Genomic DNA, 57,671 nt, shown 5'->3' with positions numbered 1-57,671 from the left:
CTAATTCATCACCTGCGAGCATCTCAGTTACCCAACGGTATAGCTCTGAGATATTCTTCATCCGCATTTCAGCGGCTTTGGCACTCGTGCTGGTTTCGTATAGATAATCTTCATAATTGATCTTACGGATCAAATGCTTCACAGCCTCGACAGGTTCACCACGCTCTGCATGATCCCCGGTCTCGACAATGAAACGACCAAATTGATACAGGGATGACATGGCCGCCGGCGGCAAATGATGATTGAGTTCAGGCTCAAAAATCGCCGCAAACATAGAAATATGCTTCTCATTAGCGAAATTACCTAAGCGCTCTAAAGTCGATGGGCCTATGCCACGTTTAGGCAAGTTAACTATGCGCAGGAAAGCATTATCATCATCGGGATTCACCACCAGCTTTAGATAGCCCATGATGTCCTTGATTTCAGCACGGGCGAAGAATGACGTGCCACCACTCAATTTGTAAGGAATGCGGTTCGTCATCAGCGCGCGCTCGAGTAACCGCGATTGATGGTTGCCGCGATACAGAATCGCATAGTCGCCAAACTGAGTACGGCCAACAAACTTGTGTCGCACAATTTCCGCGACCACACGCTCGGCCTCTTGCTCCTCGTTGGCGGCAAATAGCACCCGCAGCGGCTCACCATAGGCAAGCTCACTAAATAGTGCTTTATCGTAAACATGGGGATTGTTAGCGATAAGAATGTTGGCAGCCCGCAGGATCCGTTGGCTAGAACGGTAATTCTGCTCGAGCTTAATTAACTTAAGCTGCGGAAAATCTTTACCCAATAACACGAGGTTTTGTGGCTTAGCACCGCGCCATGAATAGATGGACTGATCGTCGTCACCCACTACGGTAAAGCGCGCCCGATCACCCACTAACAGCTTTACCATTTCATATTGGCTGGTATTGGTATCTTGATATTCATCCACCAGCAAGTATTGGATCTTGGTTTGCCAGCGGGTACGCACTTCTTCATGGTGTCGCAACAATAAGGTTGGCATCAGGATTAAATCGTCAAAATCTAAGGCGTTATAGGCTTTCATGTGCTGGGCATAACGCTGATACAACATGGCAAATAAATGTTGCTGCTCATCTTTAGCGATCTTGCGTGCATGCTCGGGAATAACTAAACCGCCCTTCCAGTTTGAAATCGTACTGGCGAGCGCTTTGAGTAAATCTTTATCTTCGTCTAATTCGTCTTGGGTTAACTCTTTGAGCAGTGCCAAGGTATCTTGATCATCAAACAGTGAAAATCCCGGCTTTAAGCCTAAGACCTTATGCTCACGTTTAATGATTTCAAGCCCTAAGGTGTGGAAGGTTGAAATCCACAGGCCTCTGGCCTCTTTGCGTCCCATGGACTGAGCGACCCGCTCTTTCATCTCACGGGCAGCCTTGTTGGTGAAGGTCACCGCCGCAATATTGCTTGCCTTATAGCCGCATTTTTCGACCAAGTAACCGATTTTATTGATAATTACGCGCGTCTTACCACTGCCCGCACCCGCCAATACTAGGCAAGGGCCTGAAACATAATGAACAGCATCGTTTTGGGCGGGATTGAGTTTCATCTTTGCGCAATATCCAAACAAGTCGACAGAAAGGGATGGGATCATAGCAGAATCGGCGGTTTTAAGGCTAACAAATCCCCGCTTGGGCTGAGCAGAACTCAACCCAATAGACATGCTTGGCTGTGATTTAAGCCTCAACAACGACTCACTAAAGCCATGGCGCGTTAGCTTTACTTTTGAAACCTAACGCACTGAGTTACAATCGAGCTATTCATTGAAGAGGCGGACAAGATAATGATCAATCCAAAGAAAATTGAAGAAATGGCGAAACAGCTGAGCGAAAGTTTGCCCAGCGGTCTGAAGCAATTTGCCGGTGAATTTGAAGAGCGCAGCAAGCAAGTTCTGCAAAATCAATTACTCAAGTTGGATATGGTTTCCCGTGAAGAATTTGATGTGCAGCAACATGTGCTACTGAAAACCCGCGAAAAGTTAGAAGCGCTGCAAGCTCAAGTCAATGAGTTAGAAAAAAAGCTCAACGCTGCGGGCTAACTTACGTTACGCATATTGAATAAAGCACGGTGAGCGAAAGCGCAGCTGTGCTTTTTTGTTTTTAACGCTTCGAGCAGTGCGTCACTTGGGGAAACAATGCAGCAACTCGCCAGCTATATTCTTGCGATTCATGGATATCCAAGCTTAGTGTCGATAGTGAGCCATTCGAGTAAAAGCCATAGCTATCAAGATAACGACCTCGATATTCATGAAGTAGAAACGCTGTATCACTTCGATAATGGCGTGGTGATCTGCCAGCAAACCGAACAAGATCAACTCATGATTGAGGCGGCATCAGACAGTGTTTGCGAAGACTATTGGATAAACTATCGGGTGATAGCATCGAGCGGAATCGTTATTTCACCGCAGCAGAAATCCTTCAGTAACCTTTGCCAACAGGGATTCTGGCTCAAAATGCAACGGGATCGTAGCTCAATATAGACCCGCAAAATAGACCAGCAAGCCTGCGTAATTGAGGTAAAGCATCAACAGAGGGAAGACGATAAGCGTGATGGAAACCGCAGTGGAATTGACGACTTTTGAGAACCTAATACGCTGGACATTACTCCTGCTTGGTGGCCTGCCGCTACTCACTTATCCCGGAGTACTCCTCGCCAGTTTGATGGGACTGGCCAGTCAATCAAGTATCAAACCCGCTTTTATCACTCGATTAATGAATCAGTGTTTTCTGTGGGGCAGCCTAGCTTATCCTGCCATATATATTCCCTGCTATCGCATCGCAAGCGATAGCACAGCCTCGTCACCCTTAGTCACCGCAGCCTTGCCACTGCTGTATCTCATTTTACTCTATGGTTGCTTTCGCTTTATGGACATTCCAATTAAAGCGACTGATGACTAACACTTTTGTTGCCGTGCGTACTTCTGCTTAAGGCCTTTATGATTTGCTTTAACTAACTTCCAGCGATCGCAGCCGTTAAAGCGGGCATATTCACTGACGGCGATATCAAATGCAGCACAGAAATCCTCATCTAGGCCATTCACCATCACGCCCGCTTCTAAGGTCAATTGCTGCAATAACAAGATGCCCGTTTGGCGATCGGCTTTCACATCCACGCGGCCGACAAAAGTGTCGCGCCACAGAATCGCTAAAGAATAATAACCATACCGACGCTTTTCGGCGGGCACATAGACTTCAATTTGATAATCAAAATCAAACCATTGCTTTAGCCGTTGCCGTTGGATTAACAAATTATCGAAGGGATTAAGCAGCCAGACTTTATTGGGTAATGGCGCATTAAACTGCAATGCAGGGTGGTAAAAGTAGCTTTGCCCTGCCGCCTTAAAACTGGCTAATACCCCCCGTGACTGCATCTCTGCCAGCTCTTGGGCAACAACGGATTTTAAGCCTTTGCGTAGATAGGCAATTTGCGCCGCTGTGCCAAAGGCATGAGCATAGAGATAACGATCAATCAGATAACGGATAAACTCAGCCTCTGTTGGTGCTTCAGTATTAATACCTTGGGGTAACACCCGCGCAGTGAGATCGTAAACCTTCTGGAATTTTTCCCGCCGCACTACCATCAACTCACCACGCATAAAGAGCTGCTCTAGGGCTTTTTTCGCAGGTTTCCAATCCCACCAGGCACCATTTTTACCTTCACTGTGTTCAAAATCACTGGCCTTGAGCGGCCCTTCTGCAAGGATTCTCGCCCGCACTTCCTGCATCACTTTATCATCGGGTTCAAACCAATGCTTACCGCCATTTTGCAACTGTTGTTTACGTTGCAAACTAAACCGGTAATCGGCAATCGGTAAATAGGCCGCAGCATGGGACCAATACTCGAAGATCTCCCCCTTAGCTAAAGCCGAATCGAGCATCTTCGGCTGGTATCCAGGCATACGGCTATGTAATACATGGTGATGCGCCCGTTCTACCACATTAATCGAGTCGATTTGCACATAACTGAGGCGCGAGATAGTCTCAGCCACCGAAGTCTGTGGCTGCAATAATCCTTGCTGCTGCATAGTTAATTGCAGCCATTCGCGGGGTGAAAAGGGATTAGACATCTCGTTTCCTAAGGTAAAACCTGCAAACACTAAGCCCAACAGACAAAACTAAGATTCTAAAAAATGCTGATGTAGTTTGTATCTTTCAAATGAGCCCCTAAAATACACCGCAAACCAGCTCATGCAGCGCGCTATTCGGATAACATAAGCCATTTATAACTTAACGGCTATCGCTTTACAGCCTTGTGAGTTACACGGCTCAAGGTAGCGCCGACCGCGCGCTGACGCCTCATTAAGGATTGATGATGAATCTCTACTATCGCCAAGCACAACTCTGCGGCCGCAAAACGGGCAATGGCACTAAGCTGCCATTTTTAATGAATATTTTGTATTCACTTGCCGCTAAAAATGGCGATCACCAGCCCTTTTCAATGGATGACATTAACGCCGTATTGTTCAATCAACATCATTCCATTGGTTGCTCTATCAAAGCGCCGCTACCGATAGTGAGTTGGCGCACCGAAGCAATCTGGTATGAGTTATTTAAAGGTGAAGAGCTGGTTTATCTGCCCCAATGCATCATCTTTAGCAATGGCGCCATCGCCTATGTCATTGTCGTCATAGGTGATGAGTATGAGCTGCGTATTTGGCCCGATTACAGTAACCGTGAGCGGGAAAAACAGCACTGGTTTTCCCACCATGCCGTAGTCTATTGCGCCGAACTTGACGTCTTTAAGCAAAGCTTCGAAACACTGCTTAAGCATATTCGAAAAGAAGATGACTACGAGAAAAAACACCCCAGATTTGGCAAAGACACCCCACTCTCAGATTTATAAACGTGATTAATGTGTATGGATTTAGCGGTAATTGCCATAATTTTGCCACTATTGATCAGCAACTTGCCCGCAACTCTTACGGGGAAATCTGTTTTAATACCCGCCGTGATACCGAGCTAACTCAGCACAATCTTAGCGGTGAAGTCTCGGTCGTATTTCATAGGGAATGAAATCCAATGTTCAGTATTATTTTCTGGGTATTCACCCTACTTAGTTTGGCCTTATTTGGTGGTGCAGCCTACTTAGTCGTACGCGCACTGCTAAAAAAATTCAATCGAGATCAAGGAATAGACATGGAATCGCCACAGGCACAGTCCTCACACAGCAAAGGGACACCACTCGCCAAAAACACCACCCTATTGAAAGCGTTAACCATAGGCATACTGTCGATCTTAGCTTTGATCCCATTAGGGATCATCATGGACATGACCTCAGATCGCGAAGCCCTGTACCACAGTGTTGTCGATGAAATTGGCCGTTCATGGGGCGAGCAACAAACGCTCTCAGGACCTGTGCTTGTCATTCCCTATAGCTATTTTGTGATGCAGGAAGAAGTCAGCGCCGATGGCAAAAATCGCCATCAAGTAAAGCGTACCTATCAAGATGAATTGGTCATACTGCCGAAAAAACTCAAACTAGATTTAGATCTTAAGCATGATTTCCGTACCCGCGGCATTTATCAATCCTTAGTTTATAACGCCACTTTGCAAGGCAAAGCAGATTTCAGTTTAAGTCATTATGAAATCCCCAACCTCATTGCCTTTGACAATAAAAATGCGCGTCTCGCCTTTGGTGTCTCATCAAATCAAGCCATTGATAAAGTGGATAAACTTGAATTAACGGGTGATGCGGTCACGCTGTCAGGCTCGCTGATGTCGGGTACAGGTTTAGGCACCACTGGCGGCTTAGAAAAAGGCTTCAACCAAGGTGTACAAGTCGGTGAAGCGAGTGACTTTAGTGTGGACTTTGCGATGACACTGCGCGGCTCGCAGTCGATTAGTGCCTTACCACTGGGCGAACAAACCCTGCTTAATATTCATGCGGATTGGCCACACCCGAGCTTCAAGGGATTATTACCCGCAGAACGTGATATTAACGCACAGGGTTTTACCGCAAGTTGGAATATCAGTCACTTAACCCGTAACTACCCACAGGAGTTTATTAAGAGTAATCAATCGACCCTGACCGAAGTGTCGGCCAATGCGATTCTGTTCGAGCCCGTAACTCACTACGGCAAGATTGAACGCTCAGTGAAATACGGCCTACTGTTTATCGTACTGACTTTTATCATGTTATTTATTTTTGAGCTGGGGCAAAAAACCAGTCTTAGTACGATTCAATATGTGTTAGTCGGCAGCGCCATGGCCTTGTTCTATTTGCTCCTGCTGTCGCTATCTGAGCATTTAGCCTTCTTGCATGCCTATTTAATTGCCGCCTGTATTCCTGTGCTATCGGTATCCGCCTATGTCGGCAGCGCCACGGCAAGTATCAAGCGCGGTGCGATAGTGGGCATTATGCTGGTGAGTTTATATGCCGTGCTTTACTCGATACTGCAACTGGAAGATTACGCCCTGCTGATGGGCACAGGATTACTGTTAGTTGTCCTACTGATTTTGATGTTTGTCACAAGGCATCAACCCAAGAACACGGCGTAACAGCGCCCAACCGATCCACCCTTGAAGACCCCCGACAGCGCCACTTTTTGCTGTCGGGATTTTTTTATTGGCAAAGCCATTGCCGCGTTGTAGCCTATGGCGTTTATCAAGAGGCTTGTATTTTGACCCATAGCGCCTATCTTTTCCGCCGTTTAGGTTTAGCCTGGTTATTGCTGGCAAGCATTCCAAGCTTACTGTTACTGACCCAAAATCAGTTGTTTCCACTGATCGATCTGCACTCTCACTTAGCCCGAACCTTATATTGGATTACCATGACGGGCACAGCGCCCTATGGCGTGGCCACTGTGTTGTTTGTGCTGGCTATCGCCTATCGTCTTATGCCTAAAGCCCTCTTTATGAGTTTGTTTTTAGCCATTAGTCTCAGCCAAGTCATCAGCTTAAGTGTGAGCCATACGCTCAAATCCTATTTCAAAGAGCCCAGACCTAATCTGGTCTTTTTGGCTAAGCAAGCACTGCCTACGGATGAACAACTTTCACTCGATGCCTTTTATCAATTGGATAAACAGGGGCGCTCCGAGACAATATCCAATGCGCTCGATGGCTTAAAAGTGGCAGACCCTGAGATGAGGCTCGACTCGCGCATTCACCAGCATTGGGAAAATGAAATCGGCTACTCATTCCCTTCTGGGCATACCATTTTTGCTGTGACACTGGTGCTCACCGCCAGTTACTATCTGCTGCTCGCAGGCTTACCTAGCGTTGCATTGGTATTATTGGGTTGGGGATTTTTGATGGGATTAAGCCGCATGCTGTTAGGGATGCATTGGCCACAAGATGTGTTGTTTTCGACCTTTTTAGCCGCCTTCATCAGCAGCTTGAGCGTGTTCTTAGTCAGTAAAATACGCCCACTCACGCAAACGCTCGTGAACGAGCCAGAACGCTAACCTCTGTAGTTGATCATCTCGATTCAGCCTTTCACTCAAATACTTAGGCCTTGCTAAGCACTGCCTAAGTATTTGACCACTAAGGCCTGATAAATCCCATTTGCCTTAATTTTTGCCAGCCCTTGATTAAAAGTATCCCGCGCCACTGAGTTGTGGAATACCATGCGATAGGATGTCGGCGGGAAAATAAAGTGGTAGCTCAATGCTTGCTGGGTGTCGATATTGGGTTCAACAAACCGATTCAATTGAGTGAAAATATAACGGTCGGCAATCACAGTATTAATCCGACCTAAGTACAACATACGATTCTGGCTTAGTTGAGTATCGACTTCGCGATAAATCGTCTGTTGCGCTACGGCATTAAATTCAGTACCGAGCAATAGGCGAGCATTTTCAAAGGCCGCAATACTGTAATTTTTTAGATCGGCAATACTTTTTATTTCAAGGTGTTGCGCAGCCAAGCTAATTGCCACATTGGTATAGTCGACATAATCATTGGACCAATAGCCATCGACGCCATTTACTGGGTTCATGGTCATCACGGCATCTAATCTGTCTTTGTTGAAATATAAGACTTGGCGCTTACGAGAGTAAAATTTAAAGTTAACTGACTGGCCCATTTCCTTAAAGGCGGCCTTAATAATATCAATCTCAAGTCCTGATTCGGCATCTTCGATAATATAGGGTGGGCGATTTAACGCACTACCAATGGTTATCGAGGCAGGAAATGCATACGTCGGTAAGATTAATAGGCAGATTAACAGCAAACTCAAGCGCATACAGTGTCTCACTCTTATTAGTATTATAACTATAGCGGTAAATGGTGGGAGATCCAGACAGCGCGCCCCTCACCCACTGTAAGTAAGGGTGATCACTCTCCCAACTTTTAAATCCCGATTGACTCAAGATTTTTGGCAAACTTGGCTAAGACTGGCAAACTAGGGGCAGACCCTGCCAACCCTAAGCTTTCGATGACAGAAACTCACCCATACAAACTCGATCAACTCGATTTAACCATTTTGCGTTTACTGCAAACCCACGGCAGATTGTCCAACCTCGAACTGGCCAATAAAGTCGGCCTGTCGCCGTCCCCTTGCTCGCGCCGTGTTAAAGCCTTAGAAGAAGCGGGTTATATTGCCGATTATGCAACGCGTCTGTCGGCGGATAAGTTCAACCTGCATTTGACTGCGTATATCCATGTGCGGATGGAAAAACACACGCCTGCAATCCTCAATCAATTTGAAGCCAATGTACTGGCCTATGAAGAAGTCCAAGAATGCGCGCTGATCACAGGTTCTGAAGCCGACTACCAACTCAAAGTGTTAGTGCAAGATATGGCGCACTTTCGCACTTTCCTGTTAGATAAACTCACGACCAATGTGCATATCGCAGGTGTGCATTCCAGCTTTGTGTTGAAAAAGGTCAAAGACCACACAGCCATTCCCTTAAGCCATATCACCATTCAACCATAGGCTATGTAAAAGATACGGAGTTCAAACACAAAGTGCTGCGACATGACTCAGACTTATCCAGTCACAATCGTGGTTCAAGTAAAGTCATAGCATCAAAATACCCACTAAGCTTCTGCCATACGGTATTTTTTGACCATAAGATCACAATTCATTGCATTTTTATCATCGCAATTATTCGCTAAAGTTAGGTCGCGAGTAATAGCTACTCGCAATATAGTCTCGCATAAAGTCCACTGGCGAAACACAACACCAAAATATCAGCAAATTTGGAATATAAATTGCCGATTAACATCACTTTAACGCACTAAAATTGCGTTGAACTTCTTATTTATCCGCCTAAGATACGCCTTCTTTTTACGGGAGGCACAATGCAATCGGCCAATACAAGTTCGACTAACCACTTCAGCTCACGCTTAGGTTTTATCATGGCGGCAGCCGGTAGCGCCGTTGGTGTAGGTAACATCTGGGGATTCCCCACCCAAGCAGCCACCCATGGCGGCGGTGCCTTTTTACTGGTTTACCTAGTACTGATTTTTATCCTAGGCATTCCCATGTTAATGGCCGAACTCATGATAGGTCGCCACGGACAGACCAACCCCGCCGATGCCATGGGCAAACTCGGCTTCAACACCCTAACTCGCAGTTTAGGCAAGGCGATAGGTTTGATTTCCATCGTCACCGCGGGATTAATCTATACCTTCTACAGCATTCTTTCTGGCTGGTTTGTCAGCTACGCCATCGCCCCGATTGCCACAGCTTTAGGCTCGAACGACACCGCCGCTTGGTTAGTGGATTTCTCGCTGTCGCGCAATCTGGTGTTCACGCTGATCTTCAGCACACTCGTGTTTCTGGTTTTGCTGCAAGGCGTACAAGAAGGCATAGAAAAATGGTCGAAACGCTTGATGCCGTTATTGTTGATCATGCTGATCGCGGGCGTGGCGTATATCTTCACCCTTAATGGTGCGAGCGAAGGCATTACCGCACTATTAACGCCTAACTTTGCTAAGGCACTGGCGCCAGATACCTTGATCAGCGCGCTCGGACAAACCTTCTTCTCCCTCACCATAGGCACAGGTGCCATGATGGTTTATGGCAGCTATTTGAGCCAAAAAGAGAATATCGCCAAGCTGACCGTCTGGGTTGCCTTTACCGATAGCGGCATCGCCTTTCTCGCCGCCTTTTTAATCATCCCAGCCATGTATGTGGCCCAGCACAATGGCGTGCAGATTTTTAATGCTGAGGGCAAACTACTCGACTCAGATGCGCTGGTGTTTACTGTTTTACCCGCATTATTTTCGACCTTAGGTGACACGGCCAACCTCATCATTAGCGTGGTGTTTTTTATTCTGCTGATCATCGCCGGCCTGACTTCTGCCATTTCCATCGCCGAAGTCCCGACTAGCTATGTGATGCAAAAATTCAAACTCAGCCGCCAGCGCGCCACCTTGATCATCGGCCTATTACTGACCTCATTATCCCTATTGCTGGCGGTATTTTTTGAGACGCTATTTAGCTTCACTATTATGCTCACCACCCAAATCGCCCAGCCGCTGGTCGCCCTCGGCATTGCGATTTACTTAGGTTGGATTTGGCGCCAAACACAATTACTCAAGGCGATTCGTGGACAAGAGGGTGTCGATACCACAGGACTCTTCTGGCGCATTTGGCCAAGATACGTGAAGTATGTGTGCCCAGTACTGATTATCGCGATCGCCATCAGGCAATTTGTGTAACCCTTTAAAAAGCAAAAATCCCCGCTTAATGCGGGGATTTTTATTTAGCTATTAACAGATTAAGGCTGCTTTTGAAGACGGGCAGATTACTGTTCGATACCAACGATCAACCAAGGTGAATTGGCTTGCGTTACGTTACGCTCTAAATGCCAGATTTCCTTAATGTCCTCTTCTACGCCTTCAACGGTATCACGATAGCGGCCGCTAAATTTAACGCTCACTTCCGCAAGATTGGCATTGTGTGTGGCGCGGACAAGTTCTGCATCCAAAAACATCACTTCTGTGTGCTGATCGCCAACTAACTCGCGGCGTTGGTTGCTAAGTTCATTGTAAAGATCAATCGAAACATACTCTTGGATTTTGCTTAAGTCGTTTTCATTCCACGCCAATTGCAAGGTTTTGTAGTGACTACGAGCACCTTCCAAAAAGCCGGGTAAATCAAAACCGGCTGGCAAATCAAAAGGAACTGCGCTTGTCGCTTGACCAAAACCATTGCTGCCGCTGTTTGTATTGATGGCAAAACCTGTTTGTTCAGTCTGTTGGCGCTGCATATTCGGATTGGGTTGGCCAGCTCCCGCGTAGGCTGGTCTTTGCTGCGCCCCCGCTTTTGAGGCCATTACAGTACGGACAATTTTGAATAGTACGAATGCCAGCAAACCGATTATCAAAATATCCATGATTTGAATATTTTCAAAACCACCGCCCATAAACAGCGCAGCCAATAAGCCACCCGCTAATAAACCGCCTAACATGCCGCCCATCATACCCTTCTTGCCCGGCGCTCCCGCAGGTGCAGTCGTGGGCGTGTTAGTCGCCGCGGGCTGAGCCGGAGCCGTTTGATGGCTTTTGCCGATAGACTTACTACCGCCGAATTTTTTCGCTTCAACGACTGGGCTAGTAACTAAGCTAACCGCAAAAATCATCGCCAGCATCATAAATAACTTTTTCATTTATAAGATCTTGTTCGTGTAATCTGAGGTGCAGCCATAATAGCGGGATGACATTATATGTCAATTAGCAAAAGAGGAGAGCAGCCCGTTTAGGCTTTCCTTCTATGGTCTAGAAAACGAGATAGCCAAACTTCGTTTGTTCTTCTAAATCAAGATCTAAATCAAAGTCGTGGGGCTTCACCCCACACCCGACCAAGGAGGACTGCTCGTCCTATCCTCCTTGGATGCTCCATGACGCCCCCAACGGAGTTGAAAACCCCTTGTGCTCATCGACAAATTCGCTATCGCTTCCGAAGGATGCGTCCCTGCACCTGCGAAAGCTAGTCGGTCATCCATGACCGAACTCACGCAATTTGTCTATTCGCCCTGCGGCAACTCCGAGAGGATGGTGTATTGCTTAGACTCTGATGTTATCGGTAACTTATTAAGGCATAAAAGTTATGCCTGTCCAATATTTCCGATGGAAAAAGAAAATTATTTTGATTTTTTATATAAACACATAGATATAAAATCTGATGCGCATAGTTCAGTTTAGTCCATATTAAAAGTGGTTAATTATGCTTTAATAGCTACTAGATCTAAAATGACTCGTTTTCCTTTATCTGTAGCTATCCAATTTGAATACCGCTCTCCATCATCAGGATCAATTTGAGTACCTAACTCTATGTAACCTAATGCATAAAATTGAATTTTTATAATGTTAAAATCCTTGGGAGAAAGCCAGAAGTGTGTGGGGATATTTAAAGAATCAGCTTGCTGTATGCATAATGCTGCAATCCCTTGCATTATCTGATATTCAGCTATTGGTTCAAAAACAATCGATGTGAACGACTTTAAAATACTTAACCAGCCAATAAATTGTTTCGTAACAATTATTTCATTATCACTTAGTATAGTTACCTCTATACTTGCATCTAATCCTGCTAATCCCCCCTGACTATTAGAATTCGAAGTAAGCTCTTTAAGCTTAACTATTTGCACCTCTAATTCACTGTTCTTTTTCCGTAAAGAGTTATTTTCCTCTAACGATTCGAATGTTGATGTTTTATCCGCTCTGACCCATCCAATAGCAGGGTACATTCTAATTAAGCTTATTATCCCTAAAGCTATCATTCCAGCTAATTGATCCTTGTTTTCCCAAAAATTAACAAGTCTTCCTTTAGAAACCTTTTCTCTAAAGTTTTTCAGTTTCTCAATAGTTTCTTGACTTACCTCTGAGTTTTTCACTGGCAATATTTCTGGAGTCTTATGAAGAAAAGCAATAACTTTAATTCCATTTTCAATTGCGTGATCGTACTCTTTTTCAGTATAACTAATACCTTCATCAGTCATACTCCCATATTTACCACCTATAATTAAAAGATAGTAATCACAATCATTAATTACTGTTTTTATAAATTCAAACTGTTCTATATCCGCTGCAGGAAATAACTCCATCCCTGATGGAATACAATTCATTTTCATCAAAGTTTGAACTGCTATTTCACGTTCATTCTCTAAGTCTAGAAATGTCGAACTGACAAATACTTGATAACGTTTTTCCATATAAAATTCCTTATATTAAGACCATAAGAGAAAACTATTTCACCCATTACAATGATTAAAGTTTAACGAGCCATTGTTAAATTCTCGGGATGCATAATTGTAAATAACAGACTATCAGGTATACCAAGGGCTTAACGGGATTAAGCACTGTCATGGAGGTGACCGTTGGCGGCATGGAGGCCGCCGTCGAGCCCTCAGGGATGAGTTCATGGCGTGTCACTGGAATGACAGTGCTTAAGCACACTTTAGGATCCCCGCTCAAAGCACTGCGGGAATGACGGTGCAGTAGCTTAGCTCAAGACCTCTTCTAATGCCTTGAGGCATAAAGAGACATTCTCACGGCGGGCACCAAAGCCCATCAGACCGATGCGCCATGCTTTACCCGCAAGGGCGCCAAGGCCTGCGCCGATTTCGAGGTTGTAATCCTTCAGCAAACGAGTGCGCACAGCGGCATCATCCACACCTGCGGAGATATAAACCGTATTGAGCTGCGGTAGGCGATAATCTTCGGCAACCACAAAATTAAGCCCTAACTTTTCCAGCCCAGCACGCAGCACTAAATGCATTTCGTGATGGCGTTTCCACGCATTTTCTAAACCTTCGGCCGCCAACATACGCAGGGATTCATGCAGTGCATAAAGCGCGTTCACTGGCGCAGTGTGATGATAACTGCGTTTGCCGCCCGCGCTGGTCCAATAGGCCATCACTAGACTTTGATCGAGGAACCAACTTTGCACTGGGGTTTTGCGATTTTTCAGTTTCTCTACCGCTGCGCTCGAGAAAGACACGGGCGATAAACCTGGTACACAGGAGAGACACTTTTGACTGCCGGAATAAATGGCATCTATGCCCCACTCATCAACTCTTAACTCGACACCACCAAGGGAAGTCACGGCATCGACTATGCTCAAGCAACCATAGCTTTTGGCTAATGCGCACAAGGTTTTGGCATCGGATAAGGCACCAGTAGAGGTTTCTGCGTGCACAAAGGCTAAAAACTTGGCATCGGGATTGGCTTTCAGTGCCGCTTCAACCGCAGCAGGGTCGACAGGTGCGCCCCACTCATTGTCCACCAGCACTGCAATGGCGCCAACACGCTCGACGTTTTGGCGCATACGCTCGCCAAACACACCATTACGACAGACAATCACCTTCTCACCCGGCTCGACTAAGTTTACGAAACAGGTTTCCATGCCCGCACTACCCGGCGCGGATACTGCCATAGTCATTTCGTTTTTAGTTTGGAAGGCGTATTGGATCAGGCTCTTAAGCTCATCCATCATGCCCACAAACAGCGGATCTAAGTGGCCAATTGTCGGTCTGGACTGCGCCGCAAGCACTTCGGGATAAACATCCGACGGGCCTGGGCCCATCAAAATACGGCGAGGAGGATTAAAAGCGGTAAAACGCGGTGCTGGTAACATCATGTCTCCTTAATGCGTGCAGGTCGAAGTCTCGTTCTTATGAGCTAATACTGGTCAGCAAAGCAAGCTAACTTTTACAAGTGCATAAACGGCTAGAGTATTAAGTCTACAAAACTACCACAAAAAAGGGCGCATGTGCGCCCCTCCTTTAGCCTAAGTTGTCACAAAACTGGCTTTAATACTAATGGCCGTTATGACTGTATCTTATTGTTTACGTTAGCCGCATTTAAAAACAGCTGATAGGCAGGACTTTGGGTTTCCTCTTGATAGACAAAACCCAACTCAGTTAAAAACTGTTGGAACGGCAAGGCATCACTCGCGGGCACTTCAAACCCCGCCAGCACTCGGCCAAAAGCCGCGCCGTGGTTGCGATAATGGAACAAGCTAATGTTCCATTTGCTCTGCAAGGTAGTTAAAAACTTCAGCAGCGCACCGGGATGTTCGGGGAATTCGAAGCTAAATAAACGCTCCTCTAAAGGCTCAGGTGGATGACCGCCGACCATGTAACGCACATGCAATTTCGCGGTTTCATCGCCGGATAAATCCTGAACTTCAAAACCATTAGCCTCTAAGGTGGCAATGATTTGTTCTAGCTCACCTTGGCCTCGGCTTAAGCGAATGCCGGCAAACACCACGGCAAGATCACGACTGCTGAAACGATAGTTAAACTCTGTCATCACCCGCTTATCGAGCAACTCACAGAATGTTAAGAAACTTCCCGGACGCTCAGGGACTTTCACCGCCAGTACCGCTTCTTTTTGCTCGCCAAGCTCACAACGTTCAGACACATAACGCAGACTGTGAAAATTCACATTAGCGCCACTTAAAATCGCTGCGACCTTTTCACCATTGCCGCAATCACCATTGGCATTAGCGCTGACATATTTTTTAAGCCCAGCTAAGGACAAGGCCCCTGCGGGTTCGGCGATCGCACGGGTGTCTTCGAAGATATCTTTCACCGCAGCGCAGATTTCATCCGAAGTGACAGTCACTACTTCATCGACATAGAGTTTGGCGACTCGAAATGGCTCAGTGCCGATACGCTTTACCGCCACACCGTCGGCAAATAAACCAACTTGCGCCAGTGTCACCGGCTCGCCCGCTTCCATCGCCGCCTTTAAACAGGCCGCGTCTTCGGGCTCGACACCGACAATTTTCACCTGCGGCATCACCGCCTTGTAATAGGCTGCGATCCCCGCGATAAGCCCGCCACCGCCTACGGGTACAAATACCACTTCGAGATCGCGCTGCTGCTGCAACATCTCTTGGGCGATAGTGCCTTGGCCTGCAATCACGGCCTCATCGTCGAAGGGCGCAATATAGACTCGGCCCTCTTCTTTGGCCATCGCCATCGCAAAACCATTGGCTTGATCGAAGGCTTGGCCGTGCAATACCACGTTGCCACCTAAACGGCGCACCGCATCGACTTTAATATCGGGTGTCGTCTCAGGCATCACAATCACAGCATCCACACCGCGACTCGCGGCCGACATCGCCACACCTTGGGCATGATTGCCTGCCGAAGCGCACACCACGCCGCGCTGACATTCTTCTTTCGTCAGCTGGGCGATACGGTTATAGGCACCGCGTAACTTGAAGGAATGCACTGGCTGCATATCTTCGCGCTTCAAAAATACCTGACAACCTAAACGCGCCGATAACTTGTTCATGCTGGAAAGCGGCGTCACTTTCGCTATGTCATACACAGATGACAACAGGATTTTTTGCAGATAGCTTTGTGCCAACTGAAAATGGACTAAATCCGCCTGAGTTTGCGATGAGAGTGGCAACATAGATGCAGTAAACATAATTAGTCCTCCAGTTTACTGCGATCGCGCACCGCGCCCTTGTCGGCACTAGTAGCGAGCATGGCGTAGGCCTTAAGTGCGAGTGACACATAACGCTGGCGACCAATAGGTTTCCACGCCATTGGGCCAAGACTGTGCATTTTTTCGCGGCGAGCATTGAGTTCAACATCGCTTACTGCCAGCTTGATGCTGCGCGCTGGAATATCAATTTCGATGCGATCGCCATTTTCAATCAAGGCGATCGTGCCGCCCGCTGCCGCTTCGGGTGAAACGTGGCCGATAGATAAACCTGAAGTGCCACCGGAGAAACGACCGTCGGTGATCAGCGCACAGGCCTTGCCTAAACCGCGTGATTTTAAGTAACTGGTTGGGTACAACATTTCTTGCATACCCGGGCCACCTTTCGGGCCTTCGTAGCGGATAACCACCACATCACCCGCCACCACTTCACCGCCTAAAATGCCCGCCACTGCGTCATCTTGGCTTTCATAGACGCGCGCCGAGCCAACAAAGGTCAGATTCGATTCATCCACGCCCGCCGTTTTAACGATACAGCCGTTTTCGGCCACATTACCCGACAATACGGCAAGCCCACCTTCTTGGCTAAAGGCAAACTCGCGGCTACGGATACAACCTTCTTGTCTGTCGTTATCCAGTGATGGCCAGCGACAATCTTGGCTAAAGGCTTTGGTGGTCGGAATGCCCGCAGGCCCCGCCATAAAGAAGTGTTTTACTTTTTCATCCTGCGTCTGCATCACATCGTACTGGGCCAATACCGACTTTAAATTGCCACCCTCATCGGCCGCCACATGGAACACATCGGTATGCAGTAATCCGGCTCTGTCGAGTTCGCCTAAAATCCCCATCACGCCGCCCGCACGGTGCACGTCTTCCATATGGTATTTAGGCGTCGATGGCGCAACCTTACAAAGGTGCGGCACTAGGCGCGACATACGGTCGATATCCGCCATGGTAAAATCAACATCGGCCTCCTGCGCGGCGGCCAATAAATGCAATACGGTATTAGATGAACCGCCCATGGCGATATCTAAGGTCATAGCATTTTCGAAGGCTTTGAAGTTCGCGATATTACGTGGCAATGCCGATTCATCATCTTGATGATAATAACGTTTTGCCAGCGCCATCACGCGGCGACCCGCTTCTAAAAACAGCTCGCGGCGATCGGCGTGGGTTGCCAGCATAGAGCCGTTACCCGGCAGCGATAATCCTAGAGCTTCGGTTAAACAGTTCATTGAGTTCGCGGTAAACATGCCAGAGCAAGAGCCACAGGTTGGGCACGCGCTACGCTCAATTTTGGCACTGTCTTCATCGCTCACGTTCGAGTCGGCGCCGGCTACCATAGCATCGACTAAATCGAGTTTGATGAGCTTATCAGACAGCTTAGTTTTACCCGCTTCCATCGGTCCGCCAGAGACAAATACGACGGGAATATTGAGGCGCAGCGCTGCCATCAACATGCCGGGGGTGATCTTGTCGCAGTTGGATATACACACTAACGCATCGGCGCAGTGGGCGTTAACCATGTATTCCACACTGTCGGCGATAAGTTCACGCGATGGCAGACTGTAAAGCATGCCGCCGTGGCCCATGGCGATACCGTCATCGACGGCGATCGTATTGAATTCTTTGGCGATACCGCCCGCTTCTTCAATGGCGCTCGCGACGAGTGAACCCATATCTTTTAAATGCACATGGCCCGGTACAAACTGAGTAAAGGAGTTAGCAATAGCGATAATTGGCTTACCAAAATCATTGTCTTTCACCCCTGTGGCGCGCCATAACGCACGGGCACCCGCCATATTGCGGCCTTCGGTACTGGTAGCTGATCGTAACTTTGGCATTGACTGTATCCTTTATCTCAAATCGAAAATCGTATTCTTAATTCACATGGCGAATGCTTACGCATTCGCCGTTTGTTGCAAGCTCAGTGGTAACAATACCTTACATTGAGTCACATCAATCAGTTTATTCAGCTGATTACTTAAGAGCTCGATGGCACGCTCGCTATCGACCTCCATATCCAGCGACAGGCTCGCATCGTCGTTCATGCGCATCTGCATTTGGGTAATCGTAAAGCCACGATGGCGAGTCACGCGCAAAACACGCTCAAGCACTTCGGGGCGTTGTTGAACCGTTAATTCCAGAGAGTGGATCATGTTTGTTTCTCCATTTCGTCCATCATATCGCTGTTTGATGCGCCGGGCGGCACCAGTGGCCAAACGTTAAAAGCATCGTCGATTGCAACGTGTAATAAATACGGGCCCTTAGCCGCTAACATTTCGGTTAAGGCTTCTTCCACTTCGTCGGAAGAGAAAATCGTGCGGCCGGGGATATCAAAGGCGGAGGCCAATAAAACAAAATCTGGGTTATCGGATAAATCCGTTTCGCTGTAGCGTTCTTCAAAAAATAGCTGCTGCCACTGCTTCACCATTCCAAGCTTTTGGTTATCAACCAGCACGATTTTCACTGGCAGCTTGCGGCGTTTGATAGTGGTCAACTCCTGCACATTCATCATAAAAGACCCATCGCCAGACACAGTCACTACAGTGGCATCTGGACGCGCCACTTGCGCACCAATGGCGGCGGGCAAACCAAAGCCCATAGTGCCTAAGCCAGCACTGGACAGATGATCTTCAGGGCGGCGGAACCACATATGCTGGGCCACCCACATTTGGTGCTGGCCCACATCGCAACAAACAACATTGTCTTCGGGTAATTTATTGGCTAAACGGCGCAGCAGTGCGGGGGCGTAGATCAAACTGCCGGGGTGTTGATAATCCCATTGATGCTTACGGGATAAATGCTCCACCTCGGTCTGCCAAGGCGTGATGTTCATCGGCATGGCTAAGGCGGGTAAGATTTGGCGTAAGTCACCGGCTATCGCCACCTCTGGCATACGCAGTTTGCCCAGTTCGGCGGCGTCGATATCTAAATGGATCACTTTGGCCTTGTCGGCAAAGCTCGCTAAACGGCCAGTGACTCGGTCGTCGAAACGGGCACCCACCACGATCAGCAAATCGCAATCCTGTACCGCTAAATTAGCCGCCTTACCACCATGCATGCCTAACATGCCTAAGTAACCGGGCGTGCCGTGGGCGATACTGCCTAGCCCTTTCAAGGTCGCGACCGAAGGTATGCCCGTCACTTTGATAAACTCACGCAGTTGATCGACCGCGCCCGCCATGCCGACACCACCGCCGACATACAACATAGGTTGTTTCGCCTCAGCCAACAGTGCACGGGCGGCGTCGATATCATTCATCTCGGCTTGGGGTTCATTCATCACGGCCAGTAAAGGGGTGCGGTATTCTAGATGAGCGATTTGAATGTCCTTCGGGATATCGACCAGCACAGGGCCAGGGCGACCAGATGCGGCGATCTCAAAAGCTTGATACAAGGTTGGGATCAGGTCGTTGACGTCTGTCACCATAAAACTGTGCTTAGTGCAGCTCAGTGACATGCCCAACACATCGATTTCTTGGAAGGCATCGGTGCCGATAACGGCGGTGGAGACTTGGCCCGTAATGGCCACCATAGGCACTGAATCTAACAGCGCGTCGGCTAAGGAAGTGATCAGGTTAGTCGCGCCAGGACCTGAGGTCGCAAAGCACACGCCAGTTTTACCGCTGGCTCTTGCGTATCCTACGGCGGCAAAGGCGGCGCCTTGTTCGTGACGGCTGAGCAGATGTTCGACAGGGCTGCCATAGAGGGCATCGTAGATTGGCATAATGGCACCACCTGGGTAACCAAACACTGTGGTGACTCCATGTGCTGCTAACACTTTGATTACCGCATCTGCGCCTCTGATCATCTGCCCTGGTTCCATATTCTCTCTCGCTACGTTAGTCCTGAATTGCCGAAAATCGACGCTAATTTTTTACTCTTTCGAAGCTTAGGACCTTGCTCTAGACCCTAAAACGAAGAACCCCCCGGTCCTTTCGGAGCGGGGGGTTCTTTCGAAACTTCTAACCTTTTAGGTCTATCAGTTCGCCATGCGCCGCCCCCGCTGTGATTTAATAATCACGACGGTAATAATCACGAGAATGAGCTTGGCAGCTTGGTTAAACATCAATATGGATTCCTAATCGGTGTTTCTAAAATTGGGGTATTGCATGAAAGTTAGTTTCGCTTTGGACTTTGCCCTACCGCGAGCTATTAGCTTTACCATAAAGCGACAGCCAAACACAATAAAAAATATCTCTTGTCAAAAAAAATTCAGCTTCCCTGCCGAGACAATGCAAAACAACAAAGTAAAACGTTAACTGTTGAGCCTCAGTCGGCGCGATGCGCCTACCGCTGGATTCATTCACTGAACGCCCATTCACCATCGAACGCTCACCGAAGATTCACTCACTAACAATGTCGTTTTTGCCCGCTCGACAACCCACTGAACAGGAAAAAATTTGGTTTCCACTAAACTGATTTATCACTAAGCAAGCTCAAGATGCGCGTTTCACCATCATGAGATTGCTTGGGAACTGAGCTGAGACCTAAGTCCTTTAAGTCTCAACCCTCTCCCCCAATGTTGGGTTTAATTTAAGCTCAACTAAATCTCAGCTAAAACTCAATTAGGCCTCAACAATGCTCTTCATATCTGTCATGTAACCGCGAAGCTCAGCACCAACATATTCCACTGCCGTTTCACGAATCGCTTCGTTAACTGCGATGAGCGTTAAGTTGTCGACACCGGTTGCGCTGTCTTTCAGGCCAGCACCTAAATACTCAGGTGACATGGCATTAACGTAATCGCGCAGCATAGGCACGGCGGCGTGATTGAACAGGTAGCAACCGTATTCGGCGGTATCTGAAATCACTACGTTCATTTCGTACAAACGCTTACGGGCAATCGTGTTGGCGATCAGTGGAGTTTCATGCAGTGACTCGTAATAGGCCGACTCTTCCACGATACCCGCAGACACCATGGTATCGAACGCCAGTTCCACACCCGCTTTGATCATAGCGACAAGGAAAATACCTTTGTCGAAATAGGTTTGTTCGTCGATATGCTCGCTCGATACAGGCGCATTTTCGAAACCTGTTTCGCCAGTTTCCGCTCTCCAACGCAGCAAGTTCGCATCATCGTTCGCCCAGTCTTCCATCATAGTGCGGGAGAATTCGCCGCTGATGATGTCATCCATGTGCTTTTCAAATAATGGTTGCAGAATTTCTTTTAAATCTTCTGCAATTTCAAATGCTTTAATCTTGGCTGGATTAGACAAACGGTCCATCATGTTAGTGATGCCGCCGTGTTTCAGCGCTTCAGTAACCGTTTCCCAACCTTGCTGGATAAGCTTGGCCGCATAGCCTGGCTCAACGCCATCGGCGATCATTTTCTCGTAACCTAAGATGGCGCCCGTCTGCAGCATACCGCACAGAATGGTCTGCTCGCCCATTAGATCCGACTTCACTTCGGCGATGAAAGACGACAGTAAAACACCGGCTCTGTCGCCACCCGTTGCGCTGGCGTAGGCTTTCGCAATCTCTAAGCCGTCACCGTTTGGATCGTTTTCTGGGTGAACTGCGATAAGGGTAGGCACACCAAAACCACGTTTGTATTCTTCACGCACTTCAGTGCCTGGGCACTTAGGCGCAACCATCACTACAGTGATATCGGGACGAACTTGCATGCCCTCTTCAACTATGTTGAAGCCATGTGAGTAAGACAAGGTAGAGCCTTGCTTCATCAGTGGCATAACCGCGTTAACCACGTTGGAATGCTGTTTGTCCGGCGTCAGGTTAAGCACCAGATCCGCCGCAGGGATTAATTCTTCAAAGGTACCGACACAAAAACCGTTATCGGTTGCTTTTTGCCATGAGGCACGTTTCTGTTCAATCGCTTCAGGACGCAGGGCAAAAGAGATATTCAGACCCGAATCACGCATGTTCAAGCCTTGGTTAAGACCTTGAGCACCACAACCTAAAATAACAATATTCCAATCTTTTATGTAGTTACAGCCGTCGCTAAACTCAGAGCGATCCATAAAACGACATTGGCCAAGCTGTGCTAATTGTTGACGTAAATTCAGAGAGTTAAAATAGTTAGCCATCTGATATACCACCTATAAGTCAGAAATTTTGGACGCAACCAAACTAACATAATGTTACGGCTTGGTTGTGATTGAAATCACTATAACCCATGCTTATCATTGCTTAAAATGATATATTCGAAACTTAATATTGCATTATTCGCAACGTCAACGGCAATCATGGATTCATAACACTGACAGTAATATCGGCACCAATATGCAGCACCCAATCACGCCGTCACTCAAGCTAGGCTTAAGTTCAAACTAAACAGGATAAGATCATGGATATTCGTACCCTCAAATTGTACTTGCACTTATGTGACAGTTTGCACTTCGCCAAAACGGCGGAGCAGATGCATGTGAGCCCATCGACCTTAAGCCGAGCCCTGCAAAGATTGGAAGAGGAAGTGAACGCTAAGCTGTTAGAGCGGGATAATCGCAGTGTGACCTTAACCCACGCGGGACGCGAGTTTAAGCTGTTTGCCGAGCAGACTTTGAACCATTGGAGCACGCTCAAGCACAGTATCGATCTCAAGCAGGACGTACTGCGCGGTCGGTTAAATCTGTATTGCTCGGTCACTGCTGCCTACAGTCATTTACCGGGTTTATTGGATTTATTCCGCCAAGAACATCCCTTCGTCGAGATAGCCTTAACCACGGGAGATGCGGCGAACGCCCTGGCCGAAGTACAACAGAATCGCGCCGACATCGCCATCGCCGCCCTGCCCGATCCGTTTCCGAGCAGCTTGCACTTTGCCAAAATCGACGATGTACCGCTGTCGATTATCGCGCCGACTATCCGCTGCGCGGTGCAGCAGCAAATTAGCCAAACGCCCATAGATTGGTCGAGTGTGCCCTTTATCATTCCCGACCACGGGCCCGGACGTCGCCGCGCCGATAACTGGTTCAAACAAATGGGCATCAGCCCTAATATTTACGCCCAAGTCTCGGGCCAAGAAGCGATCGCCTCAATGGTGGCGTTGGGCTGCGGCGTGAGCATGAGCCCAGAAGTGGTGATCAATAACAGCCCAGTGCGGGATCGCATTCAGTTACTCGCTTCTCCCGTTGTAATACCGCCCTTCGAGTTAGGTTGCTGCTGCAAAGTAAAGCGGCTCGACGATCCCATAGTCAATGCGTTTTTGGATGTGATTTAAACATCCGGCGAGTTGAGCTTATCGATAGGATCGATACGGGTCACCAACAACTGATCGACCTTGTAAGAATCGATATCGACCACCTCAAATTTATAGCCCGCATAGTTGACGAAATCGGTACGCTTAGGGATTTTACGCAGCATATACATCATAAAACCGGCAATGGTTTCGTAGTTTTGATTATGCGGGAATTCTTCGATGCCGAAGGCGCGCATCACGTCGGTAATCGGTGTTACCCCATCGACTAACCAAGAGTTACCATCGCGGGCGATAATCTGCTCTTCGCTCTCGTGCAATGACCAAGCCCCCATCACGGCGCGTTGTAAATCGTTGGTCGTGACAATACCCACCACTAAGGCATATTCGTTCATTACTACGGCAAAATCGGCGCGGCTATTCTTAAAATATTCCATCGCCTCTGACAGGCTCAAAGTATCGGGAATAATCAGCGAAGTGTGGACTAAATTACTGCCTTTTAAGGTAATATTCTCACCGTTAATCACTCGGATCAGCAGCTCTTTTGCATCCACAAAGCCTTTGATCATATCTAACTGACCATCGCAGACGAGGAACTTAGTGTGGGGATCTTCAGAAATCTTACGCTTGATATCTTCTTCGCTATCTTGCAGTAAAAAGTACACTAAGCTTTCACGGGCCGTCATGGCAGAGGTTACAGAAACAGTTTGCATTTCAAACACATTTTCCATCATCTGTTGTTCACCGCGATCTAAAACTCCAGCTTCGGCGCCTGCATTCATCACGGCATAAATGTCGTCGGAGGTGATAGCATCGTTACGCACGGTTGGGATTTGCAGCAGTTTAAAGATGCCGCTCGCCATGCCATTGAAAAACCATACTAATGGACGCAATAGCACAATACAGAAAGACATAGGCCCAACAACGGCTAATGCAACTGGCTCAGGCATCGCCATGGCAATGCGTTTTGGCATCAAATCCGCCACCAGAATAAAGGCACTGGTGACGACAACAAAGGACAAAATAAAGCTCAGTTGGCTCAACCAAGGATCGGTCAGCAAAGGCGATAGTAATTCATAGAAATAAGGTCGAAATGCCGACTCACCGACGATACCGCCCATGATAGCAACGGCATTAAGCCCGATTTGTACCACAGTAAAAAAGCTGCCGGGAACGGCTTGTAACTGCAACACTTTTTCTGCGCGGGCATCGCCCTCATCGGCCAATTGACGTAAACGGATTTTACGTGAAGCGGCAAGTGCAATTTCTGACATAGAGAAGAAACAACTCGCGCCGATTAGGCACAATATAATCATCACGTTATCAAAGAGACTCATGTAACACCTTTCATTTAACACTGGACTAACTAGGACCAACCCGCGCTTTATGGCTCGCGAGTCAGCTGAATTCATTTAATTGGGGCACAGTTTGCTAGGGGTTATCCAGCCTACAAACCGTTCAAACGGCTGCGCCAGCTCCTTGCTACCCTAAGATAAAAAGCACTTACATTGCCGTTTTAGGCTGCTCTGAGTATATCTGCAAATTCACGGCTTAGGCGCGACTCGACATCATAAAGACATCTCAGTGCGGTGGCTTTGATATTGAGCTGCTAGAACGTACATTTAAGCCAATGGAATTGACTAGGCAGTCGTGGCTTTTGCTTAGTTGCGTTACGAGAAATACGTCCAGAATGGCAGCATGGATGTCACTCAGAGTGCATCGGTAAATCGACTATGGGCGACAGATTATATCTCATTTGCCGCCTAATATTACCTCACCTTGAGTAATTTTTATCTTAACGATGGATCTACAGCACAGTTTCATGCAAATGTTATCAATTAGTTAGCATGATTGAATGCGGTCTGTGACATAAAGAGGCTCAGCTGATTTAGCCTAAATATCGCCGGATGGCTAAATGACGGACGCTGATGACCTAAACATTACTTAAGCATGGAGATAGGACAATTTGAGGCTTAATCCCAATTATTAAGCGCAGAGAGCACCTAATGATGGAGCAATACTCAACTGGTGCCGAGCAACAAAAGACTGCAATAGGTATAGGTACAAGGCTGACTTGCCCCTATGCCATTAAATCACTTCAACTTCGACCCTATTACGCCCTTTATCCTTAGCGCGATAGAGACAAACATCGGCACGGCGTAACACGTCGGGCATCTTAAGTCCCGAGACCTTATCTAATGGCAAAAACACGCTGCCAATACTAATCGTTACCGCTGCCAACGGTGATGCTTGATGGGGAATATTGAGTTGCTCGACGAGATAACACAGTTGCGTGGCAATAGCCGTTAACTGCGCAGGTGAGACGTGCTCAACGACTAAGGCAAACTCTTCGCCCCCGATGCGCGCCAACAAAGCATTGTGCGGCAGGATATCGCACTGCGCTAAGGCATCCGCCACACGCTTAAGCACTAGGTCACCTTCAATATGACCATAAGTGTCGTTATAGGATTTAAAATAATCGACGTCCAACATCAACAGCCCCGCTGGCGTCTTGGTCTGTAGCACAGCCTCTAGCCTTTCGGTAAAAGGGCGTCTATTCGCTAACCCAGTCAACTCATCGGTTTCGGCCATTTCTTTCAATTGAGTATTGGCAGAAACCAGCGCTTGTTGCAGCACTATCATCTGCCGCTCTTTTTGCTCGCGCAGCAGTAACTCGTTCAATGCGGAGGCAAACTGAGTCAGCATATTCTTTTTCTGGGCATTCCAATTCAGTGGCCGCGACACCGTCGACAGCGAGAGCAATCCCAATAACTCTCCGGCATTTTTAATCGCAAAGGCGGCAATCGAGCAAATGCCCACGGATTTCATCACCTCATATTCCTGTGGAGAGAAGCCCTTTAACGCCTCAAGATCCTCAATCACTAAGGTCGATTCTGTCTCGAATTTTTTAGCAAGCTGAGTAATGTTGTCCACCGAAATCCCTTGGACCTTGTTAGCATGTAACTCGCTGGTCCAAAAACTGCGGTAATAAGCATGCTGTTGATGAAATTCGAGAATGCTCACCCTCTCAACATCAAACAACTGACCGATTTTGTGGCACACCTCAGCTAAGGTTTTATCTACATTGCAGGTATCGATACTCAAAAATTGCAACGAAATCTCTGCCAGCAACTGATTCGACTGCGACTGCCAGTCCAGTTCTTTGGTCCGCTCTTTCACTAAGTCCGACAATAAATGCTGCTGTTGCTGTAACGCACGTTGATGGCGTTTATTGATAGCGAGGTCGTTGCGTATCCTTTGGTACATGGCCTTAAGCGACAATGCCACATGAGCAATCTCGTCAGGACTGGCGGTCACCGTCTCGGGAACAGACAACTTTTTTAACGATTTTAGATTGATTTTATTAGTAAAATCTTCCAATGCCGACAGTCTATCTGTCACCATGAGTCGCACTAAGGTCAAGATCAAATAGATCATCAGCAGGGTCTTTAAACCATTGCCGAGTACGATAAAAATCAACTGCCGCCACAGCTCGTAGTAAAGCTGGTTGGTGTCTAAGCCTACGGTTAAAGTAGCGATCGGCTGGTCTTGATAAGTCACCGGATAATGAAATAGAGTTTGCGACTCATCATCGGTTAACAGCGGTTTACCCAGCTGCATAGTAACGCCGTCGATACTGTCTAAATGCACACTCGACACTAACGGCATCATCCCTAAACCAGAGAGCAAATCAGATAGCAGGCTGCGGTCGACATCCCACAGCGACTTCGCCACGCTCGGCAGAATAGATTCTGAATATTCACGGATATCCGACGTGGCATTGTCGATACTATCCTGATAGTTCCAAATCAACTGCACCAGCATAGTTAACACGGCAAAAAATGAGCTCACCCCGATGATGGTCAGCGTCATCTTATGACTAATAGAATGATTTCGATGCTTCATGTACACCCGTTATTACGCCTTGAAGGGCAACTTATTCAAAATCTGAGACTGGAAAATCTGCGGCCAATCCCGAGCAACTAACATTTGATAAAATGCCGAATCAGGCAGTAAAACGCCGAACAAGGTGACATTTTCATAGGGGATATAGCGCTTATGCTGCTGATAATATTGCAACTCGACCAAAGCTAACGCGCCAGCCATAAAGTGCCCGCCACCAATAATGCTCACCGCGTGTTTGCGACAAAGCTGTAAAATCTCAGGTGACGTATTGATCGTACTGACAAATACATCTTTACCCGAGACTAAGCCTTTTTCCTTCAATGCTTTAAGCACTCCAATTGCCATACGATCACTGGCGGTCCAAATCACGTTTAGATCGGGATAACGGTTCAGCAGAGTGAGCGCTTGACCATAAGCTACTGCGTCACTCCATTGGCCATAAACCGTTTGAGTCAGAGTGGCATTGGGCTGCATAAAGAAATAATCGCTGGCACCTTGGGTACGAAGTACTGAAGCAGGCGTCGACTTATCGCCCGAAATCAACAAAACTTTAGCCTGCTTTCCCTCTAAGTCGTCCATTAAGCCCTTAGCGGTCGCCGAACCTATAGCGTAATTATCGGGAATAATGGCGGGTAACAGATATTCTTGCCAATGGGGATCTTGCAGTAAAACATCACGTTCACCGATAGAAATATCGTTTAAAATCAATTGCACATAGATGGGGTGGGAGTAAAGCGCTTGCAGCATTTTTATCGCGGATTGTTTTTCATTAACCAGAATAACGTAATTAGGTAACGCCTTTGCGGAGGCTAACAACTCATCGAGTTGGGTGATCATCTTGAAATGATTGCGATCGGAATGAATGATTTCGAGCTTAATATCGAGTGTCGTCGCCGCCTCCAGCATCAATTGGTCGACGTCCCCCCAAAAACTGTCATCGACAGCCCCGGGATTAAAAAATACGACATCGAGTTTAGCCCAAACTGCCCCACCAAACCCCGCAGTACAGATAAACACACACGCTAACATCCACGAACGCATAGGCGAGTTCTCCTCGACCATGTTCCCTCAAATGTCATCCTTCACAAGAGGTCACTTTATTATTATCGATTCACAACCTTGTTACCGCATCGCCGCCCAAAATGTTGCTAAAACCAGCAGCAGATGTTTCGATTAAACCACAAAATGATACAAAGTATACTTTATATGCTGACTATTTATTCCAACACCCTGTCTGTATAAAGAAATCGCGTGGATCCGTAGTAGAATATTTATAAGTCATTGCAGACTCTCTTATGGGTCAGTCTTACGGCTTAACCACGTAGAAAATGACAGGGACCTAAACGTTTTAAAAGGGAAGTTGTTGGTTCGTCTTGGTTCGTTATAAAGAGTCACAAGGTACACGAGTTCATTCTAGCCGTTAATGCGGCCTAACGGCCGAGGTGAATCAAGATTGGGGGATTTGAACCATGATTTTCATTGGAGGGTAAACCAAATGAGGCTGCTCAACGATGCCCTCATATAATGGCATAGGTTGACTAATCTCCATTAACCGATTGAAACAATTAAATATAAATATCAATATCAATCACTTAATCTATTCAGTCGTGATCATTTCTCCCAGAATCAATCCTTTATAACTCATATTCACTCAAAGGCACGAAATTGTGCGACTCTTCTTTTAGTCGGTCGCAACATACATCTCCAATCATCTCTATGTACTCCAAGTGCTGCGTAGCCCGCATCGCCAAACAAAAAGGTTGGTTATAGCCAACCTTTCAATACGCTAATAATCATAAATGCAGTAAATGCGATCGAATTTTCCTAACGCTAAATCATCCCTGTGGATAATAAAATTCAATTGCATAGAATGCTCACTGTAGACGACTTTGAACAGTACTAGATAATCTTCGGCATTGCCGCCTAACTCAGCCGCAGCGTGGAGTTCGGGGGCTTTATAGCGGCTATCGCCATGGCCATTAATGCTGGCGATACCATTGTAATACGGCAGCGGCTGCTCGGGGACCAGCAATGACTGCAAGCTGGATGGCTGCCACTCGGTATTAGTCCATTGCGATTGAGTGAGAATCTGGCCAGGGATGAATCCGTGCTCATTCAATTGTATCAGCTCATAGCCCTTGAGCTGATCTTGCCACTCTGGTACCAATTCATCATCCACAACCGCTATAGCCTCCAGCACCATAGCTTGTTGCGGTTCTGGTAGCGCTTGTAAACGTGCCTTGGCTAACTTTACTAAATGCGGGTTGTCACTATTAATCATGTCAGGGGCTATCATCTTAATGCTGGCAATCCCCTGAAGTTGATAAGCCGCCTCATACTCATAGTTTGCACATACCGCATCGTCGAACTTAAGTTCGGCAATCGCTTCCCCAGAGTTAAGCTGCTGATCCTCAGCGACATAATAGACATGGCCGCGAAGCATTTCCGAGAATCGCCAGCGCTCCACAAAGAACAACAATCGCCCTTCTCGAGGTAAATAAGATTGAAAAGCCTTCAGGTCGCTACAATTGATTTGTGCGATAAATTGCATGGGCACACGGAAGGCTTGCGCAGCCTCGTCCCAATCCCAAAGATGCGCCTCATCTGTCTCCCAATCGTCCTGCCAGTCCTCCCGCCAATGCTCATTAATAAACTCGCGGGTATGGCCAAAGCTCTCAACATAGCCATCCAACATCTCCTCCCTTCCGACCAAAGTCACCGGATAATCCATGCCAACAGGCAAATCCGGCAATCCACCCAGTCGGCTATTACCTAACTGGGTATAGTCCTCGATTGCACAGGGATAGAGATCGACACTACTTCGAATAAATGCCGAAAGCGTATGGGCAAGATGCGGGTCTTTAAACTGCGCCAACTTTTGCTCTAGCAGCTGCTGACGAATGGGGGAATTTTCTGCTAACAACATATCCATATTGACCTCAGGACTCCAATGTTTGCTTTTTATCATTTCTATCAACTATTTGCTATCGTCCAATATGGCAATTTGCCAAAGCTATCACGGGAACGGTATAGCCAGATTCAGCAGCTTACTGATGAGGCGAATGACCAAGTTAATCGAAAACCCCTAACGTCAATTACTGCTACACTCAAATTCTGTGCGAAATGAACAACAAAAGGATTTGTTTATGGCGATTGCCTGCGTCAATACCCGAGCCAGTTGTGGGGTCGAAGCACCCCAAGTCACAGTTGAGGTGCATCTGAGCAATGGCTTACCGGCATTTAATCTGGTGGGGTTACCCGAAGCGTCGGTAAAAGAAGCTCGCGAGCGGGTGCGCAGCGCACTGATCAATGCGGGATTCGAATTTCCGATGCGGCGGATAACCGTTAACCTCGCGCCAGCAGATTTACCTAAACAAGGTGGCCGCTACGACTTACCCATAGCCGTAGGCATATTGGCCGCATCAGAACAAATCCCCCTTAATAGCCTAAAAAATCTCGAGTTTGTCGGTGAACTGGCATTGTCTGGGCACATACGTTATTGCCAAGGATTATTACCGGCGATTATCGCCGCAAAGCGCCAAGACCATACCTTGATATTGCCGCTGGATAATCGCCACGATGCCGAGTTAGTCGGCTATCCCAATGTGTTGTTTGGCTCGCACCTGCAGAGTCTGGCCGCTTATTTACAGGGGCAAAACCAACTGCCGACGTTAGCGCCACAATTAGAATGGATAAGCCAAGAGACGCCCGAGTCCCATACTTGCCTAAGCGATGTGATTGGCCAATATCAGGCCAAGCAAGCACTCGAAATTGCCGCGGCGGGAAACCATAACCTCTTGATGCTTGGCCCGCCAGGTACGGGCAAAACCATGCTTGCCAGTCGCATGATGGCGCTATTGCCAGCGCTTAATTATGAGGAAGCATTAGAAGTAGCAGCAATTCATTCCGTTGCTGGACTCGACATTAAGCCGCAGCATTTTTTACAGCGACCCTTTCGGGCGCCGCACCACACGAGTTCTTCGATTTCCCTCGTGGGCGGTGGCAGTATTCCAAAACCCGGTGAAATCTCCCTCGCCCATCGCGGTGTATTATTCTTGGATGAAGTGGCTGAATTTCCGCGTAAAGTCTTAGATTGCCTGCGCGAACCGATGGAAACCGGCGAAGTAGTGATTTCCCGCGCCGCCGCTAAGCTAACATTCTTGAGTCGCTTCCAATTAATCGCGGCGATGAATCCCAGCCCGAGTGGCGATATCGATAGCCAACACAGATCGAGCCCAGAACAAATTCAGCGTTATCTTTCGCGGCTTTCAGGCCCGTTTCTCGACCGTTTCGATTTAACCATTGAAGTCCCCAAACTCCCCGCGGGTACATTAACTCAAGCCGCGCCGCAGACAGAAACCAGCCAAGATATCGCCAAACGAGTGAAACTAGCGCGTGAGCTGCAACTCGCCCGCGCTGGCGTGCTCAATAGTGAACTCACAGGGAAACAATTGAAACGCTTTAGCGGACTCAGTGACGCTGATTTAGTGTTTTTGGAGCAAAGCGTGGTAAAGCTTGGCCTCTCGGTTCGCAGTTTTCATCGTATACAAAGAGTTGCGCGCACGATTGCCGATCTGGAACAAGTGCCTAACACAGAACGCCGCCATATTGCCCAAGCACTGGGTTATCGCGCTATGGATAGATTACTCGCCCGCTTATCCCAGCAATATTAAGTTTGCCCGAGAATAAATGTTAACAAATGCACCGACCAGCAGTGCCTAAGATTGAGCCAAACGCCGACACCGAGTAACATAGGCCTCCAATTTTTGTCAGGGGGCTCGGATGGGAACGCTGTTTTCACAGATAAAAGGCTGTATCGCATTTTTAGGCTACGTTATAAATACCGTCTTTTGGACTATCCCAATCCTGTTGGTCAGTTTTATAAAACTGATACATATCAGTCCATTAAGGACTGCAACTAGCCATGTACTCGATTTTTGTGCCAGCGCTTGGATCAGTGTTAATGGCGTAATTGAACGCTGCTTACATCCCGTTAAGATTGAACTGAGTGGTGACACCGACTTTTCCACTAAAGAGTGGTACATGGTAATAGCCAACCACCAGTCTTGGGTCGATATCCTGATCCTGCAGCGGATTTTTAATCGAAAAATCCCTTTCTTGAAGTTTTTCCTCAAGCAAGAACTGATTTTTGTGCCGATTTTAGGCCTAGCTTGGTGGGCGCTCGATTTTCCGTTTATGCGCCGTTATAGCACGGCACAGCTACGTAAAAACCCTAAGCTAAAGGGCAAAGACATTGAAATTACACGTAAAGCCTGTGCTAAGTTCAAGGCTAAACCTGTAAGTGTGATGAACTTTGTCGAAGGCACGCGCTTCAGTAAAGCTAAACATCAAAAGCAGAACTCACAGTTCCAACATTTGTTAAAACCTAAAGCAGGCGGCATGGCCTTCGCGCTATCGGCCATGGGTGAACAGATCCACAAGCTAGTCGATGTCTCCATTTATTACCCAGACTCAGTGCCAAGCTATTGGGACTACCTGACAGGTAAGTTGCCAAGCGTTAAAGTACACATCAAGGTTTCTGATATTGATCCTGCGATGCGCGGCGATTATATGAATGACCGCGATTTTAAAATTGGCTTCCAAGAACAACTGAATCAACTCTGGCTCACTAAGGATCAAGTGTTAAGCCAACTCGCTAGCCAAGCGAATAAAGAATAAAGGTAACGCCACTATGTTGAATTTCCTGCCCGGGCCAGTGTTGTTTATGCTGAGCTTAAGCTTGCTGATCATTAATACCGCCGTTTGGGGCTCGCTTATCAGCATAGGCGGAGTCGTAAAACTCGTGATGCCAGCGCAAAGTGCACGTAATGCGGTGACTGCGGTTATGAATCGTTTTATGTGGGCGTGGGCCTGCTGCAACGGTGGCATCTTGTATTTGATCGCTAAAATTGAGTGGGATGTCGAAGGGCTCGAAGGACTCGATAAAAACAGCTGGTACTTGCTGATCAGCAACCACCTCAGTGGCTTCGATATCGCCGCGCAAACTTATGTGTTACGCAACCATATTCCTATGTTGAAGTTCTTCCTCAAAAAAGAACTCATCTATGTGCCGATTATGGGACTGGGTTGTTGGGCGCTGGATATGCCATTTATGAACAGAACCAGCCCAGCAAAACTCAAGAAGAACCCAAAGCTTAAGGGCAAAGATTTAGCGACCACACGCCGCGCCTGCGAAAAATTTAAAAATATGCCCACGTCAATCATTAACTATGTTGAAGGCAGCCGGTTTACCCGTGATAAACATCAACGCCAAAACTCGCCTTATCAACATTTGTTACGTCCTAAAGCAGGTGGAATCGCTTTTACCCTATCGGCCATGGGTGAGCAATTTACTAACCTGCTGGATATGACAATTGTCTACCCAGATGCGCCTGACGATATTCTGTTTGGGGTGATGAACGGCAAGGTCAGCAAGATTATCGTGCGGATCAACGCCCTGCCCGTACCTCAAGTCGATCCAACGCGTTATTTCTCTGAGTCTGAGTATCGCGTCGAGTTCCAACGCTGGTTAAACCAAGTGTGGGCGGAAAAAGATCAACAAATTCATGCGTTACTGCAAACAAATCAAAATGTCGCGGATAGCGCCACCAGCACTAATCACACTCAAGCAAGCTAGCTCGTCTCTAGCTTTGCTCTAGTTCAGCAACGCATGCCGCTGCAGCGAATAACTCCAATTCATTGAATACGGTTATCCCTGCTGCGCTGAGTTTTTCAGCCGTTAATTCTTGCCCCGCAATTAACTGTTTTACAAATTGACCATCGTAAATCTGCTTATTCCCACAGGATGGACTACGGGCTTTTAAAATCGCCACTTTAATCCCTTGTTGCTGCGCCAGCTTAAGCGCGAGATCGGCTCCCAGACTAAAAGCGTAGGTCACATCCTCACTCTGAACGGTTAAGATACGCTGCCCAACCCGCTTGCCCGAGTAAACAACTGCTCACTAACACTTTTGCCACTGTCACCTCCAAGCGTGTCATTCCGCCCATAGCATAACGCGAAGGACAAACATGCAAAATGCATTTGGACGATTTCCCCCAAAGCCATCAACACCTGCAACAAGAACGGACGGCAAAAACCACTTCATTGTTGACAATTTAATATTTAAAAATTCATAAGCTAAAATACTAAAAACGAACGAATTAAAATAAAACCATAAAAATCATGGCAATAAATAAAAAGTAATTAGAATGTAGACTTACGTCTAAGTAAACACATTGTTGACAATCCACTGAGAGAGGGCTATTTTTTACCCATTGTCGACAATCCTATTAATAGTGATGCGCTCTATGTTGAAGCAAGACACGACGTTCGTTTCTGATGACACACATGTTTCCCACCTGCATAAGGTCAAATCGACCTCGGCAGATAAAACGTCGACCACACTCGCCGATCAAATTCTGGTGCAGATCCAAACCAGCATCATCAAGGGCGAACTGCCTGCGGGCAGCAAGATTAACGAGCAAGCGCTGGCCGAAAAATACGGTATCAGCCGCGGCCCGACTCGCGAAGCCCTGCAAACCTTAGAAAGACAACGCTTAGTAGTGCGCGCACCCCATGTTGGCGCCCGCGTAGCACAGCTGACAGTTAGCGAACTTAACGACTTATATCAACTGCGTAGCGTGCTTGAAGGCATGGCATGCGAACTCGCCGCCAGTCGTATCACCCCTGAACAATTAGCCAAGTTAGAAGATTTACTCGCAACGCAAGATGCGGCGCTCGCTAAGGGTGATACCTACTTCCAAGAGGAAGGCGATGTCGATTTTCACTACCAAATTATTCAAGCCAGCGGTAACAAACATCTGCAGGAAACCTTAGTCGGCGGCCTGTATCACCTGCTGCGCATGTACCGCTACCAGTGCACCAATAAAAATCGCCCCGTTAAAGCCATTGCCGAGCACAGACGCATAGTCGAAGCCATTGCCCAGCGCGATGGTGAACTCGCCAGTTTGCTGATGCGCCGCCATATCGAACAGGGGCGTAAAAATACCGAATTACGCTTAATTGAATTGCAAGCCAATGCAGCCGCAAAAGAAACCTTAGCCAACATCAGCTAAGTTTATACGGCTCAATATGCCCACTTCCCATAAATGGAAAAGGATAAGGACAAGACCATGACCCAAAGCGCAGGATTACGTTTTCGCCAAGCTCTTGCTAAGGCTAAACCGTTACAAATCGTTGGCACCACCAATGCCTATTTTGCCTTGATGGCAGAGCAAACTGGCTTCCAAGCCTTGTATCTTTCGGGCGCTGGCGTTGCCAATGCTTCATACGGTTTGCCTGACTTAGGCATGACCTCAATGAACGACGTGCTGATCGATGCCGGTCGTATCACCTCAGCCACACAAGTGCCTTTATTGGTCGATATCGATACTGGCTGGGGCGGCGCATTCAACATTGCTCGCACCATCAAAGAATTCGAAAAAGTCGGCGTCGCCGCTGTGCACATGGAAGACCAAGTGTCGCAAAAGCGTTGCGGCCACAGACCTAACAAAGCGGTCGTGAGCATAGAAGAAATGGTCGATCGCATTAAAGCGGCCGTCGATGCCCGTACCGATCCTAACTTTGTGATCATGGCGCGTACCGATGCAGTTGCCGTTGAAGGCTTAGAAGCCGGTATCGAACGCGCGCAAGCCTATATCGCCGCCGGTGCCGATATGATCTTCGCCGAAGCCTTAACTGAGCTAGACCAATATCGCCACTTTAAAGCGCAAGTCAAAGCACCGATTTTGGCCAACATGACTGAATTTGGTCAAACCCAATTGTTCAATAAAGAAGAACTCGCGCAGGCAGGCGCCGACATGGTGCTCTATCCACTCGGTACTTTCCGTGCAGCCAACCAAGCGGCACTGAACGTTATGCAAGCGCTGATGAATGATGGTCATCAACGCAACGTACTCGACACTATGCAGACTCGTAAAGACTTGTATAAGTACTTGGGCTACCACGCCTTTGAAGACAAGTTAGATCAACTGTTTAGCCAAGATAAATAACCGACAAGCTGCCGCCCTACACCAGCAGCCTTAACCAATAAACGTCAGCGCTCGGCGCTGGCAATAATCAAATAGCGTTAACGGAAGGATTACATTATGTCAGAAGGTAAAAAGTTAAGCGGCGCAGGACTACGTGGCCAAAGCGCAGGCGAAACCGCATTAAGCACAGTGGGCGTGTCAGGCTCGGGCCTCACTTACCGCGGTTATGATGTGAAAGATCTCGGTGAAAACGCCACCTTCGAAGAAGTCGCCTATCTCATTCTTTACGGCGAGTTGCCCACTCAAGCCCAGCTTGATGCCTACAAAACCAAACTCAAAGGCCTTCGCGGTCTGCCGCAAGCCTTAAAAGAAGTATTAGAGCGCATTCCTGCCGAGACTCATCCTATGGATGTGATGCGTACTGGCTGCTCTATGCTAGGTAACTTAGAAGCCGAGCACAACTTTAGCGAACAGAGTGAAATCACCGATCGCCTATTAGCCGCCTTCCCATCAATCATCTGTTACTGGTATCGCTTTAGTCACGACGGTGTGCGTATCGACACTGAAACCGATGACGACCAAATTGGCGCCCACTTCCTGCATTTATTACACGGTAAAGCGCCGTCTGAACTGCATGCAAAAGTGATGGACGTATCCTTGATTCTTTATGCAGAACATGAATTTAACGCATCAACCTTTACCGCTCGCGTCTGTGCTTCAACTCTGTCAGACATGCATTCATGCGTCACTGGCGCCATTGGTTCACTGCGCGGCCCGCTGCATGGCGGCGCGAACGAAGCGGCGATGGAACTGATCCAAGACATGAAAGATGAAGCCGATGCCCGCGACATCTTAATGGGCAAACTCGAGCGTAAAGATAAGATCATGGGCTTCGGCCACGCGATTTACCGCGATAGCGATCCACGTAATGCCATCATCAAAGAATGGTCAGAAAAACTGGCTGCCGCCAACGGTGACGACCGTCTATACCGCGTATCGGTTGCCTGTGAAGCCCTGATGTGGGAACAGAAAAAACTCTTCTGTAATGCAGATTTTTTCCACGCCAGCGCGTACCACTACATGGACATTCCGACTAAGTTGTTCACGCCTATCTTCGTGTGTTCACGGGTAACGGGCTGGGCTGCGCACGTGATGGAGCAACGCTCTAACAACCGCATCATCCGCCCAAGTGCCGATTATGTGGGCGTGGCACCACGCAAAGTCGTCCCCATTGCCAACCGTTAAGCCAAGCTAACGACTCTGGCGCGAGACTTCTGTTAAAGGATAGTCTCGCGCCAACTTCATTTTCCGAAATGGATGATGTTATGAACACTGCTATGAATACCCAATATCGCAAGCCCTTACCCGGCACCAAACTCGATTATTTCGATACCCGCGAAGCCGTGGAAGCCATTGAGCCAGGCAGCTACGCCAAGCTACCTTATACCTCGCGCGTGCTGGCTGAAAACTTAGTCCGTCGCTGCACACCTGCGGACTTAACCGCCTCGCTGAAACAAATTATCGAATCTAAGCAAGAACTTGATTTCCCTTGGTTTCCTGCCCGCGTGGTCTGCCACGACATTTTGGGGCAAACCGCCTTAGTTGACCTTGCAGGCCTGCGTGATGCGATTGCGGCTAAAGGGGGCGATCCCGCTAAAGTGAACCCAGTGGTGCCAACTCAATTAATTGTCGATCACTCACTGGCGGTGGAATTTGGCGGTTTCGATAAAGACGCCTTTGCTAAAAACCGCGCCATCGAAGACAGACGCAACGAAGACAGATTCCACTTTATTGATTGGACGCAAAAAGCCTTTAAAAACATTGATGTTATCCCTCAGGGTAACGGCATCATGCACCAAATTAACTTAGAGCGTATGTCGCCTGTGGTGCATGCTCGCAATGGCGTGGCCTTCCCCGATACTCTAGTTGGCACCGACAGCCACACGCCGCACGTTGATGCTCTGGGCGTTATCGCCATTGGTGTCGGCGGGCTAGAAGCCGAAAGCGTGATGCTGGGGCGCGCATCTTATATGCGTCTGCCGGACATTATCGGTGTCGAACTCACGGGCAGACCGCAGCCTGGCATTACGGCCACTGACATAGTATTAGCCTTAACCGAATTTTTACGCGCACAAAAAGTCGTCTCCTCTTACTTAGAGTTCTTCGGTGAAGGCGCAGCGGCGCTGACATTAGGCGATCGCGCCACGATTTCAAACATGACGCCTGAATTTGGCGCCACCGCAGCCATGTTCTACATTGACCAGCAAACACTTGATTATTTGACCTTAACGGGCCGCGAAGCCGAGCAAGTTAAGCTGGTTGAAACCTATGCTAAAACCGCAGGTTTGTGGGCCGACAGCTTGACTGAAGTGCACTATCCACGGGTACTGCGTTTTGATTTATCCTCGGTGGTGCGCACCATTGCAGGGCCATCAAACCCACATGCACGGGTGCCAACATCAGAATTAGCTGAGCGCGGAATTAGCGGCGTAGTCGAAAACGAACCCGGCTTAATGCCTGATGGCGCTGTAATTATCGCGGCGATTACCAGCTGCACAAACACCAGTAACCCGCGCAACGTGATTGCCGCCGGTCTGATTGCCCGCAACGCCAACGCCAAAGGCTTAACTCGTAAACCTTGGGTCAAAACCTCACTGGCCCCCGGCTCAAAAGCGGTGCAGTTGTATTTGGAAGAAGCCAAGCTATTACCAGAGCTTGAACAGCTCGGTTTTGGCATTGTTGGTTTTGCCTGCACGACATGTAACGGCATGAGCGGCGCGCTGGATCCTGTGATTCAAAAAGAAGTGATCGACCGCGACTTGTACGCCACCGCAGTGTTATCGGGTAACCGCAACTTTGATGGCCGTATTCATCCCTATGCTAAACAAGCCTTTTTGGCCTCGCCGCCATTGGTCGTCGCCTACGCGATAGCTGGCACCATACGTTTCGATATCGAAAAGGATGTGCTGGGATTAGATCATGATGGCAATCCAGTCAAACTTATCGACATTTGGCCATCGGATGAAGAAATCGATGCCGTGATTGCGACCAGCGTTAAACCTGAGCAGTTCCGCAAAGTGTACGAGCCTATGTTCGATTTAGCCGTCGATTACGGCGAGCAAATTAGTCCGCTGTACGATTGGCGTCCGCAATCTACTTATATTCGCCGCCCACCTTATTGGGAAGGCGCATTGGCGGGTGAGCGCGCACTCAAGGGCATGCGGCCACTAGCGGTGCTGGGTGACAACATCACCACAGACCATTTATCACCGTCGAACGCCATTATGCTCGACAGCGCCGCGGGCGAATACCTGCACAAAATGGGCTTGCCGGAGGAAGACTTTAACTCCTATGCCACCCACAGGGGCGATCACTTAACCGCCCAGCGCGCGACCTTTGCCAATCCTAAACTTAAAAACGAGATGGCAATCGTTGACGGTAAAGTGCAACAAGGTTCACTAACGCGTATCGAGCCCGAAGGCCAAGTGACCCGCATGTGGGAAGCGATTGAAACCTATATGGAACGTAAGCAGCCGCTGATCATCATAGCGGGCGCAGACTACGGCCAAGGATCGTCGCGCGACTGGGCCGCCAAAGGCGTGCGTTTAGCGGGCGTTGAGGCCATTGTTGCCGAAGGTTTCGAGCGCATTCATCGCACTAACTTAGTGGGTATGGGCGTGTTGCCGCTGGAATTTAAAGCCGGCGACAATCGCGCAACCTACACCATCGACGGCACCGAAGTGTTCGATGTCCTCGGCACGCCAGCGCCACGAGCGGATTTGACCGTCGTAATCACCCGTAAAAACGGTGAGCGCATCGAAGTGCCCGTCACCTGTCGTCTCGATACCGCCGAAGAAGTCTCAATCTACGAGGCGGGCGGCGTATTGCAACGCTTCGCGCAGGACTTTTTAGAGTCAAACCTGAAGTAACACTCGCGCTAAAAAGGCGGTCATGCCAAATGAGCATCACCGCCTTTGATATCGACACTAACCTGTATCGCTATTCCCCTTGGAGTTAATAGCATGAGTAACAATCTTTTCCCGCCCCAAATCAAAGTCGCCGCAACTTATATGCGTGGCGGCACCAGTAAGGGCGTGTTTTTCCGTCTGCAAGATTTGCCTGAAGCCGCACAAGTTGCCGGCCCCGCCCGCGATGCGCTATTACTGCGCGTGATTGGCAGCCCAGACGCTTACGGCAAACAAATCGATGGCATGGGCGGCGCCACCTCAAGCACCAGTAAAACCGTAATTTTATCCAAAAGCACTCAGGCCGATCACGATGTCGATTACCTGTTCGGTCAAGTGGCCATCGATAAACCCTTTGTCGATTGGAGTGGCAACTGCGGCAACTTAACCGCCGCCGTCGGCGCCTTTGCCATCAGCAATGGCTTAATTGATACGGCCCGCATTCCACAAAATGGCATCTGCACTGTGCGTATTTGGCAAGCCAACATAGGCAAAACCATTATCGCCCATGTACCAATCACCCAAGGTGAAGTGCAAGAAACCGGTGATTTTGAGCTCGATGGTGTGACCTTTCCTGCCGCCGAAGTGCAAATCGAGTTTATGAACCCCGCCGCCGATGAAGACGGTGAAGGGGGCAGCATGTTCCCGACCGGCAATGTTGTCGATGTGCTAGACGTGCCGGGCATTGGCAGCTTTAACGCTACTATGATCAACGCAGGCATTCCCACCATTTTTATCAATGCTGAAGACTTAGGCTACACAGGCACTGAGTTGCAGGATGATATTAATAGCGACAACGCCGCCCTTGCCAAATTTGAGACTATTCGGGCCTATGGCGCAGTGCGTATGGGATTGATTTCACATATAGATGAAGCCGCATCACGCCAGCATACCCCTAAAATTGCCATTGTCGCCAAACCACAGACCTATGTGTCCTCGAGCGGAAAATCGGTGGCTGCAGAGGATATCGACCTACTGGTGCGTGCCCTGTCTATGGGTAAGTTGCACCACGCCATGATGGGCACGGCGGCAGTGGCAATTGGCACGGCGGCAGCCATTCCCGGCACCTTAGTCAACTTAGCCGCAGGCGGCGACACTCAGGGCAAAATGGATGCGGTACGCTTTGGTCATCCCTCTGGCACCTTGCGCGTCGGCGCAGAGGCGTCAATGGTTGACGGGCAGTGGACTGTGGTTAAAGCCATTATGAGCCGCAGCGCCCGCGTACTGATGGAAGGTTTTGTGCGAGTACCGAGCGATTGTTTCTAATCGTCTACAGGGTTCTGGATTAATAGCTAAAGGCGCACAAGGAAGATAATTCAAATGAAAAAAACAACGGCATTACGACAAATGCTAAGTGGTGATGATATTCACGTCGCGCCCGGTGTTTACGATGGAATGACGGCACGTTTAGCCGAACAGACAGGTTTTAAGTTGATTTACGCCAGTGGCGGCGCGATTGCGAGAAGTTGTGGTTTCCCCGATATAGGCATGCTGAGCTTTAGCGAAGTGTTGCATCGGCTAGAACAGATGGTCGAAGTGACTCAAGTGCCTATCATAGCGGATGCGGATACTGGATTTGGTAATGCCATCAACGTGAGTCGCACAGTGAAAGCCTTTGAGCGAGCGGGGGTCGCAGCATTGCATTTGGAAGATCAAACCTTTCCAAAGCGTTGCGGCCATCTGAATGATAAATCTTTGGTGAGTACCCAAGAAATGGTGCATAAGATCCATGTCGCCAAGGACAGCCAAACTGATCCAGATTTTATCTTAATTGCCCGCACTGATGCGATCGCCGTTGAAGGATTCAACGCTGCAATTGAACGCTCACAAGCGTATTTAGCGGCAGGTACCGACGTGATCTTTGTCGAAGCACCCGAAACCGTTGAGCAAATTGAATTGATCGCTAAACATATTAAGCAGCCGAAGCTCATCAATATGTTCCACAGTGGTAAAACACCGCTGGTGTCGAAGGACAGACTGCAAGAGTTGGGATACAAGTTCATTATTATTCCCTCTGACTTACAGCGAGCGACTATCCATGCTTGTCAGCACACCTTACGCACCATTCTCGAGCAAGGTGACAGTGACAGCATTGCCGAGCAGATGGTGTCGTTTGCAGAGCGTGAACGGATCATAAACACACAAGCGTATTTAGATCTTGACCTCGGTTATGGTCATAACTGAGATGCACCCGCTATAGCCTTAAAATAGTTCAACCAAAGACCTTGCTTCTCCCCCTTCCGGCAAGGTCTTTTTCTATTCGCCCTCGTGATTTTAGTGACCCCACGCACTGATTTTCACCGTATTTGTCGCAGCATAATATGTTGGCCTACCTTAAACAGTGCTAAGATTCTTAGGCTTAAACACCAGAAAAGAAACTCGGCATAATCAGCACAAAGACACTGAAACAGTATATTTAAGCTATCGCATGATCGGTGATAGAATCGCGCCCATCGATTTTGGTTATTTTTAAACCAAGTCAGTTATTTAAACTAAATTTTTACAACAAAATGGCATTTAAGGTCTAGGCTAAGAACTAAACTAAATAGAAACCTAATCAGGATGGGGCCGTTTTTTGGCAGGGGAAAATTTGAGTCAACTAATCCACAAGCTTGTGCTAAGCGCGCTTTGTATCCTAAGTTTGTGGGGGATATCGTGCAATGGATTAACGCAACCCTTGAGTGCGGCTTTTACACAGCTTAAATTTGAACATATTCGCAGTGAAGATGGTCTCAACCAGAATACAATTACCAGCCTGTTTATGGACAGTGCTGGCATGTTGTGGATTGGCACTCAAGATGGTTTGCATGCCTATAATGGTCATAACTTCAATATTTTCACCCACTCACCCAACGATCCTAACAGTATTTCTGAAAGTTATGTCTCTGACATTATTCAAGATTCAGAAGGCTACATCTGGGTTTCCACGTTCAGCCAAGGAGTCAATCGACTCGATTTGAGCACTGGGACCTTTGAACACTTTGGCCAAGAACAAGGCTTAACCGATCCCCGCACCACTAAACTCAGCATAGTGGGTAATACACTCTGGATTGGCACTAAAGCAGGACTATTTTCCCTATCGATCAAAACTAAACGCATTACCCAAGTGAGTTTAGGTAATAGTGTCGAACCCCATATCACAAGCCTAGCCAATGTTGAAAACACTTATCTGTTAGCTGGAACCCAAGATAGCGGCACCTTTGCTGTCAGTGCAAATACCATCACCCGCTTGAACGTGCCGCAAAATGTCACGGCCTATCAAATTAAAGCGAACTCGGCCTATTCGATCAGCTTAGCGCTCGGTGGACAGCTATGGCACTACAACTTAGCCTCGCAACAGGGCGAAATCCTTTGGCAGACCGACGATAACGTGCCTTATATCAAGGATTTTATCCAAACTGAACAGGGTGATTTTTGGGTCGTCGGGCCTGAAGCGGGTCTTATTCAACTGGAGAGAAACAACAAAGCATTTAATGCGACTTACCACAGGTATGATCCTAAGCGCACCAACAGTATCAGTGAAAACAACATACTGAGTTTGCTGCAAGATCCCTTTGGTAATTTATGGTTAGGCGCCAGTTATTCGGGCTTAGATAAAATAAATACCCGCCGCCAGTATTTTCAGCATATTTTCGAATACACCCCAGATCTGTCGCAACAGAGTAACAATATTCGCACCTTGTTCCGCAGTAAAGATGATGCCCTCTGGATAGGTACTGAAGGCGCTGGGCTTAAGCGCATGTTAACGAACGGGCAATATGAGCACTTTACGGAGAGATTTGCGAACGCCTTAGGGATGCATCAACGCAATTTAAATCTCACCCTGCGAGATATTGATCAAGACAAAGCAGGCGTGCTCTGGTTTGCGACTAACTATGGACTCGGCCGGTTGTCGCCAGAGGGAGAATTCCAATTACTCAAGGTCACTGCAAGTACGGACCAAGGCTCTGAAGCCAATTATATTCGTAATCTAGAAATTGATGATCAAGGCCATCTCTGGGTAGCAACGACTCACGCCCTCTATCGCAAGGCTATAGATAACGATGAGTTTACTTTTATCTCATTGGCGAATATTGACCATTTCTCTCCAGCACAAAACCAACTTTTAATCCTAAGAGCACATAAAGATACGCTATGGATTGGTACACTCGATGGTTTGTTGAAACTGGACATGCAGACGGGTATAGGGAAATCTTACTTCCATCAAGCTGCTAATAAGAAAAGCTTAATCAATAACCGTGTCCGCGATATTTTAGTGACTCAGGCGGGCGAGGTGTGGTTCGCCACCCATGGTGGCATCAGTATATTACCTTCTCAAGATGCCAATGCAGGCTTTACCCATTACACCCGCGATCAGGGATTACCAAGCGATACTATCTACGCCTTATTAGAAGACCAACAACATAATATTTGGTTTAGCAGTAATGCGGGCATAGGCAAACTAAATCCTAAAACCAATCGTGTCATCATATTCAACGAGCAAGAGGGATTACAGGCGCTGGAGTTTAACGGTGGTGTAAAACTGCAAGACAGCGATGGCGATCTCTGGTTTGGTGGCATTAATGGTATCAATCGTTTTAATCCCAAGTTGATTCCGGATCAACGACCCGATGTTAAAGTCGCGCTCACAGGCTATAGCATTGCAGGAAAAGACCATACGATTCTCGACTTAAGTCATCCTCCTAGCATAGTGATGAACTATAGCGATCAGCTGATCAGTTTTGAGGTGACCTCATTGGATTTCAGCTACACAGGTAAAAATCGTTTTAGCTATTATCTTGAAGGATTTGATAACGAATGGCATGAGCTACCCACAGGCAATGAAATCACCTTCACTAACATCAATCCTGGTCATTACCGATTGCATGTTCGCCATGGCCTACAATACAACTCAGCAGGTGCCTATGCACTGCTTGTCGATCTGAATGTACAAGCCCCCTTCTATCGCACTCAGTTCGCCTACACCCTTTATTTCTTACTCACATTAGGCTTGCTGGTTTGGATTATTCGCTGGCGTAAAAAGAAACGTCACATACAAAGTGAATTTGAAACCAGTATCCGCGCCTCTGAGGAGCGACTAAAGCTGGCACTGTGGGCATCTGGCGATGGCATGTGGGACTGGAACATACCCGAAAATCGAGTCTATCGTACCAATATGGATGCTTCGATTCCCCATTGGAATAGCAGCAATATTGCCCATGAGAGCATGCACTCAGAAGACAGAGAGAGATTCAAATTTGAGCTAAACGAGCATCTTCAAGGCCGCTCACCTTTCTTCGAAGCCGAGTACCGTGTCGAACGCTCACCGGGTAATTGGGTATGGATTTTAGATCGTGGCAAAGTGGTTGAAAAAGATAGTTTAGATAACCCGATCCGCATGACAGGGACTAACCGTAACATCACCTCTCGTAAGCTGATTGAGAACGAGTTGGTCTTGTCCTCACAAGTGCTCAACAGCATGAATGAAGCCGTTGTCGTAGCGGGCCTAGACTATCGCATTCGCTCGGTAAACCCTGCATTTTGCACGATAACAGGTTACACAGAACGCCAAATCAGCGACAGACATTTTACTCACTTAGCCTTTGGTCGCCAACAGCGTGAATTGTTCAATACCATTGAACAGCAGCTGCTGCGTCATAAACATTGGGTTGGGGAACTGTGGATCCGCAATAAACAACGGCAGGCAATTCTAGTCTGGCTAGAGATCAACCAAGTTATCGACATTAAAGGTGAAACCAGCCACTTCGTTGCGGTATTTACCGACATTACAGAGCGAAAAAAAGCCGAAGAAGATCTGCGTTTCCTCGCCAGTTTCGACACGTTAACTGGCCTACCCAACCGAACCTTGTTCCAAGACAGGCTTAATCACGCGATAACCCAAGCGCACAGAGCGAACAATATCGTCGCCTTACTGTTTTTAGATCTCGACCGCTTTAAACATATCAACGACTCCATGGGTCACCATGTCGGCGATTTACTGCTCAAAGCCGTTGCCAGAAGACTGCAAAATGCAGTGCGCGATGGCGATACGGTTGCACGCTTAGGCGGTGACGAATTTACCATTATTTTAGAAGGAGTGGCCAAAACCAAAGCCGCTACTTTGATCTCAGAAAAAGTGCTCAGAGCATTCCAAACGCCCTTTTTATTAGACGATAAAACGCTGACCATTTCGACCTCTATCGGTATCAGTCTCTATCCAAACGATGCCGACAACGCCGACTCGCTGATTAAATTTGCCGATACTGCCATGTACCACGCAAAATCATCAGGCAGGAATAACTTCCAGTTTTATACTTCTAAATTAAATGAAATTGCCACGCGCCATGTGCAACTCGAAAGTGGGTTAAAACAGGCGATTCAGCGCAACGAGTTGAGCTTAGTTTATCAGCCTAAGTTCTGTTTAAAAGATGGCTCGCTGACTGGGATAGAAGCGCTTTTACGTTGGCATCACACTGAACTTGGCCCCATCTCCCCCGTCGAGTTTATTCCGCTGGCGGAAGAAACCGGCATAATCACCCAAATTGGCCATTGGGTAATCAATCATGCTTGCCAGCAATTAGCCGAATGGAACAGCTTAGGATTCAATGGTATCGCTGTCGCCGTTAACCTATCGGCGCGCCAGCTTAAGGCTGATATTATCTCCACTATAGAAGTTGCCTTGGCAGTTTCTGGTCTACCAGCACAGTCCCTTGAGCTTGAACTGACAGAGTCGATGATCATGGGCAATCCGCAGGAGTCGGTCAGTATTTTGTCAAAACTCAAGGCTCTAGGCTTAACCATAGCGGTGGATGATTTTGGGACGGGTTATTCGAGCCTGAGTTATCTCAAACGCTTCCCGATAGACACGCTGAAAATTGATCGAGAGTTCGTCAGAGATATCACCAATGATCCCGACGATGCGGCCATCACCAGCGCCATTATCGCCCTCGCCCACAGTTTAGACCTGAACGTTGTCGCCGAAGGCGTAGAGACCCAAGAACAACTCAACTTCTTGGCGATGCAGGGTTGCGATCAAGTACAAGGTTTCTTACTCAGTAAACCCTTAAGTGCCGCAGACTTTTTAACTTTACTCAAGAATCAATCTAAGCCACAGCCGATTTGATTTGAGGCGAAGCCTACAAATGTCATCGTCAAAATCAGCCAATAAAAAAGGCTCCTAGGAGCCTTTAATCATCACCACAACATCCTTACTTTGCTAAACGTTCAACACGCTTAACCCAGCCTTCTGGACCTTGAATGTGACCCTTTTGGATTTCGGTATAGAGTTTGTAGATGCGCTGAACATGCTCGCCCACTTCACCATTACCGACAGTGACTATGTGGCCATCTTCAAAAATGTAGGAGCCCACGGCTGAAACCACGGCTGCTGTACCAAAACCACCCGCCTCGATAATTTCACCCGATTCGATATCGGCGATAAATTGATCAAGCATGACAGTCTCTTGGCGCACTTCACAACCAAGCATCTCACCCAATTCCATGATGGATTGCGAGGTGATCGACTTAAGAATGGTATCTGTAAAAGTCGGAATGATCACAGTGCCATCTTTTAAGATGTGGAAATGGTTCATCGCACCCGCTTCTTCAATCTGTTGATTGGTCGAGTCGAGATATAACACTTGCGATGCACCAAAGGCTGCCGCAGCTTTACCCGCACGCAACGAAGCCGCATAGTTACCCGCCGCTTTTGAGGCACCAGTGCCACCCGATACCGCGCGATGGAAAGTTTTGCTGATCAGCAAGCGTATGCCTTTGTTCACACCCGCTGCGTAATAAGCACCACTTGGACTTAATACCACACAGAAGGTATAACGCGTGCTTGGGCTAACAGAGAGACGGTCTTCAGTCGCAAAAATAAAGGGGCGAATATACAGACACGCACCTTCTTGCATCGGGAACCACAGGCGATCGACATCGATCAACGTATTGATCGCATCCATCTGCACTTGTTCATCGATATTAGGAATACAGACGATATCGGCGGAGCGATTCATCCGCTCCGCATTCTTATTAATGCGGAAAGTATAAATCTCGCCATCTTCGTGCATAAAGGCTTTCGCGCCTTCGAAGATCGACTGGCCATAATGCAACGCCATTGCACCCGGTGCCATTTCAAATGGACCATAGGGAACGATGCGTGGATCGCACCATTGTCCGTCATGATAATCCATCAAAAACATATGATCGGTTCTGAGGCTACCAAAGCCCACATTCCCCTCGGGCTTGAATTGCTCAGTACGGCGCTCGGACGCAGGTTTTAAATTGTAAGTTATTTCCATCGCATACCACCTTGATTACTGAACAAGCAGACTAGGGAGCGACAGGAATAAAGTCAAGAGGGGCGCGCATATAATGCCAATGGCAAGTATTTTTGCCACAATAGGGTCGAACTCCCAATGAGACGATCCTATGTCAGATTATAAAATGATCCCCTGCGAACACTACGATTACCTCGAACTTGCCTGCCTGCGCGGTTATCAGCTCAAGATTGAGCTTATTGATGGCACCCAGTGCCAAGGTCAAGCCATCACCACGCAGACCAGAGCCGACAAAACCGAGTGGCTTGTTATCCAGCAGCAAACTCAACACGCCCTTAGGCTCGACCATATCGTTGCCATCACGCCTGCCGATGCGAATGCTGAATTTGGCAGGGTGCTAATTGCCACTAAACAAGATTAACAGTGGCAACACATGGCAACTATAATTTTATCGGTTGAAATCGGTCACTGGATCGCCGCGATCACAGACACTTCAACCAAATATTCCGGCTCAGCAATAGCAGCTTGCACGCAAGCGCGGGCTGGCGCATGGCCTTTAGGCACCCAAGCATCCCATACGGCATTCATCGCATCGTAATCACCCATGTCTTTCAGATAGATAGTCGCTGACAACAAATGCTCACGCGAACTCCCCGCCTGCGCCAACAAGGTATCGACTTCTTCAAGCATAGTGACGGTTTGCTCAGTGATATCTTGATACTTATCCTTCGCCACTTGGCCACACAGATACACAGTACCTTGATGAATGACTATGCTGCTCATGCGGGTGCCAACGTCTAAACGGGTAATGCTCATATTGATCATCTCTTAAATCAGTACATTGAAATAAAGGGTTCAGCTCAAACCGAATAGGCCATTTTAACGATAAACAGGCGTTATGTCTGCGGTACTAACTTAGGCCAAGGCGAATAGAAGCGCGCCATCAAGGCAAATAAACCGAGACCACAGCTCACCACGGCCAACCACACTAACGGCGTCGCCACGTCTAAATTCACTAATTGGAATCCAATCAGGGCCGAACACGCCGCGATTAACGCAAAGGGCAACTGAGTCACCACGTGGTCATGGGGAGCGCAACCTGAACTGGTCGCACTGAGCACGCTGGTATCTGAAATGGGCGAGCAGTGATCGCCAAAAACTGACCCCGCCATCACAGCGCTCAATACTGGTAACAACAGATGAGGATCAAGGTTATGAGCAATCTCAGCACCAATCGGGATCATAATCGCAAATGTGCCCCAACTCGAGCCCGTCGCAAAAGCCATTATCGCGCAGAGTAAAAACATTCCCGCCACCAGCAAGTGTGGAGAAAGATAAGATTTAGCCCAAGCGGCCAACAATTTCGCCACGCCAAGATCTTGGATAACAGCGCCAATCATCCAAGTGCAGAGCAAAATTGCAATAGCAAAGGCGATCATGCGCACACCGTGGCTCAAATCCCCCACTAACGCCGTTAAGCGTCGCCCAGACAAGCCCAACATAATCAGAGTGACCAAGGTCGCCAACAAACAAGCATCGCGCATAGAGGCGCCAATATCGGCCTTAGCCAGCCAGAGCGACACATCCCAAGAAGAGACCTGCTGGGCACCAGACCACAAAGTTAATCCCACCGAAGCCAATAACAGAGTCAGCATAGGAATAGCGAGTAGCCAAGGATTGCCCTTGGCCTCGACTGTACTAGAAGATTCCACCACGGTAGCGGCGACAAAAGAGCGAAAACCCACGCCATACCAAGCGACAAGCACGGACAAACCTAAGGTCACTATGGCGTAAAAATTAAATAAAGCCACATCGATAAAGGCTTCCAGCGGTGACACGGGCAAAAAGCTGATCCCCGCAATCAGAGCCATCACATAGGGGCCCCAGCTAGAGAAAGGCAATAGCGCACACAGAGGTGAAGCGTTGGAATCGACCAAATAGGCGAGCTGCTCATGACGAATGCCATAACGCTGGCTCAATGGCTGACAAACATGGCCGACGGCAAGGCAACTGAAAATTCCATCAATAAACACTAACCAACCAAGGAAAACGACGCCCAGACGTGCCTGACGTTCAGTGCGGATACGGCTATAAAGCCAATCACCAAACTGACCCACGGCGCCGCCACGTGCTAATAACTGCGTCATGCTGCCTAGCAGCAACATGGCCAATAGCACATTGAGGTGCCACGCTTGCCAAGCACCTTGGGCATAGAATTGTTTAACGCCGATATCAAGCAAATACCGCCCAGTTTGCAGTGGGTCAAATTGGGCGAGCAATAGCGCGCCAGAGACGATGCCGACGCCTAACGCCACCAGTGTACGACGTAAAAACAGGGCTAAGGTTAAGGTCAACAGTAGCGGGAGTATGGCGAGCAGACTAGGCGACATGGACCATTCCGATAAAAAATAAAACCAAGAATACTAACGAGTTAATAACAAATGCAAAAAAACTTAATTTAGAACCCAGTAATAGGGTGTTTTTTGACCAAACGACAAGAATCGCTATTCCTTAAGTTCTAGGCACTGCTAGAATCACAGTCCCATCCAGAAACCATAGGACTCTCCAGATGAGCCTTGAATTACTGTCCAAACTGGAAACCAAAATCCAGGCTGCACTCGAAACGATCGAGCTTCTAAAAATGGAGCTTGAAGAAGAGAAGCAAAAAGCGTCTACGCTGAGTGAGCACAATCAACAATTGAATGCGCAAAACCAGCAACTACAAGAAGAACTCACTTCTTGGAACGAAAAAGTGACTGGCCTTGTTGGCTTGTTAAACAGCGAAATCTAAACAGCCTTTGTTTGATGATGCTGCGCTTCGATCAGTTCGTTCAATTCTAAAATAGCCTGCTTCACTTTTGGCAGGCTTTTTCTTGGCAGCAAAAACCGTCCCTTCTCAAATTCCAATCGTCCTAAGTCTTTAACCCAAATAACACCAGTGAGAAAAATACGCGCATGCTTAACGATAAGCTTAGGTGCGTAGACAGGAAAAACTCTCATATGACCACCTACAAGCATTCTTGTTGTTATTGATTACAGTTGTTTGACAGAAGCTTTACCACTTGAGTTTCATCGTTAGCGTGCTTTTTTTCATAATTTATTGCCAAAAACAGTTAATCATCTGATTTAGTTAACTTATCAATTTGCCACGCTGTAACCCAAATAAACAAAACGCCATAATAATGTCACTTGCCATTTTTTTGACGCTCTGCTAAATTAACAGCGTTACTCAGGGTAAAAATGAGTCCTCTGGCTCAAGTCCGTACTTTCTTTTACAAGAAGTACGGTTTTTTTTGCCTATTTTTTGCCTCGCTTTTATTCAATAAGTTCAAGCGACTAACCTCAAAATCGCCTAGTCTGCGCCGTACCGCAATAAAAAAGGAGCCCTCAGGCTCCTTTCAAACTCAGTATATTCAGCATTATTACAAACCCGCATGACAGTGATGTGATAACGCCATAAAACTATTTTTTGGTTAAGTAGAAAGCGATATCTAACAGTTCGTCGTAGGATTTAATCGCGCCAGTCTCAACACGATACTTACCGTTAACGACAAGAGCAGGTACGCCTGTCAGCTTAGCGTTTTCAGTATCACGCTTCATTTTCGCCATTTGCGCCTTCACCATGAAAGATTCTGCCGCCGCATCGAAGGTTTTACCATCGACACCGTTAGCCACGAAAAGGGCACGAATATCGGCAAGGCTAGTAAAGTGTTCTTTTTTCTCATGAATGGCAGAGAATAACGCCGCATCCATTTTTTCATCGACATTTAACTGATGTGCAACAGCAAATGCGCGTGACATTTCAACGCCCATTTCTTTACCAATAAAATCAACGTGTGCTTGGTTAAACGCTACACCTTCTGGCTTTTCGGCGAGAATTTTTGGCACAACTGTTTTAGAGAAATTAAAGCAGTGTGGGCAATAGAAAGAGAAAAACTCGGTGATCTCAGGCTTAGCGGTTGCTGGGCCATCGTTAATCACTGTGTAATGCACACCTTCTTGGTATTCCACAGCCGATACAGCCAGTGGCGCCAGTAATAAAGCCGCGGCCATAAGTAATACTTTTTTCATGAACATTCCTTAAATCATTTTTGATAAATTGGCTGGAGACTAACATATTCCATTTTTTGAGTGTAACTCAAGCTTAAGAGTTCAATCTAATGTCACAAGATACGTCTGTGACATTAGATTTTGCTCAATACTAATAAGGCACTAGGCTCAGTGGTGGCTCGCCAAGAGCAAAAAGTTGCTCCTTAAATGCCAAGATCTGCTGTTCCCAATACTTTTCATCCCCAAACCAAGGGAAGTTCATCGGGAAAGCTGGATCGTCCCAGCGACGACCAATCCACGCGTTGTAGTGCACCATACGCAGCGCCCGCAGCGGTTCAATCAAGGCTAACTGTCTGGTATCAAACTCACAAAACTCTTCATAGGCTTCGAGTAATATCTCGAGCTGCATCAACTGCTGCGCTCTATCACCCGTTAACATCATCCATAAATCTTGAATTGCTGGCCCCATACGCGCATCGTCTAAATCGACGAATCCGGGACCGTCTGGCGTCCACAAAATATTGCCTGGGTGTAAATCGCCATGCAAACGAATGGCCGCAAAATCTTGGCGCTCCCAAATCGCATTCGCCTTAGCCAACACCTGCTCTACTACGGTAAAGAACGGTAAGCGTAGGCTGTTAGGCACCAGATTGGATTGCTTTAACCACGCGAGCGGCTCGGCGCCTAAAATCTGCGGATTCAAGGGTTCACGTTCAGTAAATACCGTTTGCGCCGCGTACTGATGTATACGACCGATGAATCGACCAACTAATTCCAGCTGTTCTAAATTATCGACTTCAAAGGCACGGCCACCCAAGGAAGGAAACAAGGTAAATCGATAACCTTGATACTTGTGTAACGTATGACCTTCGATGATCACAGGTACCGCAATCGGGATATCTTCTGCCGCAAGTGCGAGCGCATAATCATGCTCCTCTTGGATCTGCGCGTCGCTCCAACGGTCGGGTCGATAGAACTTCACCACATAACGCAGCCCTTCATCGCTGCGAAACTGATAGACGCGGTTCTCGTAGCTGTTCAGCGCAAGCAGGCCTGTTTCCGGGTACACGCCCAAACTTTCGATCGCATCTAAGATCAAATCCGGCGTTAGGGCTTGAAAATGGAACTCAGCGCCGCTAGAACTCGTGGTTGGTGGCGTCATATTCTGACTCATATTCAGTTCACTCTTAGGTGAGGTTGCAGCAAAGTGGCTAAGTATTCCAGCACCTCAAAATCGGCTTCTCGTTCGGTCGAGAGCCAGCAAATGTTGCCGTAAAACTCATAATTGAGCCATAACTGGCTGCCTTCAAATTCTAATAACCATTGATGCCTGTCGGCGCCCCACTGACGCTCGCGCACAGTGCAATCGAGCGCCGCGGCTAAGGGTTCGGCAAAGTCGGCGAAACGATCAAAATCGATATCCGCACTGACCGCTAAACTTAAGGCGCTTCTATCTAAGCGAATGGTATCTAAGCTAATGGCTTTTAAATGCGTGCTTGGTAATTTCATGCTTGTTATCCAATCAACTACTACATGACATGATCAAACCTTGGCCCCAGTCCGGTGGACGCTTTGCCAAGTCTTCATGTTCTGCGTGTTCAGCAAAGGGCTGAGTTAAGATTTTTTGCAGCAAATGCAGCGGCGCAAGATTACCCTCTTCTACCGCGATTATCGCCTCTTGGGCTAAATAGTTACGCAAAATATATTTGGGATTCACACTATTGCGCTCAGTTTGCCACGCAGGGATATCCGCTACTGCGCCCAATCGCTGTTGATAGGCTTGATACCAAGTATCAAACTGACTGACATCAATAAAGTCATCCCGCAGCGCACTGTGTTTGCTGGTCGGATCTAACTTGCCTAATTGGCGCCAAGTCTGAGTGTAATCAAGCTGATTTTTCTCCATCAGCACAGTGAATCGACCTATGAGGTCGAGATCCTGTTTGTCCTGCTCTACCGACGGGGCATCAACTGCAGAGAGACCTAATTTCGCCCGCATCAAGCGCAAATAAGGCTGCACTAGCGCCTCTTGGTATTGATTAAGAATGGCAATTAAGTCATCGGATGGGATCACTGGCGTGAGCGCCTGCGCTAAGCGTTGCAAGTTCCACAAACCGACACCCGGCTGCTGACCAAAGGCATAGCGACCTTCGGGATCCGAATGATTGCAGATAAAATCTTCTTGAAATGTATCGAGGAACGCAAAGGGGCCGAAGTCAAAACTGTCACCCAGAATCGACATATTGTCCGTGTTCATCACGCCATGAGCAAAACCGACCGCTTGCCAGTGGGCAATCATCTTGGCGGTATCTTGCACTACCTGTAAAAACCACGCTTTATAGCCTGCGGCATCACAACTCAAATGGGGATAATGCTGAGTAATAGTGAAGTTGAGTAATTGAATCAACTTATCGGCACGGCCGCGTTCACTGTGGCAGAAAAACTCGAAATGGCCGAAACGAATATGGCTACGGGCTAAACGCACGGTAATGGCTGCGGTTTCTTGGCTCTCACGCCATACGGGTAAGTCAGAGCCAATTACGGCCAAGGCGCGGGTCGTCGGCACATGTAAATGATGCAACGCCTCAGAGACTAAAAACTCACGCACGGCAGAGCGCATCACGGCGCGGCCATCACCACGGCGCGAATAAGGCGTCGGACCGCCACCTTTAAGGGCAACATCCCATGCGCCATTTGGGCCAATCGCTTCACCTAAAATGATCGAGCGTCCATCCCCTAAGCGCGGCGTATAACCGCCAAATTGGTGGCCGCTATAGACTTGGGCATAGTAAGTCGCGCCATCGACGGCGGCATTGCCAGACAAGCCCAATAACAGCTCATCGGTGGGTTGGCTTAAGCCAATCAATTGCGCAGCGTCATCACTCCATGCCAGCCATTCAGGCTTAGTTATCCCTTGCGGGTACACTTGCGAGTAAAACTCAGGTAACTGTGTAAAAAAATCCTGTTTAAACTTCATCTTGTCCACCTATTGGCTCATGGTCTTGCAAACCAGCACCGACTTATCGTCGAACTCACATAGGTGCCCACATTGATACACACCAAGGCCAAAGCCACTCACGCCAGAGCTGCTTAGACGCTGCATGCCGTGGGCCTTGCTCTGGCATTGCGCTAGGGTGTCGTAGTAGCCATTAATATCCTCGGCCTGCAAAGGCGTCACCGGAATGGCGCTCACATCGGGATAATAAAATAGGGTCCATTCTGGGGTTTTAGTACAGCCACTGAGTAGCAATAATCCAAGCCCGAATAAGACATTCGGTAAGGCATAGCTTAGTTTCATTTTTCCCCTATCAAGCCCATAAAAAAAGCGAACCTTAGTTCGCCTTTTGCGCATTCAGTTAGCAGGGATTCTACACTGCTTAGACGAGGGAAATAACCGCTTTTCGTTTAAGGGTTTACCCGCTAAGCGCTCCCAACCAAAGTGTTAAGCCGTAGTTGCTTTAGCCTGTGCTTTCTCAATCCGATTGATACGACCCTCAAAGCCAGTGACAGTGCCATCGCTCAGCCCAAGCTCTAATGCTTTACGACAAATGACAATGGCGGCATCGAAGGCTTGGATATCATTTAGCAAGGTGGCTAAATGCAAGAAACCGGAAGACTTAAGCTCAGTATCTTTGCCTTGCTCGGCGCTAGCCGCTTGGAACAGTGCGACATATTCTTCAGCTAACTGAGCGCCATAGTTGAGATAATCCGCCGATTTACGCTGCTTGTAGCACTCTGCGACCATATTTTGCAGCGCGGTATAGCGAGCACTGGCTGACGTTGCCCCTTGATGTTCTTCAAAGGCCCGAACTAAGGTTACATTCGCCCAAGCCCCTGGCGCACCGACCTCTGAACGCGTGCTCGATGCTGGCTCTGCTTCAGTCTTAACGTCAGCTTGTTCATCTGTTGGCGTGGTGCCTAAAATGATCACCGCCTCTTCATTATGGGCCGCAGGAATATCGACTTCGATGATATCTGTGTCTAGTTCCACCGAAATGTTCGCCGGCTCATTCGTCTCACGGGGCATCAATTCGGCTTCTACTTCGATGACAGGCTCAACTTCCACCACGCGAGTGTCCTCAGCCTGCTCAACTGGCTCAGGCTCTACGCGCTCGGGTTCAGCAGCGGAGGAAATAGGTACCTCTTCGGTAGGAACAACAGGTTTTACCGTGGTCGATTTAGGTTTCATCGCCTCTTGTTCTTCTTTCGCCAATCGCTGCGCGCGAAGAAATAAAAACACCCCGACAGCAATTAGTATAAATACGACTATGATCTTCATTCTTGTTCACCTTTGATGGCCGCTTCTCGTCAGAAGCCGTGTCAATTGGTTTGCCAAAATCCATTAGGACAGTGTCCATGGCAACCGAGTCTAGCTAAAAATTGAGCAGAGATTAACCGCTATTAAAGTCCATTGTGTCGGTGCAAATCAAGTATTTATGCCTTTTTATACGATCTTGCGCTCAAATAGTTATAGTCAATTGCGCTAGACTGACGCAACCGTATTGCCTTATCACCCCAATCGCCCTGTTTACGACAAATATAAGGAACACCTGATGCAAAGTATTCTTATCGTGGCTCACGCCAGCCCCTACGGGACAGAAAAGCTATTTAACAGCCTACGCATCGCATTAGCACTGAAGGATCAGGATGAACAAGCCGTCGATCTTAAACTCTTTCTCATGTCTGATGCCGTGTTTGGCGCACTCAAAAATCAAACCACACCCGACTTAAGCTATAACCTACAACAGATGTTTGAAATTCTCTCGGCGCAGCAAGTGCCAATCCTGCTTTGTAAGACCTGTGCTCAAGCGCGAGGCGTTACCGCGGAAATGATCATCGAAGGCGCGCACATAGGTACGCTGCAAGATTTAACCCGCTGGACATTAGCTGCCGACAAAGTGATGCATATCTAAGGTTGACTTGTAAGTGCGACATTGAGGATGAAGGATTATTTAAAGCCCTATTTTGTGCG

48 protein-coding genes and 1 pseudogene (1 of these 49 only partly in view) are annotated in these 57,671 nt (G+C 47.9%); 23 read left to right on the top strand and 26 right to left on the bottom strand.

Annotated features, from left to right (window positions below; translation table 11 throughout):
* Positions 1-1,567, bottom strand: the 5' portion of a protein-coding gene (gene rep, locus Q4Q46_RS13970; protein WP_311906254.1) for a DNA helicase Rep. The gene continues 446 nt to the left of window position 1, outside the view; the window shows 1,567 of its 2,013 coding nt (coding positions 1-1,567); its start codon is at positions 1,565-1,567; the stop codon falls past the left edge of the window.
* Positions 1,568-1,801: 234 nt separating this feature from the next.
* Between rep and ubiK the strand changes: the two genes are divergently transcribed.
* From ubiK to Q4Q46_RS13955, 3 genes are all read left to right on the top strand, one after another.
* On the top strand, positions 1,802-2,056 hold the full coding sequence (gene ubiK, locus Q4Q46_RS13965; protein ID WP_006083441.1) for a ubiquinone biosynthesis accessory factor UbiK: 255 nt from the start codon (positions 1,802-1,804) through the stop codon (positions 2,054-2,056).
* Between the two features lie 96 nt (positions 2,057-2,152).
* On the top strand, positions 2,153-2,497 hold the full coding sequence (locus tag Q4Q46_RS13960) for a hypothetical protein (RefSeq protein ID WP_259483696.1): 345 nt from the start codon (positions 2,153-2,155) through the stop codon (positions 2,495-2,497).
* 70 nt (positions 2,498-2,567) lie between these two features.
* Positions 2,568-2,915 (top strand): hypothetical protein, encoded by a 348-nt coding sequence (locus Q4Q46_RS13955; RefSeq protein ID WP_259483709.1) that lies wholly within the window; start codon positions 2,568-2,570, stop codon positions 2,913-2,915.
* Here Q4Q46_RS13955 and Q4Q46_RS13950 read toward each other — a convergent pair.
* The gene (locus Q4Q46_RS13950; protein WP_311899565.1) at positions 2,912-4,084 is read right to left on the bottom strand and encodes a winged helix-turn-helix domain-containing protein; all 1,173 of its coding nucleotides are present in this window, start codon (positions 4,082-4,084) and stop codon (positions 2,912-2,914) included. The two genes, Q4Q46_RS13955 and Q4Q46_RS13950, sit on opposite strands and share 4 nt — an antisense overlap.
* A 245-nt stretch (positions 4,085-4,329) precedes the next feature.
* On the opposite strand from Q4Q46_RS13950, the gene Q4Q46_RS13945 reads away from it, so the two are divergent.
* The 3 genes from Q4Q46_RS13945 (at position 4,330) to Q4Q46_RS13935 (ending at position 7,420) form a co-directional block, all read left to right on the top strand.
* A complete protein-coding gene (locus Q4Q46_RS13945; protein WP_311899564.1) occupies positions 4,330-4,860 on the top strand; it encodes a hypothetical protein in 531 nt (176 codons plus the stop codon).
* Between the two features lie 176 nt (positions 4,861-5,036).
* Positions 5,037-6,515, top strand: coding sequence for a cell envelope integrity protein CreD (creD, locus tag Q4Q46_RS13940; RefSeq protein ID WP_311906253.1), 1,479 nt, complete (start codon positions 5,037-5,039; stop codon positions 6,513-6,515).
* Positions 6,516-6,637: 122 nt separating this feature from the next.
* Positions 6,638-7,420, top strand: coding sequence for a phosphatase PAP2 family protein (locus tag Q4Q46_RS13935; protein ID WP_311906261.1), 783 nt, complete (start codon positions 6,638-6,640; stop codon positions 7,418-7,420).
* A 53-nt stretch (positions 7,421-7,473) separates the two neighbouring features.
* Here the strand turns inward: Q4Q46_RS13935 and Q4Q46_RS13930 are convergent, their stop codons facing one another.
* Entirely contained in the window at positions 7,474-8,199 is a 726-nt protein-coding gene (locus Q4Q46_RS13930; RefSeq protein ID WP_311906252.1) for a substrate-binding periplasmic protein, read from the bottom strand.
* A 192-nt stretch (positions 8,200-8,391) separates the two neighbouring features.
* On the opposite strand from Q4Q46_RS13930, the gene Q4Q46_RS13925 reads away from it, so the two are divergent.
* Together Q4Q46_RS13925 and Q4Q46_RS13920 are read left to right on the top strand one after the other, a co-directional pair.
* Positions 8,392-8,892 (top strand): Lrp/AsnC family transcriptional regulator, encoded by a 501-nt coding sequence (locus tag Q4Q46_RS13925; protein ID WP_006083449.1) that lies wholly within the window; start codon positions 8,392-8,394, stop codon positions 8,890-8,892.
* A gap of 368 nt (positions 8,893-9,260) precedes the next feature.
* Positions 9,261-10,625: a sodium-dependent transporter gene (locus tag Q4Q46_RS13920; protein WP_311906251.1), complete on the top strand. Its 1,365-nt coding sequence runs from the start codon at positions 9,261-9,263 to the stop codon at positions 10,623-10,625.
* 86 nt (positions 10,626-10,711) lie between these two features.
* Here the strand turns inward: Q4Q46_RS13920 and Q4Q46_RS13915 are convergent, their stop codons facing one another.
* Positions 10,712-11,575, bottom strand: a complete 864-nt coding sequence (locus Q4Q46_RS13915; RefSeq protein ID WP_311906250.1) for a Tim44 domain-containing protein — start codon at positions 11,573-11,575, stop codon at positions 10,712-10,714.
* A 555-nt stretch (positions 11,576-12,130) separates the two neighbouring features.
* Entirely contained in the window at positions 12,131-13,120 is a 990-nt protein-coding gene (locus Q4Q46_RS13910; RefSeq protein WP_311906249.1) for a DUF4062 domain-containing protein, read from the bottom strand.
* A gap of 152 nt (positions 13,121-13,272) precedes the next feature.
* On the opposite strand from Q4Q46_RS13910, the gene Q4Q46_RS13905 reads away from it, so the two are divergent.
* Positions 13,273-13,398, top strand: coding sequence for a hypothetical protein (locus Q4Q46_RS13905; protein ID WP_311906248.1), 126 nt, complete (start codon positions 13,273-13,275; stop codon positions 13,396-13,398).
* A 12-nt stretch (positions 13,399-13,410) separates the two neighbouring features.
* Here Q4Q46_RS13905 and Q4Q46_RS13900 read toward each other — a convergent pair whose 3' ends face one another.
* The 6 genes from Q4Q46_RS13900 to ilvC all read right to left on the bottom strand — a co-directional run bounded on the left by Q4Q46_RS13900 (position 13,411) and on the right by ilvC (position 22,420).
* Positions 13,411-14,544, bottom strand: coding sequence for a pyridoxal-phosphate-dependent aminotransferase family protein (locus Q4Q46_RS13900; RefSeq protein ID WP_311906260.1), 1,134 nt, complete (start codon positions 14,542-14,544; stop codon positions 13,411-13,413).
* Between the two features lie 191 nt (positions 14,545-14,735).
* Positions 14,736-16,337 (bottom strand): threonine ammonia-lyase, biosynthetic, encoded by a 1,602-nt coding sequence (gene ilvA / locus Q4Q46_RS13895; protein WP_311906259.1) that lies wholly within the window; start codon positions 16,335-16,337, stop codon positions 14,736-14,738.
* Positions 16,338-16,354: 17 nt separating this feature from the next.
* Positions 16,355-18,214 carry a dihydroxy-acid dehydratase gene (gene ilvD / locus Q4Q46_RS13890; protein WP_311906247.1) on the bottom strand — a complete coding sequence of 620 codons (1,860 nt, stop codon included), beginning with the start codon at positions 18,212-18,214 and terminating at the stop codon, positions 16,355-16,357.
* A gap of 57 nt (positions 18,215-18,271) precedes the next feature.
* On the bottom strand, positions 18,272-18,529 hold the full coding sequence (gene ilvM, locus Q4Q46_RS13885) for an acetolactate synthase 2 small subunit (protein ID WP_006083459.1): 258 nt from the start codon (positions 18,527-18,529) through the stop codon (positions 18,272-18,274).
* Complete coding sequence (ilvG, locus tag Q4Q46_RS13880) at positions 18,526-20,199, bottom strand: acetolactate synthase 2 catalytic subunit (RefSeq protein WP_311906246.1); 1,674 nt, start codon at positions 20,197-20,199, stop codon at positions 18,526-18,528. The genes ilvM and ilvG overlap by 4 nt, the downstream gene beginning before the upstream one ends.
* 742 nt (positions 20,200-20,941) lie before the next feature.
* Positions 20,942-22,420, bottom strand: a complete 1,479-nt coding sequence (gene ilvC, locus Q4Q46_RS13875) for a ketol-acid reductoisomerase (RefSeq protein ID WP_311906245.1) — start codon at positions 22,418-22,420, stop codon at positions 20,942-20,944.
* Between the two features lie 260 nt (positions 22,421-22,680).
* Here ilvC and ilvY point away from each other — a divergent pair, with 260 nt between their 5' ends.
* Positions 22,681-23,553, top strand: coding sequence for an HTH-type transcriptional activator IlvY (gene ilvY / locus Q4Q46_RS13870; RefSeq protein WP_311906244.1), 873 nt, complete (start codon positions 22,681-22,683; stop codon positions 23,551-23,553).
* Here the strand turns inward: ilvY and paeA are convergent.
* From paeA to Q4Q46_RS13850, 4 genes are all read right to left on the bottom strand, one after another.
* The gene (paeA, locus tag Q4Q46_RS13865) at positions 23,550-24,866 is read right to left on the bottom strand and encodes a polyamine export protein PaeA (RefSeq protein ID WP_107946304.1); all 1,317 of its coding nucleotides are present in this window, start codon (positions 24,864-24,866) and stop codon (positions 23,550-23,552) included. The genes ilvY and paeA overlap by 4 nt on opposite strands.
* Positions 24,867-25,617: 751 nt before the next feature.
* The gene (locus Q4Q46_RS13860) at positions 25,618-27,402 is read right to left on the bottom strand and encodes a sensor domain-containing diguanylate cyclase (RefSeq protein WP_311906258.1); all 1,785 of its coding nucleotides are present in this window, start codon (positions 27,400-27,402) and stop codon (positions 25,618-25,620) included.
* A 45-nt stretch (positions 27,403-27,447) separates the two neighbouring features.
* A complete protein-coding gene (locus tag Q4Q46_RS13855; protein WP_311906243.1) occupies positions 27,448-28,476 on the bottom strand; it encodes an ABC transporter substrate-binding protein in 1,029 nt (342 codons plus the stop codon).
* A 745-nt stretch (positions 28,477-29,221) separates the two neighbouring features.
* Positions 29,222-30,367: a DUF1963 domain-containing protein gene (locus tag Q4Q46_RS13850; RefSeq protein ID WP_311906242.1), complete on the bottom strand. Its 1,146-nt coding sequence runs from the start codon at positions 30,365-30,367 to the stop codon at positions 29,222-29,224.
* Positions 30,368-30,581: 214 nt separating this feature from the next.
* Between Q4Q46_RS13850 and Q4Q46_RS13845 the strand changes: the two genes are divergently transcribed.
* From Q4Q46_RS13845 to yihG (Q4Q46_RS13835), 3 genes are all read left to right on the top strand, one after another.
* Positions 30,582-32,108, top strand: coding sequence for a YifB family Mg chelatase-like AAA ATPase (locus Q4Q46_RS13845; RefSeq protein WP_106649161.1), 1,527 nt, complete (start codon positions 30,582-30,584; stop codon positions 32,106-32,108).
* Between the two features lie 109 nt (positions 32,109-32,217).
* A complete protein-coding gene (gene yihG, locus Q4Q46_RS13840) occupies positions 32,218-33,114 on the top strand; it encodes a 1-acylglycerol-3-phosphate O-acyltransferase, YihG family (protein WP_311906241.1) in 897 nt (298 codons plus the stop codon).
* A gap of 13 nt (positions 33,115-33,127) precedes the next feature.
* Positions 33,128-34,072, top strand: a complete 945-nt coding sequence (gene yihG / locus Q4Q46_RS13835; protein ID WP_012588763.1) for a 1-acylglycerol-3-phosphate O-acyltransferase, YihG family — start codon at positions 33,128-33,130, stop codon at positions 34,070-34,072.
* 7 nt (positions 34,073-34,079) lie between these two features.
* On the opposite strand, the pseudogene Q4Q46_RS13830 reads toward yihG (Q4Q46_RS13835), so the two are convergent.
* Positions 34,080-34,376 (bottom strand): annotated as a pseudogene (locus Q4Q46_RS13830) (2-thiouracil desulfurase family protein); the annotation flags it as partial.
* A gap of 367 nt (positions 34,377-34,743) precedes the next feature.
* Here Q4Q46_RS13830 and Q4Q46_RS13825 point away from each other — a divergent pair.
* From Q4Q46_RS13825 to Q4Q46_RS13795, 7 genes are all read left to right on the top strand, one after another.
* Positions 34,744-35,511: a GntR family transcriptional regulator gene (locus Q4Q46_RS13825; RefSeq protein ID WP_012090443.1), complete on the top strand. Its 768-nt coding sequence runs from the start codon at positions 34,744-34,746 to the stop codon at positions 35,509-35,511.
* A 57-nt stretch (positions 35,512-35,568) separates the two neighbouring features.
* On the top strand, positions 35,569-36,447 hold the full coding sequence (prpB, locus tag Q4Q46_RS13820; RefSeq protein WP_006083473.1) for a methylisocitrate lyase: 879 nt from the start codon (positions 35,569-35,571) through the stop codon (positions 36,445-36,447).
* A 96-nt stretch (positions 36,448-36,543) separates the two neighbouring features.
* A complete protein-coding gene (gene prpC, locus Q4Q46_RS13815; protein WP_259579353.1) occupies positions 36,544-37,671 on the top strand; it encodes a bifunctional 2-methylcitrate synthase/citrate synthase in 1,128 nt (375 codons plus the stop codon).
* An 80-nt stretch (positions 37,672-37,751) separates the two neighbouring features.
* Entirely contained in the window at positions 37,752-40,355 is a 2,604-nt protein-coding gene (gene acnD / locus Q4Q46_RS13810; protein WP_311906240.1) for a Fe/S-dependent 2-methylisocitrate dehydratase AcnD, read from the top strand.
* Between the two features lie 93 nt (positions 40,356-40,448).
* On the top strand, positions 40,449-41,657 hold the full coding sequence (gene prpF, locus Q4Q46_RS13805; RefSeq protein ID WP_311906239.1) for a 2-methylaconitate cis-trans isomerase PrpF: 1,209 nt from the start codon (positions 40,449-40,451) through the stop codon (positions 41,655-41,657).
* A gap of 54 nt (positions 41,658-41,711) precedes the next feature.
* On the top strand, positions 41,712-42,575 hold the full coding sequence (locus Q4Q46_RS13800) for an isocitrate lyase/PEP mutase family protein (protein WP_311906238.1): 864 nt from the start codon (positions 41,712-41,714) through the stop codon (positions 42,573-42,575).
* 391 nt (positions 42,576-42,966) lie between these two features.
* The gene (locus Q4Q46_RS13795; RefSeq protein WP_311906237.1) at positions 42,967-47,493 is read left to right on the top strand and encodes an EAL domain-containing protein; all 4,527 of its coding nucleotides are present in this window, start codon (positions 42,967-42,969) and stop codon (positions 47,491-47,493) included.
* Positions 47,494-47,578: 85 nt separating this feature from the next.
* Here the strand turns inward: Q4Q46_RS13795 and Q4Q46_RS13790 are convergent, their stop codons facing one another.
* Positions 47,579-48,670: a branched-chain amino acid aminotransferase gene (locus Q4Q46_RS13790; RefSeq protein WP_311906236.1), complete on the bottom strand. Its 1,092-nt coding sequence runs from the start codon at positions 48,668-48,670 to the stop codon at positions 47,579-47,581.
* 130 nt (positions 48,671-48,800) lie between these two features.
* Here Q4Q46_RS13790 and Q4Q46_RS13785 point away from each other — a divergent pair, with 130 nt between their 5' ends.
* Positions 48,801-49,070, top strand: coding sequence for a Rho-binding antiterminator (locus Q4Q46_RS13785; protein ID WP_220591343.1), 270 nt, complete (start codon positions 48,801-48,803; stop codon positions 49,068-49,070).
* 44 nt (positions 49,071-49,114) lie between these two features.
* Here the strand turns inward: Q4Q46_RS13785 and Q4Q46_RS13780 are convergent, their stop codons facing one another.
* Both Q4Q46_RS13780 and Q4Q46_RS13775 read right to left on the bottom strand, forming a co-directional pair.
* A complete protein-coding gene (locus Q4Q46_RS13780; protein WP_311906235.1) occupies positions 49,115-49,465 on the bottom strand; it encodes a RidA family protein in 351 nt (116 codons plus the stop codon).
* Positions 49,466-49,545: 80 nt separating this feature from the next.
* Entirely contained in the window at positions 49,546-51,039 is a 1,494-nt protein-coding gene (locus Q4Q46_RS13775) for a Na+/H+ antiporter NhaC family protein (protein ID WP_311891208.1), read from the bottom strand.
* A gap of 179 nt (positions 51,040-51,218) precedes the next feature.
* Between Q4Q46_RS13775 and Q4Q46_RS13770 the strand changes: the two genes are divergently transcribed.
* The gene (locus Q4Q46_RS13770) at positions 51,219-51,440 is read left to right on the top strand and encodes a cell division protein ZapB (RefSeq protein WP_006083484.1); all 222 of its coding nucleotides are present in this window, start codon (positions 51,219-51,221) and stop codon (positions 51,438-51,440) included.
* On the opposite strand, the gene Q4Q46_RS13765 is transcribed toward Q4Q46_RS13770, so the two are convergent.
* The 7 genes from Q4Q46_RS13765 to Q4Q46_RS13735 all read right to left on the bottom strand — a co-directional run bounded on the left by Q4Q46_RS13765 (position 51,437) and on the right by Q4Q46_RS13735 (position 56,978).
* Positions 51,437-51,649, bottom strand: a complete 213-nt coding sequence (locus tag Q4Q46_RS13765; protein WP_106649149.1) for a DUF1107 domain-containing protein — start codon at positions 51,647-51,649, stop codon at positions 51,437-51,439. The genes Q4Q46_RS13770 and Q4Q46_RS13765 overlap by 4 nt on opposite strands.
* A 462-nt stretch (positions 51,650-52,111) precedes the next feature.
* Complete coding sequence (locus tag Q4Q46_RS13760) at positions 52,112-52,720, bottom strand: thiol:disulfide interchange protein DsbA/DsbL (RefSeq protein ID WP_220776584.1); 609 nt, start codon at positions 52,718-52,720, stop codon at positions 52,112-52,114.
* A 130-nt stretch (positions 52,721-52,850) separates the two neighbouring features.
* Positions 52,851-53,873 (bottom strand): serine/threonine protein kinase, encoded by a 1,023-nt coding sequence (locus Q4Q46_RS13755; RefSeq protein WP_311891206.1) that lies wholly within the window; start codon positions 53,871-53,873, stop codon positions 52,851-52,853.
* Between the two features lie 2 nt (positions 53,874-53,875).
* Positions 53,876-54,208, bottom strand: a complete 333-nt coding sequence (locus tag Q4Q46_RS13750) for a DUF3630 family protein (protein ID WP_071940629.1) — start codon at positions 54,206-54,208, stop codon at positions 53,876-53,878.
* A 13-nt stretch (positions 54,209-54,221) separates the two neighbouring features.
* Positions 54,222-55,676: a protein adenylyltransferase SelO gene (locus tag Q4Q46_RS13745; RefSeq protein WP_311906234.1), complete on the bottom strand. Its 1,455-nt coding sequence runs from the start codon at positions 55,674-55,676 to the stop codon at positions 54,222-54,224.
* A gap of 9 nt (positions 55,677-55,685) precedes the next feature.
* A complete protein-coding gene (locus Q4Q46_RS13740) occupies positions 55,686-55,997 on the bottom strand; it encodes a hypothetical protein (RefSeq protein ID WP_012090451.1) in 312 nt (103 codons plus the stop codon).
* Positions 55,998-56,141: 144 nt separating this feature from the next.
* Positions 56,142-56,978 carry a hypothetical protein gene (locus Q4Q46_RS13735; protein ID WP_311906233.1) on the bottom strand — a complete coding sequence of 279 codons (837 nt, stop codon included), beginning with the start codon at positions 56,976-56,978 and terminating at the stop codon, positions 56,142-56,144.
* 274 nt (positions 56,979-57,252) lie between these two features.
* Here Q4Q46_RS13735 and Q4Q46_RS13730 point away from each other — a divergent pair, with 274 nt between their 5' ends.
* Positions 57,253-57,612 carry a DsrE/DsrF/TusD sulfur relay family protein gene (locus tag Q4Q46_RS13730; protein WP_006083495.1) on the top strand — a complete coding sequence of 120 codons (360 nt, stop codon included), beginning with the start codon at positions 57,253-57,255 and terminating at the stop codon, positions 57,610-57,612.
* Positions 57,613-57,671 lie beyond the last annotated feature (59 nt).

The sequence above is a fragment of the Shewanella vaxholmensis genome, assembly GCF_031932135.1.
Classification (GTDB): Bacteria; Pseudomonadota; Gammaproteobacteria; order Enterobacterales; family Shewanellaceae; genus Shewanella; species Shewanella hafniensis.
The sequence above is the reverse complement of the archived record's forward strand: the minus strand, read 5'-3'. Positions and strand labels throughout refer to the sequence as shown.

Bases quoted from the DNA above. Each gene is read 5' to 3' on its own strand.
- Q4Q46_RS13900 (WP_311906260.1), bottom strand. From the start codon at position 14,544: ATGTTACCAGCACCGCGTTTTACCGCTTTTAATCCTCCTCGCCGTATT.
- ilvY (WP_311906244.1), top strand. From the start codon at position 22,681: ATGGATATTCGTACCCTCAAATTGTACTTGCACTTATGTGACAGTTTG.
- Q4Q46_RS13930 (WP_311906252.1), bottom strand. From the start codon at position 8,199: ATGCGCTTGAGTTTGCTGTTAATCTGCCTATTAATCTTACCGACGTAT.
- Q4Q46_RS13785 (WP_220591343.1), top strand. From the start codon at position 48,801: ATGTCAGATTATAAAATGATCCCCTGCGAACACTACGATTACCTCGAA.
- Q4Q46_RS13945 (WP_311899564.1), top strand. From the start codon at position 4,330: ATGAATCTCTACTATCGCCAAGCACAACTCTGCGGCCGCAAAACGGGC.
- Q4Q46_RS13910 (WP_311906249.1), bottom strand. From the start codon at position 13,120: ATGGAAAAACGTTATCAAGTATTTGTCAGTTCGACATTTCTAGACTTA.
- ilvG (WP_311906246.1), bottom strand. From the start codon at position 20,199: ATGGAACCAGGGCAGATGATCAGAGGCGCAGATGCGGTAATCAAAGTG.
- Q4Q46_RS13905 (WP_311906248.1), top strand. From the start codon at position 13,273: ATGGAGGTGACCGTTGGCGGCATGGAGGCCGCCGTCGAGCCCTCAGGG.
- ubiK (WP_006083441.1), top strand. From the start codon at position 1,802: ATGATCAATCCAAAGAAAATTGAAGAAATGGCGAAACAGCTGAGCGAA.
- ilvD (WP_311906247.1), bottom strand. From the start codon at position 18,214: ATGCCAAAGTTACGATCAGCTACCAGTACCGAAGGCCGCAATATGGCG.
- Q4Q46_RS13925 (WP_006083449.1), top strand. From the start codon at position 8,392: ATGACAGAAACTCACCCATACAAACTCGATCAACTCGATTTAACCATT.
- Q4Q46_RS13800 (WP_311906238.1), top strand. From the start codon at position 41,712: ATGAAAAAAACAACGGCATTACGACAAATGCTAAGTGGTGATGATATT.
- Q4Q46_RS13790 (WP_311906236.1), bottom strand. From the start codon at position 48,670: ATGGAAATAACTTACAATTTAAAACCTGCGTCCGAGCGCCGTACTGAG.
- Q4Q46_RS13735 (WP_311906233.1), bottom strand. From the start codon at position 56,978: ATGAAGATCATAGTCGTATTTATACTAATTGCTGTCGGGGTGTTTTTA.
- Q4Q46_RS13825 (WP_012090443.1), top strand. From the start codon at position 34,744: ATGTTGAAGCAAGACACGACGTTCGTTTCTGATGACACACATGTTTCC.
- ilvA (WP_311906259.1), bottom strand. From the start codon at position 16,337: ATGTTGCCACTCTCATCGCAAACTCAGGCGGATTTAGTCCATTTTCAG.
- yihG (WP_012588763.1), top strand. From the start codon at position 33,128: ATGTTGAATTTCCTGCCCGGGCCAGTGTTGTTTATGCTGAGCTTAAGC.
- acnD (WP_311906240.1), top strand. From the start codon at position 37,752: ATGAACACTGCTATGAATACCCAATATCGCAAGCCCTTACCCGGCACC.
- Q4Q46_RS13745 (WP_311906234.1), bottom strand. From the start codon at position 55,676: ATGAAGTTTAAACAGGATTTTTTTACACAGTTACCTGAGTTTTACTCG.
- Q4Q46_RS13765 (WP_106649149.1), bottom strand. From the start codon at position 51,649: ATGAGAGTTTTTCCTGTCTACGCACCTAAGCTTATCGTTAAGCATGCG.
- Q4Q46_RS13740 (WP_012090451.1), bottom strand. From the start codon at position 55,997: ATGAAACTAAGCTATGCCTTACCGAATGTCTTATTCGGGCTTGGATTA.
- Q4Q46_RS13960 (WP_259483696.1), top strand. From the start codon at position 2,153: ATGCAGCAACTCGCCAGCTATATTCTTGCGATTCATGGATATCCAAGC.
- prpC (WP_259579353.1), top strand. From the start codon at position 36,544: ATGTCAGAAGGTAAAAAGTTAAGCGGCGCAGGACTACGTGGCCAAAGC.
- Q4Q46_RS13855 (WP_311906243.1), bottom strand. From the start codon at position 28,476: ATGCGTTCGTGGATGTTAGCGTGTGTGTTTATCTGTACTGCGGGGTTT.
- prpB (WP_006083473.1), top strand. From the start codon at position 35,569: ATGACCCAAAGCGCAGGATTACGTTTTCGCCAAGCTCTTGCTAAGGCT.
- ilvC (WP_311906245.1), bottom strand. From the start codon at position 22,420: ATGGCTAACTATTTTAACTCTCTGAATTTACGTCAACAATTAGCACAG.
- Q4Q46_RS13955 (WP_259483709.1), top strand. From the start codon at position 2,568: ATGGAAACCGCAGTGGAATTGACGACTTTTGAGAACCTAATACGCTGG.
- Q4Q46_RS13750 (WP_071940629.1), bottom strand. From the start codon at position 54,208: ATGAAATTACCAAGCACGCATTTAAAAGCCATTAGCTTAGATACCATT.
- Q4Q46_RS13770 (WP_006083484.1), top strand. From the start codon at position 51,219: ATGAGCCTTGAATTACTGTCCAAACTGGAAACCAAAATCCAGGCTGCA.
- yihG (WP_311906241.1), top strand. From the start codon at position 32,218: ATGGGAACGCTGTTTTCACAGATAAAAGGCTGTATCGCATTTTTAGGC.
- Q4Q46_RS13920 (WP_311906251.1), top strand. From the start codon at position 9,261: ATGCAATCGGCCAATACAAGTTCGACTAACCACTTCAGCTCACGCTTA.
- Q4Q46_RS13915 (WP_311906250.1), bottom strand. From the start codon at position 11,575: ATGAAAAAGTTATTTATGATGCTGGCGATGATTTTTGCGGTTAGCTTA.
- creD (WP_311906253.1), top strand. From the start codon at position 5,037: ATGTTCAGTATTATTTTCTGGGTATTCACCCTACTTAGTTTGGCCTTA.
- Q4Q46_RS13950 (WP_311899565.1), bottom strand. From the start codon at position 4,084: ATGTCTAATCCCTTTTCACCCCGCGAATGGCTGCAATTAACTATGCAG.
- ilvM (WP_006083459.1), bottom strand. From the start codon at position 18,529: ATGATCCACTCTCTGGAATTAACGGTTCAACAACGCCCCGAAGTGCTT.
- Q4Q46_RS13760 (WP_220776584.1), bottom strand. From the start codon at position 52,720: ATGAAAAAAGTATTACTTATGGCCGCGGCTTTATTACTGGCGCCACTG.
- paeA (WP_107946304.1), bottom strand. From the start codon at position 24,866: ATGAGTCTCTTTGATAACGTGATGATTATATTGTGCCTAATCGGCGCG.
- prpF (WP_311906239.1), top strand. From the start codon at position 40,449: ATGAGTAACAATCTTTTCCCGCCCCAAATCAAAGTCGCCGCAACTTAT.
- Q4Q46_RS13755 (WP_311891206.1), bottom strand. From the start codon at position 53,873: ATGAGTCAGAATATGACGCCACCAACCACGAGTTCTAGCGGCGCTGAG.
- Q4Q46_RS13850 (WP_311906242.1), bottom strand. From the start codon at position 30,367: ATGGATATGTTGTTAGCAGAAAATTCCCCCATTCGTCAGCAGCTGCTA.
- Q4Q46_RS13730 (WP_006083495.1), top strand. From the start codon at position 57,253: ATGCAAAGTATTCTTATCGTGGCTCACGCCAGCCCCTACGGGACAGAA.
- Q4Q46_RS13860 (WP_311906258.1), bottom strand. From the start codon at position 27,402: ATGACGCTGACCATCATCGGGGTGAGCTCATTTTTTGCCGTGTTAACT.
- Q4Q46_RS13775 (WP_311891208.1), bottom strand. From the start codon at position 51,039: ATGTCGCCTAGTCTGCTCGCCATACTCCCGCTACTGTTGACCTTAACC.
- Q4Q46_RS13845 (WP_106649161.1), top strand. From the start codon at position 30,582: ATGGCGATTGCCTGCGTCAATACCCGAGCCAGTTGTGGGGTCGAAGCA.
- Q4Q46_RS13780 (WP_311906235.1), bottom strand. From the start codon at position 49,465: ATGAGCATTACCCGTTTAGACGTTGGCACCCGCATGAGCAGCATAGTC.